This window comes from Streptomyces sp. NPDC020747 (genome assembly GCF_044334695.1).
In the GTDB taxonomy this organism is placed as follows: Bacteria; Actinomycetota; Actinomycetes; order Streptomycetales; family Streptomycetaceae; genus Streptomyces.
The window spans coordinates 113465-169286 of the sequence record NZ_JBIRTJ010000015.1; the positions used below are offsets into that span (position 1 = coordinate 113465).

The 55822-nt window shown below is 70.6% G+C and carries 52 protein-coding genes and 2 pseudogenes (2 of these 54 cut by a window edge); 19 read left to right on the plus strand and 35 right to left on the minus strand.

The window, feature by feature from the left end; translation table 11 throughout:
• Positions 1-325, plus strand: the end of a protein-coding gene (locus tag ACH4YP_RS34300) for a DUF1206 domain-containing protein (protein WP_398494733.1). Its footprint begins 503 nt before the window's first position; only the last 325 of its 828 coding nucleotides appear in the window; its start codon lies off the left edge, out of view; its stop codon occupies positions 323-325.
• 53 nt (positions 326-378) lie between these two features.
• Here ACH4YP_RS34300 and ACH4YP_RS34305 read toward each other — a convergent pair whose 3' ends face one another.
• From ACH4YP_RS34305 to ACH4YP_RS34315, 3 genes are all read right to left on the minus strand, one after another.
• Positions 379-2826 (minus strand): GH92 family glycosyl hydrolase, encoded by a 2448-nt coding sequence (locus ACH4YP_RS34305; RefSeq protein ID WP_398494735.1) that lies wholly within the window; start codon positions 2824-2826, stop codon positions 379-381.
• Positions 2827-3083: 257 nt separating this feature from the next.
• Positions 3084-4232 (minus strand): S1 family peptidase, encoded by a 1149-nt coding sequence (locus tag ACH4YP_RS34310; protein ID WP_398494908.1) that lies wholly within the window; start codon positions 4230-4232, stop codon positions 3084-3086.
• Between the two features lie 239 nt (positions 4233-4471).
• Positions 4472-5857 (minus strand): endo-1,4-beta-xylanase, encoded by a 1386-nt coding sequence (locus ACH4YP_RS34315; RefSeq protein WP_398494737.1) that lies wholly within the window; start codon positions 5855-5857, stop codon positions 4472-4474.
• A gap of 309 nt (positions 5858-6166) precedes the next feature.
• Between ACH4YP_RS34315 and ACH4YP_RS34320 the strand changes: the two genes are divergently transcribed.
• Both ACH4YP_RS34320 and ACH4YP_RS34325 read left to right on the plus strand, forming a co-directional pair.
• Positions 6167-6943, plus strand: coding sequence for a hypothetical protein (locus tag ACH4YP_RS34320; protein WP_398494739.1), 777 nt, complete (start codon positions 6167-6169; stop codon positions 6941-6943).
• A 41-nt stretch (positions 6944-6984) separates the two neighbouring features.
• Positions 6985-7660 (plus strand): annotated as a pseudogene (locus tag ACH4YP_RS34325) (ATP-binding protein); the annotation flags it as partial.
• 29 nt (positions 7661-7689) lie between these two features.
• Here ACH4YP_RS34325 and ACH4YP_RS34330 read toward each other — a convergent pair.
• From ACH4YP_RS34330 to ACH4YP_RS34350, 5 genes and pseudogenes are all read right to left on the minus strand, one after another.
• A complete protein-coding gene (locus ACH4YP_RS34330) occupies positions 7690-7911 on the minus strand; it encodes a hypothetical protein (protein WP_361055898.1) in 222 nt (73 codons plus the stop codon).
• A gap of 143 nt (positions 7912-8054) precedes the next feature.
• Entirely contained in the window at positions 8055-8618 is a 564-nt protein-coding gene (locus tag ACH4YP_RS34335) for a hypothetical protein (RefSeq protein WP_398494741.1), read from the minus strand.
• A 211-nt stretch (positions 8619-8829) separates the two neighbouring features.
• A pseudogene (locus ACH4YP_RS34340) lies at positions 8830-8997 on the minus strand (Atu4866 domain-containing protein); the annotation flags it as partial.
• Positions 8998-9070: 73 nt separating this feature from the next.
• Positions 9071-10747, minus strand: a complete 1677-nt coding sequence (locus ACH4YP_RS34345) for an ATP-binding protein (protein WP_398494742.1) — start codon at positions 10745-10747, stop codon at positions 9071-9073.
• 8 nt (positions 10748-10755) lie between these two features.
• A complete protein-coding gene (locus ACH4YP_RS34350) occupies positions 10756-11430 on the minus strand; it encodes a response regulator transcription factor (RefSeq protein ID WP_361055890.1) in 675 nt (224 codons plus the stop codon).
• Between the two features lie 400 nt (positions 11431-11830).
• Between ACH4YP_RS34350 and ACH4YP_RS34355 the strand changes: the two genes are divergently transcribed.
• Positions 11831-12628, plus strand: coding sequence for a VOC family protein (locus ACH4YP_RS34355; protein ID WP_361055887.1), 798 nt, complete (start codon positions 11831-11833; stop codon positions 12626-12628).
• A gap of 71 nt (positions 12629-12699) precedes the next feature.
• On the opposite strand, the gene ACH4YP_RS34360 is transcribed toward ACH4YP_RS34355, so the two are convergent.
• Positions 12700-13509, minus strand: a complete 810-nt coding sequence (locus ACH4YP_RS34360; RefSeq protein ID WP_361055885.1) for an SAM-dependent methyltransferase — start codon at positions 13507-13509, stop codon at positions 12700-12702.
• 162 nt (positions 13510-13671) lie between these two features.
• On the opposite strand from ACH4YP_RS34360, the gene ACH4YP_RS34365 reads away from it, so the two are divergent.
• Positions 13672-13980: a GNAT family N-acetyltransferase gene (locus ACH4YP_RS34365; RefSeq protein ID WP_361055882.1), complete on the plus strand. Its 309-nt coding sequence runs from the start codon at positions 13672-13674 to the stop codon at positions 13978-13980.
• Between the two features lie 68 nt (positions 13981-14048).
• Here ACH4YP_RS34365 and ACH4YP_RS34370 read toward each other — a convergent pair whose 3' ends face one another.
• The 3 genes from ACH4YP_RS34370 to ACH4YP_RS34380 form a co-directional block, all read right to left on the minus strand.
• On the minus strand, positions 14049-15077 hold the full coding sequence (locus ACH4YP_RS34370) for an LLM class flavin-dependent oxidoreductase (protein ID WP_361055879.1): 1029 nt from the start codon (positions 15075-15077) through the stop codon (positions 14049-14051).
• Between the two features lie 147 nt (positions 15078-15224).
• The gene (locus ACH4YP_RS34375; protein ID WP_361055876.1) at positions 15225-15932 is read right to left on the minus strand and encodes an AAA family ATPase; all 708 of its coding nucleotides are present in this window, start codon (positions 15930-15932) and stop codon (positions 15225-15227) included.
• Positions 15933-15993: 61 nt separating this feature from the next.
• On the minus strand, positions 15994-16419 hold the full coding sequence (locus ACH4YP_RS34380; protein ID WP_361055873.1) for a DUF5997 family protein: 426 nt from the start codon (positions 16417-16419) through the stop codon (positions 15994-15996).
• Positions 16420-16456: 37 nt separating this feature from the next.
• Between ACH4YP_RS34380 and ACH4YP_RS34385 the strand changes: the two genes are divergently transcribed.
• The 6 genes from ACH4YP_RS34385 to ACH4YP_RS34410 all read left to right on the plus strand — a co-directional run bounded on the left by ACH4YP_RS34385 (position 16457) and on the right by ACH4YP_RS34410 (position 22122).
• Entirely contained in the window at positions 16457-17242 is a 786-nt protein-coding gene (locus tag ACH4YP_RS34385) for a LysR substrate-binding domain-containing protein (protein ID WP_361055870.1), read from the plus strand.
• Positions 17243-17321: 79 nt separating this feature from the next.
• A complete protein-coding gene (locus ACH4YP_RS34390; protein ID WP_361055867.1) occupies positions 17322-18590 on the plus strand; it encodes a sensor histidine kinase in 1269 nt (422 codons plus the stop codon).
• Positions 18587-19255, plus strand: a complete 669-nt coding sequence (locus ACH4YP_RS34395) for a response regulator (protein ID WP_398494746.1) — start codon at positions 18587-18589, stop codon at positions 19253-19255. The genes ACH4YP_RS34390 and ACH4YP_RS34395 overlap by 4 nt, the downstream gene beginning before the upstream one ends.
• Positions 19256-19331: 76 nt before the next feature.
• Positions 19332-20273 carry an ABC transporter ATP-binding protein gene (locus tag ACH4YP_RS34400; protein ID WP_398494748.1) on the plus strand — a complete coding sequence of 314 codons (942 nt, stop codon included), beginning with the start codon at positions 19332-19334 and terminating at the stop codon, positions 20271-20273.
• A complete protein-coding gene (locus ACH4YP_RS34405; protein ID WP_398494750.1) occupies positions 20273-21046 on the plus strand; it encodes an ABC transporter permease subunit in 774 nt (257 codons plus the stop codon). The genes ACH4YP_RS34400 and ACH4YP_RS34405 overlap by 1 nt, the downstream gene beginning before the upstream one ends.
• A gap of 29 nt (positions 21047-21075) precedes the next feature.
• Positions 21076-22122, plus strand: coding sequence for an alpha/beta hydrolase (locus ACH4YP_RS34410; protein ID WP_398494752.1), 1047 nt, complete (start codon positions 21076-21078; stop codon positions 22120-22122).
• 15 nt (positions 22123-22137) lie between these two features.
• On the opposite strand, the gene ACH4YP_RS34415 is transcribed toward ACH4YP_RS34410, so the two are convergent.
• The 3 genes from ACH4YP_RS34415 to ACH4YP_RS34425 all read right to left on the minus strand — a co-directional run bounded on the left by ACH4YP_RS34415 (position 22138) and on the right by ACH4YP_RS34425 (position 23845).
• Positions 22138-22431 (minus strand): twin-arginine translocase TatA/TatE family subunit, encoded by a 294-nt coding sequence (locus tag ACH4YP_RS34415; protein ID WP_361055854.1) that lies wholly within the window; start codon positions 22429-22431, stop codon positions 22138-22140.
• A 101-nt stretch (positions 22432-22532) separates the two neighbouring features.
• Positions 22533-23165 carry a hypothetical protein gene (locus tag ACH4YP_RS34420; protein WP_398494754.1) on the minus strand — a complete coding sequence of 211 codons (633 nt, stop codon included), beginning with the start codon at positions 23163-23165 and terminating at the stop codon, positions 22533-22535.
• Positions 23166-23269: 104 nt separating this feature from the next.
• Entirely contained in the window at positions 23270-23845 is a 576-nt protein-coding gene (locus ACH4YP_RS34425) for a TerD family protein (protein WP_361055848.1), read from the minus strand.
• A 253-nt stretch (positions 23846-24098) separates the two neighbouring features.
• Between ACH4YP_RS34425 and ACH4YP_RS34430 the strand changes: the two genes are divergently transcribed.
• Together ACH4YP_RS34430 and ACH4YP_RS34435 are read left to right on the plus strand one after the other, a co-directional pair.
• A complete protein-coding gene (locus ACH4YP_RS34430) occupies positions 24099-24488 on the plus strand; it encodes a BlaI/MecI/CopY family transcriptional regulator (protein ID WP_398494756.1) in 390 nt (129 codons plus the stop codon).
• A gap of 6 nt (positions 24489-24494) precedes the next feature.
• A complete protein-coding gene (locus ACH4YP_RS34435; protein WP_398494758.1) occupies positions 24495-25427 on the plus strand; it encodes a M56 family metallopeptidase in 933 nt (310 codons plus the stop codon).
• A gap of 69 nt (positions 25428-25496) precedes the next feature.
• Here ACH4YP_RS34435 and ACH4YP_RS34440 read toward each other — a convergent pair whose 3' ends face one another.
• From ACH4YP_RS34440 to ACH4YP_RS34465, 6 genes are all read right to left on the minus strand, one after another.
• Complete coding sequence (locus ACH4YP_RS34440) at positions 25497-25952, minus strand: TerB family tellurite resistance protein (protein ID WP_361055840.1); 456 nt, start codon at positions 25950-25952, stop codon at positions 25497-25499.
• A 208-nt stretch (positions 25953-26160) separates the two neighbouring features.
• Complete coding sequence (locus ACH4YP_RS34445) at positions 26161-29070, minus strand: AAA family ATPase (RefSeq protein ID WP_361055837.1); 2910 nt, start codon at positions 29068-29070, stop codon at positions 26161-26163.
• 176 nt (positions 29071-29246) lie between these two features.
• On the minus strand, positions 29247-30272 hold the full coding sequence (locus tag ACH4YP_RS34450; protein WP_361055834.1) for a (-)-alpha-amorphene synthase: 1026 nt from the start codon (positions 30270-30272) through the stop codon (positions 29247-29249).
• The gene (locus ACH4YP_RS34455) at positions 30256-31635 is read right to left on the minus strand and encodes a cytochrome P450 (protein WP_398494760.1); all 1380 of its coding nucleotides are present in this window, start codon (positions 31633-31635) and stop codon (positions 30256-30258) included. The genes ACH4YP_RS34450 and ACH4YP_RS34455 overlap by 17 nt, the downstream gene beginning before the upstream one ends.
• A 327-nt stretch (positions 31636-31962) precedes the next feature.
• Positions 31963-32616, minus strand: a complete 654-nt coding sequence (locus ACH4YP_RS34460) for a TetR/AcrR family transcriptional regulator (RefSeq protein ID WP_361055829.1) — start codon at positions 32614-32616, stop codon at positions 31963-31965.
• A gap of 26 nt (positions 32617-32642) precedes the next feature.
• The gene (locus ACH4YP_RS34465; protein WP_398494762.1) at positions 32643-34700 is read right to left on the minus strand and encodes a discoidin domain-containing protein; all 2058 of its coding nucleotides are present in this window, start codon (positions 34698-34700) and stop codon (positions 32643-32645) included.
• A 320-nt stretch (positions 34701-35020) separates the two neighbouring features.
• Between ACH4YP_RS34465 and ACH4YP_RS34470 the strand changes: the two genes are divergently transcribed.
• The 3 genes from ACH4YP_RS34470 to ACH4YP_RS34480 all read left to right on the plus strand — a co-directional run bounded on the left by ACH4YP_RS34470 (position 35021) and on the right by ACH4YP_RS34480 (position 37239).
• The gene (locus ACH4YP_RS34470; protein WP_398494763.1) at positions 35021-35623 is read left to right on the plus strand and encodes a hypothetical protein; all 603 of its coding nucleotides are present in this window, start codon (positions 35021-35023) and stop codon (positions 35621-35623) included.
• Between the two features lie 10 nt (positions 35624-35633).
• A complete protein-coding gene (locus tag ACH4YP_RS34475; RefSeq protein ID WP_398494765.1) occupies positions 35634-36446 on the plus strand; it encodes a fibronectin type III domain-containing protein in 813 nt (270 codons plus the stop codon).
• A gap of 109 nt (positions 36447-36555) precedes the next feature.
• A complete protein-coding gene (locus ACH4YP_RS34480) occupies positions 36556-37239 on the plus strand; it encodes an NUDIX domain-containing protein (RefSeq protein ID WP_361055960.1) in 684 nt (227 codons plus the stop codon).
• A gap of 11 nt (positions 37240-37250) precedes the next feature.
• Here ACH4YP_RS34480 and ACH4YP_RS34485 read toward each other — a convergent pair whose 3' ends face one another.
• From ACH4YP_RS34485 to ACH4YP_RS34520, 8 genes are all read right to left on the minus strand, one after another.
• Complete coding sequence (locus tag ACH4YP_RS34485) at positions 37251-38018, minus strand: sulfite exporter TauE/SafE family protein (protein WP_398494766.1); 768 nt, start codon at positions 38016-38018, stop codon at positions 37251-37253.
• A gap of 216 nt (positions 38019-38234) precedes the next feature.
• On the minus strand, positions 38235-38855 hold the full coding sequence (locus ACH4YP_RS34490; protein ID WP_398494768.1) for an L-threonylcarbamoyladenylate synthase: 621 nt from the start codon (positions 38853-38855) through the stop codon (positions 38235-38237).
• A 152-nt stretch (positions 38856-39007) separates the two neighbouring features.
• On the minus strand, positions 39008-40411 hold the full coding sequence (gene sthA, locus ACH4YP_RS34495) for a Si-specific NAD(P)(+) transhydrogenase (RefSeq protein WP_361055812.1): 1404 nt from the start codon (positions 40409-40411) through the stop codon (positions 39008-39010).
• 64 nt (positions 40412-40475) lie between these two features.
• Positions 40476-43139: a tetratricopeptide repeat protein gene (locus tag ACH4YP_RS34500; protein WP_398494770.1), complete on the minus strand. Its 2664-nt coding sequence runs from the start codon at positions 43137-43139 to the stop codon at positions 40476-40478.
• 77 nt (positions 43140-43216) lie between these two features.
• Positions 43217-43819, minus strand: coding sequence for a hypothetical protein (locus ACH4YP_RS34505; RefSeq protein ID WP_398494772.1), 603 nt, complete (start codon positions 43817-43819; stop codon positions 43217-43219).
• A 272-nt stretch (positions 43820-44091) separates the two neighbouring features.
• Positions 44092-44775 (minus strand): formylglycine-generating enzyme family protein, encoded by a 684-nt coding sequence (locus ACH4YP_RS34510; RefSeq protein WP_398494774.1) that lies wholly within the window; start codon positions 44773-44775, stop codon positions 44092-44094.
• A 43-nt stretch (positions 44776-44818) separates the two neighbouring features.
• Positions 44819-45202 (minus strand): signal peptidase I, encoded by a 384-nt coding sequence (locus ACH4YP_RS34515; RefSeq protein WP_143641183.1) that lies wholly within the window; start codon positions 45200-45202, stop codon positions 44819-44821.
• Between the two features lie 77 nt (positions 45203-45279).
• Positions 45280-45795 (minus strand): PadR family transcriptional regulator, encoded by a 516-nt coding sequence (locus tag ACH4YP_RS34520; protein WP_361055801.1) that lies wholly within the window; start codon positions 45793-45795, stop codon positions 45280-45282.
• Between the two features lie 84 nt (positions 45796-45879).
• Between ACH4YP_RS34520 and ACH4YP_RS34525 the strand changes: the two genes are divergently transcribed.
• On the plus strand, positions 45880-47307 hold the full coding sequence (locus ACH4YP_RS34525; protein ID WP_398494775.1) for a carotenoid oxygenase family protein: 1428 nt from the start codon (positions 45880-45882) through the stop codon (positions 47305-47307).
• Positions 47308-47359: 52 nt separating this feature from the next.
• Here ACH4YP_RS34525 and ACH4YP_RS34530 read toward each other — a convergent pair whose 3' ends face one another.
• On the minus strand, positions 47360-48514 hold the full coding sequence (locus ACH4YP_RS34530) for a Gfo/Idh/MocA family protein (RefSeq protein ID WP_398494777.1): 1155 nt from the start codon (positions 48512-48514) through the stop codon (positions 47360-47362).
• A 142-nt stretch (positions 48515-48656) separates the two neighbouring features.
• Between ACH4YP_RS34530 and ACH4YP_RS34535 the strand changes: the two genes are divergently transcribed.
• Complete coding sequence (locus ACH4YP_RS34535; protein ID WP_361055793.1) at positions 48657-49667, plus strand: LacI family DNA-binding transcriptional regulator; 1011 nt, start codon at positions 48657-48659, stop codon at positions 49665-49667.
• A 161-nt stretch (positions 49668-49828) separates the two neighbouring features.
• Positions 49829-51298: an FAD-binding protein gene (locus ACH4YP_RS34540; protein ID WP_398494779.1), complete on the plus strand. Its 1470-nt coding sequence runs from the start codon at positions 49829-49831 to the stop codon at positions 51296-51298.
• A 133-nt stretch (positions 51299-51431) separates the two neighbouring features.
• On the opposite strand, the gene ACH4YP_RS34545 is transcribed toward ACH4YP_RS34540, so the two are convergent.
• The 5 genes from ACH4YP_RS34545 to ACH4YP_RS34565 form a co-directional block, all read right to left on the minus strand.
• Positions 51432-52226 carry a hypothetical protein gene (locus ACH4YP_RS34545; protein WP_398494781.1) on the minus strand — a complete coding sequence of 265 codons (795 nt, stop codon included), beginning with the start codon at positions 52224-52226 and terminating at the stop codon, positions 51432-51434.
• A gap of 85 nt (positions 52227-52311) precedes the next feature.
• Positions 52312-52725 (minus strand): hypothetical protein, encoded by a 414-nt coding sequence (locus tag ACH4YP_RS34550; protein WP_398494783.1) that lies wholly within the window; start codon positions 52723-52725, stop codon positions 52312-52314.
• Between the two features lie 60 nt (positions 52726-52785).
• A complete protein-coding gene (locus ACH4YP_RS34555; protein WP_398494785.1) occupies positions 52786-54627 on the minus strand; it encodes a hypothetical protein in 1842 nt (613 codons plus the stop codon).
• Between the two features lie 131 nt (positions 54628-54758).
• Positions 54759-54968 (minus strand): heavy-metal-associated domain-containing protein, encoded by a 210-nt coding sequence (locus ACH4YP_RS34560; RefSeq protein ID WP_361055777.1) that lies wholly within the window; start codon positions 54966-54968, stop codon positions 54759-54761.
• 99 nt (positions 54969-55067) lie between these two features.
• Positions 55068-55822, minus strand: the 3' portion of a protein-coding gene (locus ACH4YP_RS34565) for a PucR family transcriptional regulator (RefSeq protein WP_398494787.1). The gene runs 859 nt beyond the window's last position; the window shows 755 of its 1614 coding nt (coding positions 860-1614); the start codon falls outside the window, past its right edge; it ends in the stop codon at positions 55068-55070.

Sequence of the window (55822 nt, forward strand, 5' to 3'; positions counted from 1 at the left end):
GGGTGTGTGGATGGTGGTGCAGGCCGCGCGCCGGAAGTACCACAAGCACATGAGGCTCGGTGAGATGTCGCACCGGGTGCGCCGGACGGCCGACGTGACGGGCGTCGGTGGCGGAGTGGCCCGTGGTCTGGTGTTCGCCGTCGCCGGGGGCTTCGCGCTCCGGGCCGCCGTGGAGTACGAACCGGACAAGGCCAAGGGCATGGACGACACCCTGCGCTCGTTCACCGAGACGCCCGTGGGGCCGTGGCTGCTGGTGCTCATAGCCGTCGGTCTGATGCTCTTCGGGCTGTTCTCGTTCGTCATGGCCAGGTACCGCAAGGTGTGACCCGTCATACGGATGTTGCCCCGGATCCCGTCGGATCCGGGGCAACGGACGTGTCAGCGGGGCAGTCCGCCGGGCGCGGTCGCCCAGTCGGTGTCCGGCTCCCGCGAGAGTCCGAACGTGAGGGTGCCGCCGCCGCGCAGGAAGCGGGCATCCGTCCAGGAGCGGTCGTGCGTACGGCCGTTGAGCCGGACACCGCGCACATACGGATGAACGGCGTCGGCCGAGGGCGCGTCGATGACGATGTCACCGCCGCCCGGCCGGTCGACCACGGCGTACGGGAAGAGCGGGGCGCCAAGGAGCAGGTTGCCGCTGCCCGGGGTCTGCGGATAGAGGCCGAGGGCCGAGAAGACGTACCAGGCGGACATGGTCCCGAGGTCGTCGTTGCCGGGCAGTCCGGCCGGTCCGGTGCCGTACACGGTGTCGAGGATCTGCCGGACCGTCGCCTGCGTCTTCCACGGCTGACCGAGCGCGTTGGAGAGCCAAGGGGCGTGGATTCCGGGTTCGTTGGTCGGGTCGTACCGCAGGGCGTCGCCGCCCTTCACCGACCAGGACCCGTCGGGCTTGTGGAAGAAGCCGTCGAGCCGGCGTGCGGCCGTCTCGCGTCCGCCCATCGCCTCGGCGAGTCCCTGGACGTCCTGCGGCACCATCCACGTGTACGTGGCGCTGGTGCCCTGGGCGAAACCGCGGTCGCTGCCCGGGCTGAACGGCGTGACCCATGAACCGTCGAGGTTGCGGGCCTGGATGTAGCCGGTGGTGCCCGCGCCGTCGGTGGCCCCCGGGTTGAACACGTTGCGCCACCAGCCGCCCCGCTCGGCGAACGCCGTTGCCTGCTCGTCGAGGCCCAGCAGCTTGGCCCAGCGGCCCAGCGCGTCGTCGGCGACCGAGTCCTCCAGGGTCTCGGCGGCACCGCCCCAGCAGTGGCAGACGTCCTGCGCCGCGTACTGCGAGCTCAAGTACTGGGCGAGGTTGGGCCGTTGGCCCGTGCACTGGCCGGGGCAGCCCGCGTCGGAGAGCCCGTCGGGATGCGGCACGGTGGCCTGGCGGGCCAGGGAGTCGAACGCGCCGCGGTAGTCGAAGTTGCGCACCCCCATGGCGTAGAAGGTGGCGAGTGTGGCCGCCGTCGGGTCACCGGTCATCACATGGGTCGGCCCGTTGATGTGCACCCAGCGGTCCCACACACCGCCGTTCTGCCGCGCGAAGTTGTAGAGGGACTGGGCGAAGTCCCCGGCGATCCGCGGCTTCAGCAGAGCGAGCAGCTGTATCTGCGCCCGGTACTGGTCCCAGCCGGAGAAATTGCTGTACTGCGCCCCCTGCCCGCGCTCGACGCGATGCGCCTTGCCGTCCATGCCCGGATAGCGGCCGTCGGTGTCGCTGACCAGGTTGGGCTGCATGAGCGAGTGGTAGAGCGCGGTGTAGAAGGCGATGCGCTGAGCCGTACTCCCGCCGCCGACGCGCACGGACCGCAACTCGCGGTCCCAGGCCCGTGTCCCGGCCGCGGCCACCTGGTCGACGCTCGCCCGCGGCGCGATCTCCTCGCGGAGGTTGGCCTCGGCGCCCGCCCTGCTCACGTACGAGATCCCCAGCCGCATGCGGACATCGTTGTCAGAACTGGTGTCGAAGCCGACCCAGCCGCCGGAGCCCCGGCCCGCGCGGTCGGCGCCCGTGGCGTAGCCCTCGCCGCCTCCGCCCGAGGTGGCACCGGGGGAGAGGGTGCCGTCCTTCCACGTACCCGTGGTCGAGAACGCGCGGTCGAACGAGGCGCTGAAGTGGAGCCGGTAGTAGCTCTTGCGGTTGTTGACACCGCCGTTGGCACGCCGTCCGCAGAACGCGCCGGTCAGCACCCAGCCGCTCACCTTGCGCTTGGCCCGGTCGATCTCGACGTGGGCGTCCTCGCTGCCGTTGAGCGAGTTGGAGACCCGGAACAGCAGGTTGGCGGGCTTGTCGGCGGGGAACGTGAAGTCGGCGACGCCGGCCCTCTTGGAAACGGCGAGGTCGGCCCGGGCACCGGAGTCGAGCCCCACCGAGTAGCGGCCCGGCACCGCCCGCTCGTCGGCGTGCGAGAAGTTCGCGGCGTAGACGGAGTCCGTGGTGTCGGCCGAGGGCGACGAGGTGACGTCCCCGACGAACGGCATGATCGGTACGTCGCCCGCGGCCCCCGGGTTGCAGCCCGCGCCGTTGACGTGGGTGAGGCTCAGCCCGCGCAGCCGGGTCGCGTTGTACTCGTAGCCGTTGGCGGCGCCCGTGCTGGTCTGGTCGCCCCGGGTGCTGGTCGGAGACCAGGCGATCATGCCGTACGGGAGGGTGGCACCCGGATAGGTGTTGCCTCCGTTCGTCGTGCCGATGAGCGGATCGACGTACGCCGTGGGGTGGGCCGGCGTGTCGGGGGCGCCGGCCGCGGAGGAGACCGGGCCGGGCAGTGCGGCGGCGAGCGCGGTGGTCAGCGCGAGAGCGGCGGCTCTTCTGCCGAACCTGCGTGCCACACCTGTGGATCCGAGGACCATGTAACGGAACCTTCCGTCAGGACGGACAGCGGGGCCCGGCCGCCCGTCGGCGGTTCGGGCCCGCGAAATGCCGCCGAGCGTAGGCCGTCCGGGCGCGGGACGGAACGACAGAGGTGGCAGCCCTGGTGAACGGGCGGTGAATCCGGGGCACTTGGGTCGAGCGGTCGCTTGGCCGGGCAGCGCGGGCGGGCGCCAACGGGCTCCGCCACCTGACCGGTGACGGAGCCCGTCGAGCCGTTGCCCTGGAGCCTTGAGGATCAGGCCGTGTGGAGAGTGAGGCCGTACCGGCTGAGGATCTCGTTGATGGGCTGGTACCAGGTCTCACCGCCGCCGGAGCAGTTGCCCCAGCCGCCGGAGGTGACGCCCTGTGCCTGGTCGCCGCTGATGAAGGAACCGCCGGAGTCGCCCGGTTCCGCGCAGACGCTGGTCTTGGTCATCTGATACACCGCGCCCTGGCTGTAGTTGACGGTCTCGTTCTTGGCGAGGACCGTGCCGCAGTGCCAGTGAGTGGTCGATCCCGACCGGCAGATGGAGGAACCGACGGGCGCCTCGTTGGACCCGCGGACGAGCCGGTCCGAGATGGTGCCCCAGCCGAGTACGACCGGCACGGTCCACCAGCCGCTTCCGACGTTGACCCAGGCGTAGTCGTTGCCCGGGAACGAGGAGCCCTGGATGTTGCCTATGTAGGAGCGGTCCCAGCCGCTGACGCCCTGTCCCGCCCCGCCGCAGTGGCCCGCGGTGACGAAGCCGCCGTGCACCGAGAAGCCGATGGAACAGCGGACGTTGCCGGTGTAGAAGGGGTCGCCGCCGACCGTCCCGGCGGCGAAGGTCTCAGGTGCTGCGGTGGCTTCTTCGACGGTGACGGGACCCGCCGCGCGGGCCTTCGACAGGAAGGCGCGGACATCGTTGTCAGCACGCTGCGCGGCGACGACGGCCACGACGACCGAGCTCGCCTTGGCGTCGACGTACCAGTTGCTGACGCCTTCGGGTGCGGCCAGCTTGTCGATGCGCGCCTTGGCCGAGTCGAGCTGCTTCGCGCTGTGCTTGACGGTACGGACGGTCGCGCCGGCCTTGCGTACGGAGTTGACGGCGGCGTCGGAAGCGCCGGCCGTTACGGCGACGGTCAACTTGCCGCTCTTGGCGTCGAACCAGGAACCGCCGTACGCGGCGCCCGCCGCGCGACGTGCCTGCGACTCGACCGCCGTCGCGGTCTTCTCGGCCGCGAGCCGTGCTTCTGCCTGGGTCTTCGTCAGGCCGAAGTCGCGCTGCATGGCGTCGAGGAGACCGGCGGAGGCCGGAGCGCCGGAGGTACGGGTGGGTTCGGGGGCGCCGGCGGCAGAGGCGGGTCCGGCGGCGAAGGTCGCCCAGGCTCCGACGATGAGGAGTGCGGACAGGCCTGTGCGCATGGTCGTGGTGCGTCTCAAGGCAGTAGCCCTTCGTTGTTCCAGCAAGGTGGGGGTGGAACAGCTGAACTGTGAGAGCGCTCTCAGTGCATGGCTGGGCAGAGCCTAGCGGCTGTTCATGGTCAGGTACATACCAAAACTGGTGTTCTCTTTGCCGATGACCGGCGCGACGGTCCGAACCGGCCGAACCGCCGCGCCACGCGCTGTCCGCCACCCAACTCCCGGACGGCCGGGGCCCGTTCTCAGGACGCGGTACAGGAACCGACCGAGGGAGCCGCGGAGTTGCCGTTCTTCATGACGGTGAACCCGAAGCTCGTCGACGCTCCGGCGGCCAGACTGCCGTTGCCGTTCGGCTTCATGGTCATGACGTTGCCACTGGAGTCCCAGCTCGGCGTGCCGTTCCAGGTCGCGGAGACCTTCTGCGGCGAGGTCATCGTGACGGCCACCGTCCAGGCGCTGATCGCCGAACCGCCCGCGGTCACGGTCACCTTGCCGTTGTAGCCGTCATTCCAGTCGTCCGTTCTGCTGTACGACACCGTGCAGGCTGCGCCGCCACCACCGCCACCGCCTGAACTGGTGCCGCCGAGCGCGGTGAGCGTGGCGTTGTAGGCGGGCTTCTTGTTGTAGTTGTTGTCGAACAGCAGGGGCGTTCCGCTTGCCCGCCACGAGTACTTGTCCGTGACGCCCCAGACGGTGATGCCGGTACAACGGGACACGCCCAGACAGGCGTTGACCACGTTGGTGTAGTTGCTGGCCTGCGCCGTACCGGAGCCCTCGATGTCCAGCTCGGTGATCTGTACGTCGACACCGAGGTCGGCGAAGCGCTGCAGGTTCGCGCGGTAGTCGCCGGGCACCGGGGAGGCGCTGTTGAAGTGGGACTGGAAGCCCACGCAGTCGATGGGCACACCGCGCGCCTTGAAGTCCCGCACCAGGTTGTAGACGGCGTTGCTCTTCGCGTTGACCCCGTCGGTGTTGTAGTCGTTGTAGCAGAGCTTGGCCGCGGGGTCGGCGGCTCGGGCGGTACGGAACGCCTCCTCGATGAAGCCGTTGCCGAGCTTGTCCTGGAAGGGCGAACTGCGCCGGGCGCCGCTACTGCCGTCCTGGAACGCCTCGTTGACGACGTCCCATGAGTGGATCTTTCCCTTGTAGTGCTGCATGACCTGTGTGATGTGGTTGTTCATCGCCGTCCTGAGGTCGGCGGTGCCGAGCCCGCCGACCCAGCCGGGCAGCTGCGAGTGCCACACGAGCGTGTGTCCGCGGATTTTCATGCCCCTGCTCTGGGCGTGGCTGACGATCTGGTCGGCGGCGCCGTAGGTGAAGGAGTTGCGAGTCCTTTCGACCGCGTCCCACTTCATCTCGTTCTCCGGAGTCGCCGAGTTGAACTCCGTGTTGAGCGTCGAGGCGTACGGGGCCTCGCCCAGGTGGTTGGCCGCGACCGCGGCGCCGAAGTAGCGGCCCTTCTCCGCCGCCGCGGCGCCGAGCGTGCCGGCCGCCTCGGCCGTCCCCGCGAGAGTGGTGACACCGGCCGCGGCGAGCAGGCCCGCCATGCCGATCACCAGGACTCTTCGGGCGCGGGACTGCCGGGGCGGAGGGGCGGCCGTGGGATCTGTGGACGTGCGGGTGATCATGTCGTCCCTTTCTGTCGTATCGAAAGTTTCGAGCATGTTTCCGATTGGCTGCGCAGACCTTACGGCTGCCCCCAGGTAGCGTCAACGGCCCGCACTGGCGCTGATTCTGGATGGCTCAAGTTGGTCGGGGCGCCACACGGGTCTCGTCGGTTCCCTTGCCGAGTGGCCGTGCTCTGCCTACATTCCGCACAACAGTCGCCTTCGCTCGCGAATGTTTCGAAGATGGGGCAGGAGTGCACCCGAGTGATTCTGCGTCACCCGTCGAACGGACCTGACGAGTTCCTCACACGTACCGGTCAAGGTCGACACATGAGCACACCCACACACGGTGCCGTGCGCCGCCCCGTCGCCGTCCTGGCCGCCTCGCTCGTCCTCGTCCTCGTCGGCTGCGGAGGAGGAGCGGTGGCGACGTCGGATCAGAGGCCCGGCACGACAACGGTGAACGGCGGTGCGGGAGCGTCACCGGAGCCCGCACCCCGCGTAGCCCTGAGCGTGGCGCCCCAGCAACTGCCCGGGCTGGGCTCGAAGACGTGGGCCAAGGTCCCGCCGAAGACCCGTCAGGCCCTGGTGGTGACGGGCCGGGGCAAGAACTCGTCGACCTCCACCGCGGTGCTGTACGAGCGCACGGCGTCCGGCTGGCAGGCCGGGACCACCTGGCCCGCGCACAACGCCCTCAGGGGCTGGACCGGCCACCACCGGGCGGGAGACCTCCGCTCACCCATTGGCGTCTACGCGCTCACGGACGCGGGCGGCCTGCGCCCCGACCCGGGCACGAGCCTCCCGTACGACCAGTCCGGCGACTTCAGGATCGGCGGCACGGGCTTCGAGGGCGAGCCCCTGGCCGGCTCGTTCGACTACGTGATCGCCATCAACTACAACCGCCGGGCCGGCACCACACCGCTGGACTGGACCCGTCCCCTCGGAGCCGGCCGGGGCGGCGGCGTCTGGCTGCACGTCGACCACGACGGCCCCACACAGGCCTGCGTCAGCCTCCGGAAGGGGCACATGAAGGAACTCCTGCGCGCCCTCGACCCCGACAGCGATCCCGTGGTCGTCATGGGCTACGCGGCCGCACTCAGACGCTGACCCGGGCCACCGGACCAGCACCACGGGAATTGCCGGACATCCCCGTCCTCATGCTCACCGCACGCTCCACGGAGGAGGACGTGCTGCCCGGCCTCGAACTCGGCGCGGACGACTACGTGACCAAGCCGTACAGCCCGCGCGAACTGATGGCCCGCATCCGCACAGTCCTGCGCCGCGGCGGACGCCGGGATCGCCGTGGATCCCGTACGGCACGAGGTGGTGTGCGACGGACCGTCGGTGGGCTGTCTGCCCAGCGTCTTCGAACGGTTCTGGCGGGCGGAGAAGTCCCGCAGCCGACGCACCGGCGGCAGCGGCCCGGGTCTGTCGATCGTGCGTCAACTCGTCACGGCCCACGGCGGTACCGTGACGGTCGCCGGCGAACCCGGCACCGGGTCGGTCTTCACTCCGAGACTCCCCGACGCCCACCGACCGGTGCTTCGGCACCCGTTGACTGGTGGTTCCGGTACCAGGATCCGCGGTCCTGCCCACAACAGTGATCTGGTTGCTCCTGCACCCATGGCGCAGTGTTGCCCCATGAACACCACCAAGCACCCGGAGGTCAGGATCCGCGTGACGCCTCTGCGTCGCCTCAGGGGTGACACATACGTCCCGCGCAACAGTCGATCAGTTCCCGCACAAGCCGACGACGAGGCCCTGAGCGCACGGAGCCGGGAACGGCCCACACGATCGGACGGCCGTCGCCCCTCATGTGACTGAGCGTCGGGAGAGCCGGTGCGCCGGCTCCTTCAGCCGTCCACGGCATGCACGCCCGGGGTCAGAATCTCGTCCAGCACTTTGCGTACGGCCTCATAGGCCTGCCCCCGCACATCGGCGTCACGTGAGCCGCCGGGATCGCCCCGCCTGAGGCCGTCGCTCCGCGCCTTCCACGTTTCCTCCTCACGCTCGGCCCAGGCCCGAGCACGCTGGATACGGCGCAGGAGTTCATCGGAGTCCACGACATCGGTCATGACGTACGGGTACCCGCCGAGGCGCTTTCGACAGCTCGTGCGCCCCGCCGATCCGGGCGAGCCCACAGGCCCCCGTCCGCCCCGACCGGTTGTCGCCCCGGTGGGGTGCGCGCTTCTCCGCGGCGCACCCCACCGGTGTACGGCTACTCCGTCGGTGCCGGGAGGCTCGGCAGAGCGGGCAGCCCACCGCCGAGGAGCCCCGTCAGCACGCCGAGCACGTTCGACAGCACCTTCGGCACCTCGGCGACCACTCCGCCCACGTCGAGGGAGGTCAGAGCCGAGAGCAGCCCGCCGAGTGCTTCCTGAAGTCCCGCCACCGCGTCCGACACCGGATCGGCCGCGGCCCGGTCGGCGGGAAGGGCCATGTTCTCCAGCCGCTCCTCGACGGACGCGGTCGCCTCCGTGACGGCCTCGCCGTGTTCGGCCGCCTCGGCCGCGTCGAGCGGGCCGTGCCCCCGGTCGGCGAGGGGGGTGAGCGCGTCCAGGAGAGGCGTCAGGACGTCTCCGTGATCCACCGCCTCCAGGGCGTGGATCCGCTCCAGCGTCACGTCGGCCACGTCGACGGAGAGCGGGGCCACCGCGACGGGGCTGCCCACGGACCCCGTGGACACGTCGGAGACGGCGGTGGCCGTGGCGACCGGCCCGCAGACGAGAGCGGCACAGACGAGGGGCGGGAGCAGGAGCCCGCGGGATACCAGGGCGCGCATACCGGTTCCTTTCGAGTACGGCTGTATCTGGGGCCCACCGTGTGAAACCCGACAACGCACCGCAACCGATCAGGCGCCGACCGTAGGCTCCAATCGCTCGCCCGTCAGGGCGCCGACCTGCGCTTTTCCTCAGTACGCGCCTGCCTCCCCGAGGGCCGGCCCGTACCGCCGTCGGGGTACGGCGGCGCCGGAACAGCCGATCCGGAACCGGTCAGGTCGCCCCGCGGTAGAGCACCAGGTGCTCGTGGTACAGCACCCCGTCGCGGACATCGCCCGTGGCGGTGAAACCGATGTCGTCGACGTAGTCGATGTGGCTGCCGGTCACGGTGTAACTGCCGGTGTACGCGCTCCGCCGCTCGCCGCGGGCTTCGTCGCCGCGGGCCTCGTCGGCGCGGGCCGACCAGGCCGCCGTCCTCCCAGGTGGACGCCTCCTGGGTGCCGTACACCCAGGGTCAGCGCTCCAGCAGGTCCAGCAGCTCCGCGAGCGGCAGCGGCTTGGCCAGGTGGGCGTCGAATCCCGCCTCGTGGGCCAGCGCCCGGTCGGTGCCCCGGCTGAAGCCCGAGACCGCGATCAGGCGCAGCCCGGCGCCGTGCGGACGGGACCGTACGGTACGGGCGACCGTGTAGCCGTCCATGTCGGGCAGCCCGAGATCGCACAGCACGACGTCGAAGAGGTTGGCCTCGGTGGCCGTGACGGCGTCCGCGCCCGTGTGGACGACCGTGACGTGGTGCCCCTGGCGCTCCAGCAGCGTGCGGTAGGTCGCGGCCAGGTCCGTGTTGTCCTCGACGATGAGGACGACCAACTGCCGCTGCGCACGGCCGGTGGCCGCGGGGCGGGCCGGCTGTGGGGCGTCCGAGGCGGCCGTCGGCAGCAGCACGCCGAACGAGGCGCCCTTGCCCGGCCCGTCGCTGTGCGCGGAGATCCGGCCGCCGTGGAGTTCGACGATGGTCCGGGCCACCGCGAGCCCGAGTCCGAGCCCCTCGGGAGTGTGCGGCCCGGCGGGGGCGGCCCGCATGAACACCCCGAACAGTTCCTCGGCCTGCCCGGGGTCGAAACCGATCCCGTCGTCCCTGACCGTGAGCCGCGACTGCCCGTCCACGGACGACAGGCAGACGTCCGTACGGCCGCCCGGCAGCGTGTACTTGAGCGCGTTCGACAACAGGTTCGTCAGCACCTGGGCCAGCCGCAGCCGGTCACCGTCGACGAGCACGGGTCCGTCGGGCAGCCGGATGGCGAGGGTCCGTCCCTCGTGGCCGAACAGACCACGCATGTCGGCGCAGGCGCTCTCGACGGCCGACCTCAGATCCATCCGCTCGGGCACCAGCTCCAGACGGCCGGTCAACGCGCGCGTGCCGTCCAGCAGGTCGTTGCTCATCCGGGCCAGGATGCCGAGCTGCCGTTCCAGGACGGAGAGCGCCGGATGGCCGCCGGGCAGGTCGAGAGCCAGCAGCTCGGTCGCCGCGGTGGCGGCGGCCAGCGGATTGCGCAGCTCGTGCGAGAGCGTGGCGATGAACCGGTCCTTGGCCCGCTGTTCCTCCTGCAACTGCCGCCCGGCGGCGTCGAGTTCACCGTTCACCCGGCGCAACTGCTCGTTGACCTCCCGGATCTCCCGGGCACGGACGAACAGATCGATCTCCATGCCCTCGGCGCGCAGCTGCGCCTCGGCGGCGGCCCGTTCGCGTTCGTGCCCGGCCCGGCGGAGCCGTACGAACTCGGTGACGTCCTCGACCCGGTGGATGATGTGCGTGACCCGGTTGTCGGCGTCCAGGACCGGTGTGTTGACCGGGCTCCAGTAGCGCTCGGCGAAACCGCCCTCGCCGCCCGTCGGGATGTCGTACCGCTGCAGCGCCATCGTGTCCGTGCGGCCCGTGCTCACCACCGTCTCCAGCGAGCGGCGCAGGTTGGTGACGCCGTCGGCCGACGGGTCCTCGGGATTGTCGGGGAACACGGCGAAGACGGGGCGCCCGACAATGCTCCGCCGGGTGCCCGTTGCCGTCAGATAGGCGCGGTTGACCTCGACGATCGTGAAGTCCGGGGCGAGGACGAGCAGCGGGGAGAGCGCGGAGTCGAACAGGCGCCGGAAGTCCGGGACCGGCTGCGGGGTGCTGGACGGACGGCTCGTGGACATGGCGGCCCTCACGGATCGAGACGGTATCCGTAGCCGCGCACCGTGGTGATCCGCGGTGCGGGCGCCGGGAGTCGGGAGAGTTTGCCGCGCAGCCGGTACACGTGCTCGATGACGGTCGCGGACTGCTGCCAGGACGCTCCCCAGATCAGCTCCAGCAGCTGCTCGGCGGAGAAGACCCGGCCGGGGGAGCGCGCGAGTGCCTCCAGGAGGGCGTACTCCTTGGGGCGCAGGTTCAGCAGGACACCCGTCCCGCTCGCCCGGCGCGCGGCGGTGTCGACGCGCAGCGTCCCGACGTCGAGGACGGCCGGCAGCTCGGGCGGCCGGCACCGGCGCAGGACGGCGCCGATACGGGCCACGAGCTCCCGCTGCGAGAACGGCTTGACGACGTAGTCGTCCGCGCCGATCTCCAGGCCCGCCACCCGGTCCGTCTCCTCTCCGCGACCGCTGACAACTATGACCGGAAGTCGACTGGTGGAGCGCAGCGCCCGCAGCAGTTCGAGACCGCTGCCGTCGGGAAGTCCCAGGTCGAGGACGACGAGATCGATGCCGCCGTCGTGCAGGACGGCCTTGCCGGCCCGGGCGTCCATGGCCCACGTGACGGTGAAACCCTCACGCTCCAGATAGGTACGGCACATCAGTGCGAAGTCGGGATCGTCCTCGATCAACGCGAGGTGTGGACGCACTCGTCATCACCCGGCCCAACTGCCGCCCGCACGTTGTGTCGCTGGTGAGCGGGCGTTGATGCCCCGACCATGTGGCGAAGGTAGAACAGTAGGCACCCACGGTTCAAGGGGGAGCCGCCCGGGGGAGTTCCGGCGCGGGCGCGTGCGGCGCGGGGAGCGCGATACGCCGCACCAGCCCGTGCCGGAACATGGGTCACAACCGGCCGCAACCGGTCGCGGAGACCACTCCCGTCAGGCCGAGAACGCTCACAGTGTGCTTCTTGGGCCGAGGCGGTCACAGAACGTCGTCGGCGCGCAAAAGCGACCCGCGTCATGTATCTCCTGGTGCTCGCCGCGCGCGTCGGCCGACGGCTGGCTAGCGTGGCAGGTCAGAGCCTTCAATGACGAGGGAGTCAGTGCCATGGCCGTACAACCTGAGGGAACACCGTGCTGGGCCGACGCGATGTTCAGCGATGTCGAGGGCGCCAAGAGCTTCTACGGTGACGTGCTGGGGTGGACGTTCGGCGAGGCGTCGTCGGAGTTCGGGAACTACACACAGGCCTACGCGGACGGCAAGGCGGTGGCCGCGGTCGTGCCGCCCATGCCCGGCGCGGAGGGCCAGTCGGCGTGGTGTCTGTACCTCGCGTCGCCGGATGCCGCCGCCACCGCCGAGAAGGTACGGGCCAACGGCGGCCAGGTCCTGATGGAACCGATGAAGGTCGGCGACTTCGGCACCATGCTGCTGGCCCAGGAGCCGAGCGGCGCCGTCTTCGGCGTGTGGCAGGCCGGCGTCCACGAGGGCTTCGAGGCGACGGCCGTGCCGGGCGCCTACTGCTGGGGCGAGGTCTTCACCAGGGAGCCCGAGAAGGCGGATCCCTTCTTCACCGCCGTCTTCCCCTACCGCGCGCAGCAGATGGAGGACGACACCTTCGACTTCAGGATCTTCAACCTCGGCGAGGAGACGGTCCTGGGCCGGATGAAGATGACGGACGAGTTCCCGCCCGAGGTGCCGTCCTACGTCAACGTCTACTTCACGGTCGAGGACTGCGACGCCGCCGTGGCGAAGGCGACCGAACGTGGCGCGATCCTGCGGTTCGGCCCGATGAGCAGCCCCTTCGGGCGGTTCGCGGCGCTCAGCGACCCGCAGGGCGCGTCGTTCTCCGTGATCGACGTGACCACGACCGAGGGCGAGATGCCGAAGGTGACCGACGTGTCCTGAGCGCGGGCGCACACCGGGCCGCACCGGCGAGGCCGGGCCCGTTCCGAGACGGGCCCGACCGTGACGACCCGCTACGGCTTGCGGCCCACCCCGCCATAGGCGTCGACCACCGAACCGGCGGCCTCCGGACGCCACTGGGTGACCTGCACGACGCCGGGATCGACCAGCTCCAGCCCGTCGAAGAACCCGGCGATCTCGTCGACACCGCGCACGTAGTACGGGACGGCGCCACTGGAGTTGTACGCGTCCGACGCGGCGATCATGCCCTCGCTGGTGGCGGTGCTGTCGCTGATCACCAGGTAACTGCCCGACGGCAGACCGGACATGAGGCGTGAGATCAGATCCCGGGCCTGGTCGTACTCGGCGACGTGGCCGAGCGTGTTGAGGACCATCAGGGCGACCGGCTTGGAGAGGTCCAGCGTGTGCGCCGCCGCCTTGAGGACGGCCTCGGGCTCGTACAGATTGGCGTCGAGGTACGCCGTCTCGCCCTCGGGGGTGCTGGTGAGCAGGGCGCGGGCGTGGGCGAGGACCAGGGGGTCGTTGTCGACGTACACGATGCGTGCGTCCGGCGCCACGCGCTGGGCGACCTCGTGGGTGTTGTCGGCGGTCGGCAGACCGGTGCCGATGTCCAGGAACTGCCGGATGCCCTGCTCGCCCGCGAGGTGCTTCACAGCGCGCCCGAGGAAGTGACGGCTCGTGCGCGCCACGTCGACCAGCCCGGGGAAGATCTCCTTGATGTGGTCCCCGATCTCACGGTCCACCTCGTAGTGGTCCTTGCCGCCCACGAAGTAGTTCCAGAAGCGCGCGGAGTGCGGCTTGTCCGTGTCGATCCGGGCCCGTATCTCGGCAGCTGCGGCGAGTTCGGGTTCGTGGTCTGTCACGAGAGGGCCTCCTGCGGATCGTTGTTCGGCAATCGAACGTCAACTTAGCCGAACGATCCGCCCGCGCGTCCGCGGTCCGGAGGCAACTCGGGCGGACCGTACGGGTTTTGGCCATTGTGGGTTAGTGTCGTGCACCGCATCGACGGGGTTCGAGGAGGAGACATGGCGATCGAGGTCACCGACGTACCCGAGGCGCGTCGGTACGAGGCCCGGCTCGACGGGGCGCCGACGGTCGCCGGCTTCGCGGAGTACATCCGTACCGAGCAGCTGATCGCGTTCGTCCACACCGAGGTGAGCCCGGAGTGCGAGGGCAAGGGCGTCGGGTCCGCGCTGGTCCGGGCGTCCCTGGACGAGGCACGCGCGGCGGGCCTGCGGGTGCTGGCCACCTGCCCCTTCTACGCGGGCTGGATCGCCCGCCACCCCGCGTACGGAGACCTGCTGTACCAGGCGCGCAGCAAGGTCAGCGACTGAATCCGCCGCACACGCCGGACACGCCGAACGGTCGATGAGCCGCGCGGGCCCTCTGCCCGACGAGCCCTCTATCCGTGCTGGGCCGACGCCTGCCAGCCGAGTGCCGGGCCCAGCCGGGTGGCGATGTCGGTGAGGATCTGCACGTAGTCGTCGTGCTCGAAGGTGAAGGGCAGCGCGAACGCCACCTCGTCGATCTCCCGGAACGCCGCGTGCGCGTAGAGCCGTTCGGCGATCTGGGCGGAGGTGCCGACGAGGTCCGGCGCGAACATCAGGCGGGCCGGCCCCTGTGGCACGGCGGTCCGCGGCAGCCGCTTCTCCGCGTACGCCTCGTACCTCGCCCGCTGCTCCGGTGAGGCGCTGTCGGTCGGGACGACGACGAGCCCCTGGGAGACCCGGGCACGGTCCCCGTCGGGGTGATGGGCACGGAAGGCGCGTACGTGGGACAGCTGGACCTCGGCGAAGTCCTCGGACTCCTCCGCCTTGACGACGCTGCTGGTCAGGAAGTTCATCGCGTGCTCACCGGCCCACTGGGCCGACCGCAGGCTTCCTCCGCCGTACCAGAGACGGCGGCCCAGACCGGGAGCTTGCGGCTGAACCCGGTCGGAGAACGTTTCGAAGCCCTCGACCCCGCTGAAGTCCGTGGCCGGTTTGCCGCGTACGAGGTCCAGCAGCCGGGCCACCCGTTCGTACCCGAAGTCCTCGGTGTCTGCGGTGTCCGGATACAGCGCCTGCTTGACCTGGTCGTAGTGCATCGGCGGGCCGACGCTGATGCCGGGATTGAGCCGGCCGCCGGACAGGATGTCGACGGTGGCCAGGTCCTCGGCCAGCCGCAGCGGGTTCTCCCAGCCCAGCGGGGTGACCGCGGTGCCGAGCTCGATGCGGGTGGTGCGCTGCGAGGCCGCGGCCAGGACGGCCACGGGGGAGGAGATGCCGTACTGGAGATGGCGGTGGCGCAGCCACGCGCTGTCGAAGCCCAGGCGCTCACCGAGCTGGATGATCTCCAGCGTGGACTCGTGGCCCTTGCGGGGGTCGGCCTCGTCGAACAACCCGATGGTCAAGAACCCCAGCTTCCGCAACGGTTGTGAGGGCAGCGGCACGGGGCTCCTCCGTCGTCCGGGGCGGGTTCTGTCGAACGCCTGCGCTGATCGCCATTCTGGCAGGCGATCACTGGCGGCCGCGATCGCGGGGGTGCGCACGGGGGCTGACCTCGGTCGCGGGCCGGCCTCGGCCGAGAGCGGCCGACGTCAGCCGAGGATGTGCCGGAGATAGGCGTGCGGGTCGGCGAGATAGCGGCGCCAGTGGTCGACCAGGGCGAGATCCTGCCAGGCCACCCGGCGCATCCCGTGGTCGCCGACCTCGATGATGTCCGCACCCGGCAGCGCGGTCAGCAGCGGCGAGTGCGTGGCGCAGACGACCTGCCCGCCCTGTTTCGTCAACTGGTCGAAATGGCCGAGCAGTTCGAGGCACGAGCCGAACGACAGCGCCGCCTCCGGCTCGTCCAGTACATACAGCCCGGGCTCCAGGAACTTCCCGCGGAACGCAGCGAGGAAGCCCTCGCCGTGACTGACCGAATCCGGCGAGAGCCCCTCCCGGTTCAGCGCGTCCAGAGCCGTCTCCGCCCGCAGGAAGAACCCCTTGCGGGCCGACCAACTGCTGAGCATGCGCCGCCCGCGCGTCGTCGCGTCGAAGCGGACCCGCTCGCCGAGCACCGACTTGGCCCGGGGACTCGCGTACTTCCAGTTGTGCGAGCCGCCCCAGGAGTCCAGACCGAACCCCTCGGCCAGCGCCTCGACCAGGGTCGACTTGCCCGAGCCGTTCTCACCGACGACGAAGGTCACCGGTGCCGTGAACCGAATCCCGTCGGCCAGCAGCCCGCGCACACAGGGCACGGACCAGGGCCAGGCGTTCTCGTCGTGCGAAGCTACGTGTGCGTACGCGCGTTCGATGATCACGGGTCGAGTCTTCCACAGCGCGCCGCGGTGGTTCGAGGAGTCCGGGGCGGTCCGAGGACCGCTACTGATGCGGCTGGTCGCCCTTGGCGTCGCGCTCCGCGTTCTTGTCCTTGATACGAACTGTTTCCTTGCGGACCTCGGCCTGGGTGGCGCGCTCCTTCTGGAGCCACTCGGGAAGCTCGCTCTTCAGCGCCTCGATCTGCTCCGTGGTGAGGGCCTCCGTGACACCGCCGCGTGCGAGCCCCGCGATGGAGACGCCGAGCTTCGCCGCGACGACCGGACGGGGGTGCGGGCCGTTGCTCCGCAGGTCCTGCAGCCACTGAGGGGGATCTGCCTGCAGGGCGGTCAGCTCGGAGCGCGAGACGACACCCTCCTGGAACTCGGCGGGGGTGGCCTCGAGGTACACACCCAGTTTCTTGGCCGCGGTCGCGGGCTTCATCGTCTGGGTGTTCTGGTGCGACGTCATGGTGTCCAGGGTATCGAGCATGTGAACCACCGCCGACCACGCCGGGTAACCTGGCCAGGTGACAGGCTCGGAAGATTCCCCTTCGTTCCGGCTCGCGTATGTCCCGGGAGTGACGCCCAGCAAGTGGGTGCGGATCTGGAACGAGCGGCGGCCCGACGTCCCCCTCACCCTCCTCGCGGTGTCCGTCGCCGAGGCCTTCGACGTGCTGCGGGGCGGCGACGCCGACGCCGGATTCGTACGGCTGCCGGTCGACCGTACTGACCTCAGCGCGATCCCCCTCTACACCGAGACGACCGTGGTCGTGGTCCCCAAGGACCATGTCGTGGCGGCCGTCGACGAGGTGATGGCCGAGGACCTGGCGGACGACATCGTGCTGCACCCCCTGGACGACACCCTCGACTGGGAGCACCTGCCGGGCCGCCCCGCGATCGAGCGCCCCGCGACCACGGAGGACGCCATCGAGCTCGTGGCGGCGGGAGTGGGACTCCTGGTGCTCCCGCAGTCGCTCGCCCGCCTCCACCACCGCAAGGACCTCACCTACCGGCCGGTCACCGACGCCCCAGAGTCGCGCGTCGCCCTGTCCTGGCCGGAGGACCGGACCACGGACCTCGTCGAGGACTTCATCGGCATCGTCCGCGGCCGGACCGTCAACAGCTCCCGGGGCCGTTCGGCGGCCCAGCCCGAGCCGAAGAGCAAGGGCTCCGACAAGCCGGACACAAGCGCCGCCCGTCGGAAACCCGCCGCGGGCAGGGCAACGGGCAAGCCGACCGGCAGGAGCCCACGGACCGGCTCCGGCGGCGCCCCCAAGGGAACGAAGCGCGGAAAGCCCCGCCGGCGGTCCTAGCGACTGCGGGACTCACGAGTCTCGCGGGCTACTCCCGGCGGCGTATGCGCCGGTGTGTTCCGGCCCATACGGTGATGACGTGACGAGCTTCGACGGACTGGTGGAGCGGGCGCGATCCCTGTCGCCGCTGACCGCGGATCTGCTGGTGGTCGCAGTGGTCGGCCTGTTCACGGCGCCCGACGCCGCGTCCAACGACCCCGACTACCAGCAGGCGGACGGGCTCACCTGGCTGCTGCTCGCGGTCTCCCTGACCGCACTCGTGTGGCGCCGGCGGTGGCCGGTCCAGGTCGCGGTCGTCACGGGCGCCGCCTGCGCGGGCTGGGCGCTGTACGGGCACATCGGGGAGCTGCTCAACCTTCCGGTGATCGTCGCCCTCTACACCGTCGCGGTACTGGGCGACCGGCGGCGCACCCTGTTGACCGGGCTCGTCGCCTCCCTGGTCTCGGGCACGGTCGCGCTGCGGGTGGGGCGTGACGTGGCCAACCCGCAGGGGCTGCCCGTGCTGGAGATGATCTGGCCGCTGGTGCCCCTGCTCCTCGGTGAAGTCATCCGTACGCGGCGGCAGTTGATGGACGAGTACGCGGCCCGGGCCGTCCGCGCGGAGGAGGAGCGGGAGCGGGAGGCGGCACGCCGGGTGCACGAGGAGCGGCTGCGCATCGCCCGCGAACTGCACGACATCGTCGCGCACACGGTGACCGCGATGACGGTGCAGGCCGGAGTGGCCCTCGACGCACTCGACACCCGCCCCGAGGTCTCCCGGCGGGCGATGCGGCAGGTACGCGACTCGGGCAAGGAGGCCGTGGGAGAACTGCGGGCCACCGTCACCGTGCTGCGCGACCACGACCGCGAGTCCACCGCGCCCGCTCCCGGACTCGCCCAACTGCCCGAACTGGTCGGCCGGTTCACCGACAGCGGCGTGGACGCGGCACTGCGCCACGACGGCACGGCGGGCGGTCTCTCGCCGATGGTGGAGCTGGCGGCGTACCGCATCGTGCAGGAGGCGCTGACCAATGTGGCCAAGCACTCCGGCGCACGGCACGCGGCGGTCTCGGTCGCCCGGCACGGCGACCGGCTGTGCGTGGAGATCGTGGACGACGGACCCCCTTCACGGAGCGAACCACCCTCGCGGACCGAACCGCCGTCGCAGTTCGGACCACCGGCTCCGGCTCCGGCTCCGGAACCGGTACAACCGTCGGCCAGAGGCTTCGGGCTCGTCGGCATGCGGGAGCGGGCCGCCGCGGTCGGCGGAAGCGTCGAGTACGGTCCGGTGTCCGGCGGCGGCTTCCGGGTACGGGCCGTACTCCCGGTCGTGCTTCCGGCCGAGGCACTCCGTGGAGGGCGGCCATGACCGTGCGCGTGGTGCTCGCCGACGACCAGACCGTCGTACGGGCCGGCTTCCGGGCCCTGCTGGACCTGACCGACGACCTGGTCGTGGTCGCGGAGGCGGCCGACGGGACACAGGCCGTCGAAGCGGTCCGGCTGACCCGGCCGGACGTGGTGCTGATGGACATCAGGATGCCCGGCGTCGACGGCATCGAGGCCACCCGCCGCATCGCCGCCGACAGCACCCTCGACGCGGTACGTGTCGTCATGCTCACCACCTACCAGGTCGACGCGTATGTCTTCGAGGCGCTGCGGCACGGCGCCGCGGGCTTTCTGCTCAAGGACATCGAGCCGGACGGGCTGCGCGCGGCGATCCGTACGGTCGCGGCCGGACAGAGCCTCCTCGCGCCCGCGGTCACGCGGTCCGTCGTCGAGGAGTTCGCCCGGCTGAAGGCCCCCGAGGCGGCCGGTGCCGAGCGGCTGGCCGCGCTCACCGACCGGGAGCGCGAGGTGATGGCCCTGGTCGCGGCCGGACTGAGCAACGAGGAGATCGGCCGACGGCTGATCATGAGCCCGTTGACCGCGAAGACCCACGTCAGCCGGGCGATGACCAAGCTGCGAGTGCGCGACCGGGCCCAGCTGGTGGTGCTGGCGTACGAGACCGGGCTGGTCCGGGCGGGGGAGCGGTGAGGGTACTCCCGCGGGAGTAGCGGCCGACTCCCGGCGGCGGATGTCCGGGGCGTCGCCGCTCCCTACCGTCGAAGGCATGATCGAGGCACGCGAACTCACCAAGAGGTACGGCGACAAGACCGCCGTCGACCAGCTGTCCTTCACGGTCCGGCCCGGCCGGGTGACCGGCTTCCTCGGCCCCAACGGCGCCGGAAAATCCACCACCATGCGACTGATCCTCGGCCTGGACGCACCCACTTCGGGCAGCGTCACCGTCGGCGGCAAGCCCTACGCCGAACTGCCCGCGCCCCTGTGCTCCGTCGGCTCGCTGCTGGACGCGAAGGGCGCGCACGGCGGCCGTTCGGCGTACCGGCACCTGGCCGGGCTCGCCGCGAGCAACCGCATCCCGCTCCGCCGCGTCGACGAGGTACTGGACCTGACCGGTCTGACCGAGGTCGCGGGGCGCCGGTTCAGCGGCTTCTCGCTCGGCATGGGCCAACGGCTCGGTATCGCCGCCGCGTTGCTCGGTGATCCGGAGGTGCTGATCCTCGACGAGCCGGTGAACGGCCTTGACACCGAGGGCATCCGCTGGATCCGCGGTCTGATGAAGTCCCTTGCCGCGCAGGGCCGTACGGTCTTCCTCTCCAGCCATCTGATGAGCGAGATGGAGCTGACCGCCGAGCATCTGATCGTCATCGGACGCGGCCGGCTCCTCGCCGACACCACGATGCGCGACTTCATCGAGACCAACTCCCGCGCCCATACGCTCGTCCGCTCCCCGGAACCCGAGAAGCTGCGGGGCCTGCTGGAGGCGAAGGGCGCCGACGTCCGTCTCGACGCGCGGGGCGGCTGGCGGGTGGACGGTCCGGACGCCGCGGCCATCGGCGACCTGGCCCGCGAGCACGGCCTCGCGATCCATGAACTCACCCCCGCCCACTCCTCGTTGGAGGAGGTCTACACGGCCCTGTCCCAGGACTCGGCCGAGTACCGGACGAAGGACCGGACGAGCGCGGTTCGCGGGCGCAAGGAGACAGTCTGATGGCGACCACGACCCGCACCACCGCCCGGGCCGGTTTCCCGCAGGCCCTCGCCCATGAGTGGATCAAGTTCCACAGCGTGCGCTCCACGGTCTGGACGACCCTCGCGACCGCCGTCGTACCCGTGCTGGGTGCGGTGTTCGTCGCGGCGACCGAGAGCCTGCAGCCGGACGACACCGTGCTCGGCGGCAGCCTCACCGCGTCCGTCCCCGCTCAGATGCTGGCCGCGGTGGTCGGTGCCCTGCTCATCACGGGTGAGTACGGCAGCGGCACCGTCCGCACCACCTTCGCAGCCAACCCGCGCCGCGCCACCGTGCTCGCCGCGAAGGCCACCCTGATCGCGGCCCTGATGTACGTGTTGGCCCTCGTCTCCTGCACCCTCGCCTACCTGATCGGCGGGGCGATGCTCGACAACGGCCGCTATGCCCGGGGCGAGCCGCTGCCTGCCCTGTTCGGTATCGCCGCGTCCTTCGCCGTCGCCGGGCTCCTCGGCCTCGCGGTCGGCACCCTCGTACGCCACTCCGCGGGAGCCGTCACCACCGTCATCGGCGTGTTGCTCCTGCCCTCTCTCCTCGGCCCGCTCTTCGAAGACGCCCAGCGCTGGGTCGCGGGCGTCTCCCCGACGAGCGCCCTGGAGAAGCTGATCCAGACCTCGGACGCGACCGCCGAAACCGTCGGCAGCCTCGGCCCCTGGCTGTCCCTGCTGCTGGTGGCGGGCTACACGACGGCGCTGCTCCTGCTCGCGACCGGGGCGCTGCGAGGCCGCGATGTCTGACAGGAGCGGACAGGAACGGAGGAACGCTCATGCCATGGAGCGCCGCTCGTCTACGCGCCCTGCTCGCCCTGGTGGTCGTCGATCTCCTGCTGCTGGCGGCAGTGTCCGCCACGGGTGCGGAGGCGACCGCTTCCGCCCCGAACGGCGCCCGGATCGTCGCCGAGGAGGCAGCCGGTGAGCGCCTGGTCGATCTCACGGTGGACTCGCCCGCGCTGGGCAGCACCGCGAAGGTCCGGCTGCTGACCCCGGACGGCTGGGACCGGCGACGGCCCGGCGAGACCTGGCCGACCCTGTACCTGCTGGTCGGCGGCGACGGCAACTACAAGGCCTGGACCGAGGATTACGATGCCCGTCTTCAGCAACTGCCCGGCCTGCGGGACGTACTGGTCGTGATGCCGGAGATGCCGTTGTTCGGCTTCTACAGCGACTGGTTCAACCGCGGCGAGGGTGGCCCGCCGGCGGTCGAGACCTTCCACCTCAGGGAGGTACGCCCTCTGCTGGAGCGCCGCTACGGAGCGGGCGTCCGGCGCGTGGCCGCGGGGGAGTCGCAGGGCGGATTCGGCGCCCTCTCCTACGCGGCACGCCATCGAGGGCTGTTCCGGGCGGTGGCGAGCTTCAGCGGTTTTGTGCATCCACTGCGGCATCCGCATGCGGTGCGGGCCGCGATGACGTACCTGGGCCTGGACTGGACGGCGCTGTGGGGCGATCCGGTCGACCGACGGGCCAACTGGCAGGCCCACGACCCCTATTACCTGGCCGACCGGCTGCGCACCACTCCGGTCCACCTCTCCGGCGGCGACGGCACAGCAGGCGTCCTCGACCCGCCCGGAACACCACCGGACGTGGAGATCCCGGGTCTTGAGGACCCCGCCGACCCGTTCCCCGAGGACGCGATCTCCCCCACGGAGACCCTCATGCAACGCCAGTCCCGGTCCCTGGCCACCCGCCTGGCGTCCGTCGGGACTCCGGTGACCACCCACTTCTACGCCGGGACGCACTCACCGCCGTACTGGAAGCGTGAGCTGTACCGCTCGCTCCCCATGCTGCTGCGTGCCCTGGGCGTCCGGGACCGGTGACTGTGACGTGTTGCTTCAGTCCCGCGGACGAGTCCCGCCGGAGTCCGGCTGCGTGGGGTCGGGCGTCGCGGAGTGCCGGACGGGGTCGGTGGGAGCGGCGCCGTGCTGAGGGCCGACGGTCTCGCCCGGGATGACACGGGGAGCCGTATGCCCGTCCGTCCCCTCCGGCTCGTCCTTCGTCGCCGTGGCCTCGGCCTTGAGGATGCGGGCCGACTTGCCTGCCGAGCGGGCCAGATCGGGGAGCTTCTTGGCGGCGAGGACGAGGATGACGACGACGAGGATGATGGCGACTTCACTCAGTCCGAACATTCGGGTCCTGTCTTCTTCTCTGCCCGGGCCGGTCGGGGCGCAGGCACTACGGGGACGGGGTGGTGCGGTGTGCGGTGGCGGAGGGCTCGGTGCGGGGGGAGTCAGTCGAAGCGGGTGGCGGCAAGCTGCCGGCGGAGGTAGGGCAGGACGCCGCGCTCCAGCAGTGCCCGCTGCCACCTCGCACGGGCGTGGTGCAGGTTACGGGCCGACGCCCCGGTCCGGTCGCTGCGGCGGGGGCGGGTGCGCAACGCGGTGCACAGCAGGGCGGTCAGCCCGGCCAGGGTGCTCGCGGCCGCGATGAGCGCGAACACCCAGCCGGCGGTGACGAGCGAACCGCCCATCGGGCCCTGCGTGTCGGCGAGCCGGAGGCTGTACCCGACCACGAGCAGGACCGCCGCCGCCGTGGCGGCGATCGGCGGAGTGAGCGTGGCGAGGGCGGGCAACAAGGCTCCGGGAGAGGCCGGCCGGGACTGCCGGTTGTCCTCCACGCTCGTCCGGGACTCTCGGCCGTGCTCCACGGTCGAACGCGCGGCGAGGTACTCCCGGTACTCGTCACCTGCCGCGGCCGTGATCTCGTCCACGGCCCGCAGCGCCTGGGCGCGCAGCCGCGTGGCGGCCGCGCTCGTGGGGTCGGCGAGCAGCGCCGTACGGATGTCCGTCGTGCTCAGCGCCCGGCGAAGTACGTCCTCGAAGTCCGCTCGGTCCTCCGGGCGAAGGCGGGGCGGGCCTGCCAAGTGGTCTCCCTGGGTGACTCGGACGATGGAGGTGCGGGCGGCTGACGGGCCCGCCCTCGGTGAAGGGGGCGGGCCCGTGGATACGGATGGAGGGAGCCGCTGTCTCAGACGCCGACGCCGAAGTCGGAGGCGATTCCGGCCAGACCGGACGCGTAACCCTGGCCCACGGCACGGAACTTCCACTCCGCGCCGTTGCGGTACAGCTCGCCGAAGACCATCGCGGTCTCGGTGGCGGCGTCCTCGGACAGGTCGTAGCGGGCGATCTCGGCGCCACCGGCCTGGTTGACGATCCGGATGAAGGCGCCACGGACCTGGCCGAAGCTCTGGCCGCGGTTCTCGGCGTCGTGGATGGACACCGGGAAGACGATCCGGGTGACCTCGGCGGGCACACCGGCGAGGTTCACCTTGATGACCTCGTCGTCGCCCTCGCCCTCACCGGTGAGGTTGTCACCGGTGTGCTCGACAGAGCCGTCCGGGCTGGTGAGGTTGTTGTAGAAGACGAACTGCGTGTCGGAGGAGACCTTTCCGGCCTCGTTCAGCAGCAGCGCGGACGCGTCGAGGTCGTAGTCGGTGCCCGTCGTCGTACGGACGTCCCAGCCCAGGCCGACCAGGACCGCGGTCAGGCCCGGAGCCTCCTTGCTGAGCGAGACATTGCCGCCTTTGGCCAGGGAAACTCCCACGCTGCTCTCCTTCATCCTCGGTTGTGCGGTGCCGGGTCCGTGTCTGAACCCGCAAATAAATCTACATCACTGTAGAAATATGGGGGGTGGGTCGGTTGCACTCGGTCGCGAGGCCGGCCGGAACGAAGGAGGGGTTCGGAGGAGCGGTTCGCAGGTGCGGTTCGGAGGGCGATTCGCCGGCGAGAGAAGCGCGAGCGGATCTCTATACGATGGACCGCCCGTGAAGTGCGCGGCAGCGGAAGGGAGACAGGGCGTGACGGATCACCGGCGGCGTCCCCGGCGGCGGGGGCAGGGTGAGCTGGAGGTGCAGGTCCTGTCGGCCTTGCGGGAGGCGGACGGACCGGCGACGGCGGGCTGGGTGCAGGACCGCCTCGGCGGGGATCTCGCCTATACGACCGTGATCACTATCCTCACCAGGCTGCTGGCCAAGGGCGCGGTGACCCGGGAGCGCGCGGGACGGTCGTTCGCTTGGACACCCGCGTCGGACGAGGCGGGGCTCGCCGCGCGGAAGATGCGCAAGGTGCTGGACGGCGAACCGGACCGGGAGGCGGTGCTGGCCAGCTTCGTCACCGCGCTGTTGCCGGACGACGAGCGGCTGCTGCGTGAACTGCTCGGGCAGCCCGACACGGAGAGGGAAGACTGAAGCCTCATGGGGGTGTTCGTCTTTCTGCCCTTGGTCCTGCCCCTGACGGCCTGGCCGATCGCCCGGCTGGCCGAGCAGCGCCTGCATCCCGGCACCGCCACCCGGCTGCTGACCGGCGTGGCCGGTGTCATGGCCGTCTGCAGCACGGTCTGTCTGGCGCTGCTGATGGTCGTCGGCACCGCGCAACTGCCCGGCAACCCACTGCCCGACGGGTGGTCGGACCCCGAGGTGCGCGCGGCCGTCCCGTACGACGAGGTGGCCGGACGAGTGGCCATCCCCGCTCTTCTGGCGGTGGCCGTGGTGTGCGCCGGGACGCTGTGCCGGCACGGCAGAGTGCGTCGCCGCGCCCATCGCGCGCTGGCCGGTCTGCCCGGTACGGGGGTCGCGGTGCTGCCCGACGAGACGCCCTACGCGTACGCCCTGCCCGGCGGAGCCCGCGACCGGGTCGTGGTCACCACGGCCCTGCTGTCCTGCCTCGAACCCGCTGAAAGGCGTGCCCTGTTCGCCCATGAGCGCGCACATCTGACGGCCCGCCATCACCGCTTTCTCCTGGTCGTGCAACTCGCGGCCCGCGCCAACCCGTTCCTGCGACCGCTGCGAACGGCCGTGTCGTACACGGCGGAACGCTGGGCCGACGAAGCGGCGGCCCACGCCGTGGGCAGCCGCAGGGTCGTGGCGTGCGCGATCGGCAAGGCGGCCCTGGTCTCCAGGGGCACCCCGCTCCCGACACTCGCCGGCTTCGCCGCACCGGGCCCGGTGCCCCGCCGGGTGGCGGCCCTCCTGGAGCCGGCGCCCGCTGTACGCAACTGGCCCTCCCTGTTCACCACGGTGGGCATGGCCACCTGGACGGCGGCCGTCGGGACGGCGCTCTCCGCGATGTCCTCGGCCAACTCCGCCGTGACGATGGTCCTCATCCTGCACGCCGCGACACCACTCTGAGCCGCCAGGACGACAGGCCGGGCCGTCGCCCGTGAGGGGGTACGGCCCGGCCCGTGGAGCGCGTTCCCGTCAGAGGTCGAACTCGTGGGGCGGCAGGTCCAGGGTGAAGCACGCCTCGCGGACGACGGCCTGCTCGGTCTTGTCGAAGTCGCCGTCGGCGCCGCCGATGACGATGCCGATCTGGATCACGGCACGCGCCTCGGCGGGCTTCTTCTTCGCCTTGGCTATCTCCTGGAGGACGCTGACCTTGCCGAAGTCGAAGTCGGCGACCAGCTTGTCGAGATTGCCGTCGAAGCGGCGCTGGAGGTCGTCGGCGGGGAAGTTCTGCAGAACCTCGTTGGTGGCGATGAGCTGGGCCACACGGCGACGCTCGGCCGGGTCGATGGTGCCGTCGGCGGCCGCGACCAGTGCGCACATCGCCATGCTGGCGTCACGGAAGGCGCCGCTCTTGAGGTCGTTCTTCTTCGTCACCAGCTGGGTCTGCATCGTCGATGCGGACTCCTTGACGCGGTCCCACAGGGCCATGAGAACTCCGGTTTGTGTCAGAGGTGGGCCCGAGCCCGTGGGGGCTCCGACCGCCGCAAACTTCTACAGTGATGTAGAAGTTATCAGGTGCGGGTGACGGCGGTCGTAGGAGTGTGCGGCCGACTGCGGTCGCAGAGCGGGCCACTGGGCGAAGGGAGCCGGAAGCCCGGGTCCGGACGGTCCGGACCCGGGCTTTCGGACCATCAGGTCACGGACGAGGGCGGGGGAAGGTCTCCAGGGCTCTGGCGAGGCCGGCGGCGTCGGTGCCGATCTTGCGGTAGACCGAGGAGAGCAGCCGCGTCACGCCCTGCTCGGTGAGGCTCAGCGCCTTCGCGACCACTCCTGCCGGGAGCCCCTGGGCCGTCATCTCGGCGGCCTTGCGTTCCGGAGCGGTGAGTGTGTCCGTCTGTCCGTAGCGAAGGGGCAGTGGCCGCAGTCCGGCCGCCGAGAGTTCTGTCCTGGCCCGGGTGGCCAGGGCCTCGGCACCGCAGTGTACGGCGCTTTCCTGACCCTGGTAGAGACGGTCCGCGGCCTCGTGCAGCCTGCCGCTCCGGGACAGCGCGGCCCCGTGGCCGACCAGCGCACGGGCCAACTCGTAGGAGGCGGGCGACCGTTCGAGATGCTCGACCGCCTCCGCGTACAGGTCGAGCGACGCGGATCCGCCGGTCACCTCGGCCTCGGTGTGGAGCGCCTGGCCGATCGCGGAGGCCGCACCGAAGTCACGGGCCCGCTTGACGGCGTCCTGGGCGAGACGGATCGCCCGGTCGGGGGCGGTGGGAGCGACAGCGGACGCGAGGTTCAGTTGCCAGGGGCACCAGGCCGGGTTGCGCCAGGACCGTGAATCCAGCCATTCCCCGACCTCCGAGAGCAGGTGCTCGGCATCGGAGTTCCGGCCCTCGGCCAGGAGCAGTTCGGCGTACACCGTGCGGGGATCCGGGTAGATGACGGCATTCGGGACGATCTCGCCGTAGTGGTAGAAGTCGGCGAGCTGCCGCGCTTCTCCGGTCCGCCCACGGGCGAGGAGGGTCTGGATGAGGATGCCGATGGCGAACCACTGGGCGGGCACCGCGCCTTCCACCCGGTCGGCGGTGCGCAGTCCCTCACGTACGAGTTCCTCCGCCTCGGTGAGGCAGCCGCGACGGTAGCGGATGTAGCCGAAGAGGGTCTGGCCGACGGCCAGATGGGAGCCGCGCCAGCCTTTGGTCTCGCACTCGGCCATCCCCTTGGCGAACAGTTCCTCGGCCCGTCGTGGCTGGTCGCAGTACATGAAGACGAGGGCGACGGAAACGGGCAACTCGAAGCCCCGGTTCTCGGCGGTCCAGCTCAGCCCGCCTCGCAGGGACTCCTCGGCATGCTCAAGAACGGTCTGCCGCGGCTCGCCTCGCATCATTGCGTCCCAGGACCGCAGGCCCAGGATGTACCGCTCCTCCAGACCGCGGCCGGTCAGCCGCGCGGCCAGCCGTGCCAGCTTGCGCGAGCGGGCGGCCGAGTCGGGTTCGTCGGTACGGAACGCGCTCCATACGAAGTGGTCGGCCTGCATGCGAAGTCGGATGCGCGGATTGGTCGCCTGCTGCGCCTCGTCGGCGGCCACCGCCGCGGCCTCCGCCACCCGGTCGAGGTGGGCCAGCGCCTGGGTCAGCCGGTAGACGATGGAGGCGCGCAGATCGGGGTCGACCCCGGGCTCCGCCAGAGCCGCCCGCAGATGGCTGACGGTGGCCGCGGGTTCGATCAGGAAGGTCGAGCACGCGAGTTCGTGGAGGAGTGCCGCACGGTCCTCCGGAAGGGGCGGCTCCTGAAGGGCCCGGGTCAGGACGCGCCGGGCGGCCTCCGGGGCCCCGGCGCAGAGGTACTCGCGGGCGGCCTCCCGCAGGCATGTGACCGCCTCGGGCCTGCCCTCGCACGGGACTTCCAGCAGATGCCGGGAAGCGGCGGTGGGGCCGTACCCCGCGGCGTGGACCGCCTCCGCCGCGGCGTTGTGCAGACCGACCCGCAGACTCGCGGAGATGTCCCGGTAGACCGCCGTGGCGATCAGGGGGTGTACGAACTCCAGGCCGCCTCCCTGACCCGGCGTGCTCTTCATGATCCGGGCGGTGCGCAACCTCTCGGTCGCCTCGGCTGCTTCTTCACTGCCGACCACCGCGATGGTGGCGGCGAGCTCCGGCGAGATGGACGTGCCGAGGACGGCCGCGGCCCACGCGAAGCGGACGGTGGTCGTGCCGAGCCGGTGCAGCCGGTCGAGCAGTCCCGGGCCCTTGACCGCCGAGGCGAGGTCCCGCATCGAGGACAACTCGTCCCGTGTGCCCTTCAGGCGCCGCTCGCCGAGTCGGATGGCGAGTTCGACGGCCTCGAACGGGCTTCCGCCGGTGGCCGTCCAGCACTCCTCGCAGAACTCGTCCTCGGCTTCCTCACCCACCTCGTCCCTGACGATGCGTGCCACGCCCGCGGCCGTGAGCGGTGAGAGGGAGTAGGGGCGGTTCCGGTGGCGTTCGACGAGTGTGCGGAAGGCCGCCGCCTCGTTCGGCAGTTCGTCGGGCCGGTAGGCGGCGACGATCAGCAGCGGGAGGTCCTCGGTCCGTGGGGCGAAGGACGCGAGCCAGTTCAGGGACTCGACATCGGTCCAGTGCATGTCGTCCAGGAGCAGGATGACGGGCGCCTTCATCACCGTGAGGCGCGTCATGACCCAGTCGAGTCCGTCGCGCACTCCGGTCGGGTCCGGCACCCGGGCGGTGCCCGTCGCCTCCAGACCGAGCGCGGCGGCGACGATGTCGTACCAACTGCCCAGGAAGGCCCGGCGTTCGGTCTCCCCCATCGCGGCCAGGGCGGGTTGCACGAGTTGGCGGACCACGTGGAAGGCCAGCTCCTGCTCCTTCTCTCCGCCCTTGCCCGAGAACACCGTGAATCCGTGGGCCACGGCCCGGGCGCGTGCCTCCGTCATGAGGGCCGTCTTGCCCAGCCCGGCGGAGCCGGTGAACGTGAGCAGTCCGGTGTGCCGCGGTCGCGGCACACCGTCCCGTGTCTCGCTGAGGTTGGCCAATGCGGCGTCGATCGCACGGAGTTCCCTATGGCGCTCCAGCAACAGATTGTTTTCGGGGTCCGGTTGCCGCAGCTCATGCGCCATATGCCCTACCGCTTCCTGTTCGTTGATCCTTCGGAAGGCAGCGATGAGCGTACGCCCTTGCGGACATCGGGTGGTCGTATTGAGCAATGAGTACACAGGGAAGGGCGAATCATGCACCGGAACGGTTTGAGCGCCTGCCCCTCAGGTAATGTTATTCGATTGGCCTTCTTGTGGGGTCAGCTGTTGACGGCGAAAGCTCGTGGGACGGAGGTCGCCGCAGCGTCGGCGTATCGAGGCACGGAGCGGGACCAGTAGTAGCACCCGCGGATCCAGCCGGCCATGCCGTCCATGTAGCCGATGCCGGCCGGGCTCAGTTCCGGCTCGGTCTCCTGGTACAGCCGCTCGAACTCGCGGATCGTACTGTTGATCAGCTGGATGGCGAGCGTGACGGCTTCCGGCAGGGAACTGTGGTTCGCGCGCTGGTAGGCGAGTGCCAGGTTGATCATTCCGCCTGTCCGTTGCTCCTTCACCGAGGAGAAGAGGTCGGCTGTCCACACTGCCGCATCGACCGAGAGACGCCTCAGACGCCGCATAGTGGCGTGATGGAGGTCCTCGGGGGTGAGTTCGCAGGGCTGCGCGGCTTCGTACAACGGATAGAAGGGTTCGATGCCCGCGGTCAGCGAACGTATCGAGTTGCACAACCCCATCCGCACGGGAGGCGAGTGCGTCTGGGCTACCGCCTCGTACAGCAGGCCGTGCACGTACTCGCGGCTGTTCCATGACCACCGCGCGGCCTGCGCCAGCGTGCACCGTTCCCGGACCTGGCGGTGAAGATCGGCCAGGGCCGCTCCGAGGGGCGTGACCGGTGCCTGGCCGTCGCGCAGGATCCCGATGCTCTCGGTGAGCATGGGCAGGAGGCGGCCCGGCCGCTCTCGGCCGACTTCTTCCGCCAGGTCGTCGAAGACGAACTGGTAGGCGATCTGGTTGGCCACGATCTGGAGGATGTCGTGGTCCACGGTTGGGCTGTTGTAGGACGCGAGTTCGGCCGGGCGAGTTTTGGCGATCATGGTGGCCACTGCCGGGTCGTCGGTCAGTCCCCAGGTGCGCAGCCATGTGTCGACGCCTGCCGCCGATTCGGATTCATGGCGGTTGCTCATGAAAGGGAACGGCATGTGGAGATTGGCGTCGATGAGGTCCTTCAAGTTGTCCGCGGGAATTTCTTCTTGCAGGGAGACCGTGATTTCCTCATGCGTCGTCGACACCGTTGTCACCTGCCGTTCGGGGGTCCTGTGTACGGGATGTCACCGTGGTTCGGGGAGCGAGAGAACGGGCGCGAGGTGGATTGCCGGCCGATATGGGTGAGCGTGGTTCGCAGATCATCGGCAGCGACCTCGGGCCCAACGTCACCGCGGGGCGCGGTTGTCCGACCGGTCCGGGCGGGTGCCGCAGCCGCCAGCGACCGGCGATGGTCGCAACCGCCACCGTGGCCTCCGCCATCGCGAACGCGTCCCCGATGCACTTGCGGCTTCCCGTGGCGAAGGGCAGCATCGCGCGGTGCTGTGCGGCGCCGGTCCGCTCCGAGCCAGGCAACCAGCGCTCGGGCAGGAACAGTTCGGGGTCGGGGAACGACGCGGGATCGTGGTGCAGGAGGTAGGGGCTGTACAGGACGGTGGCGCCCCGGGGGAGTCGGCACCCGCCGAGCTCCGTCTCTCTGGTCGTGACGCGGGTGAAGAGCCAGCCCGGTGGGGAGTGGCGCAGCGTCTCGGTGACGGCGGACCGGGTGTAGGTGAGCCGTGACAGGTCGTCGAGGCGCGGCCGTCGTCGTCCGTCGAGCACGGTGTCGATCTCGGAGTGCAGCCGGCGCTCGGTCTCCGGATGCTGTGCCAGGAGGCTGAAGGCGGAGGCCAGGCAGAGCGCGGTGGTCTCCACTCCGGTGATCAGGAGCGTGATGAGCTGGTCGTGGACCTCCTGTTCGGTGACCGGGGCATCCTCGCCCCCGTCACGGGTGGCCGCCAGCAGCGTCCCCAGCAGGTCGTCGCGGGGAGCACCTCGCCGCCGCTCCGCGATGACGGAGTCGATGATCGCGTGCAGGCGGTCGACCGCACGCCGATAGCGGCGGTTCGCCGGTGTGGGGACGCGGAACGGGGCGTCGACCGGCACGACCGTGCGGACGAACAGGCCACGGACGATGGTGCCGAGGGCGCTCCGCACCTGGGCGGCCCTGGCGTCGTCGAGCGAGTCCGAGAGGAGGACGCGGCTGGTCACCCTTGTCGTCAGGGCCATCATCGCCGCGCTGACGTCGATCCTCTGCCCGGCCTGCCACGCCCGGCACACCGACTCGGCCTCCTCGCCCATCAGTTCCGTGTGGTCGGCGACGCGGGAGGCGCGGAAGTCCGGCTGGAGCAAGGTGCGTTGCCGCCGGTGTGCCGCCTGGCGGCAGGTGACCACACCGTCACCCATCAGGGCCCGGAGCCTGTCGTACTGCGAACCTCCCTTGTCGAAGGTGCGCGGGTCCATGAGCATCCGGTGGACCAGCTCCGGGTGGCACACCATCCAGGCCCGCAGCGGGCCCAGGCGTATCTCGACCAGATCGCCGCGGGCCGGCAGGGAATTCAGAAAAGCCAACGGCTGACGGAACAAAGCGATACCGTGACTGATGCTTGGGAATATGCCTGGCGCAGTGCCCACAGTCCATAGTCGATCCGGTTTGGGCATGGCGTCGCTCATCGGATACCACCTGCCTCAGTCGACTCACGTAAATCGGTGAACGTGCCACCGGCTCGGTGCTTGATTCATGTCCTGCCCAGTTCATCTGCTGTCGGCTCCCCAGATCCACTTTCCGTGGGGGCGCACAGGAGCACAAAGAGGCGTTGGGTGAAACATGTTTGATGTACGCTGCATTTACTGGAATTGGCTTTCGTCACTCAAGTGGCCTTTTGTTGAAGGGTCACATCAGGGGGACGAAAAAGAGGAACCGGCGGGCCCGGATCCTGTACGAGGCCGGAGTTCGTCGGCGTCGCGAACGAGGCCCGCGACATGGTCGGTGATCGTGTCGAGGATGTCCGCCCAGGCCTCGTCGTCGCCCAGCACGAGGAAGTTCAGGGTCAGCCCGTCGGTCATGGCGGCCAGGTAGCGGGCCAACACAGGGGCCGGCACGCGGAGTTCGAAGTCCATGCTGCGGGCGAGCTGTTCGACGAGCTCGGTGTAGGTGTCGCAGTACAGCTGGTACTGCCGCCGTGCCAGATGCTCGAACCCCGGCTGACGCAGGGCGTACTGCGTCAGCTCGTACGTGAGCATGTGCTCGCCGGGATGCGCGGACACATGGTCCCAGTAGGCCTGGAAGCCGGCCCGGACGGTCTCCCGGAGGGTTGCCTTCGGCCTGATCGCCTCCCTGACCACCGTGACGGAGTGCTCGGTGATCGTCGTGATGACGGACTCGATCAGGGCCTGCTTCGAGTCGAAGCAGTAGTGGAAGACGCTCAGGGACAGACCCGCCTCCGCGGCGATGGACCGGGTCGTCGTCCTGGAGACGCCGTCCCGGGTCATCGCGCGGATGGCCGCTTCGGTGAGCTGTCGACGCCGATCGGCCGACGGCATCCGTGCCATGGGTGTTCCCTTCGTTCCGGCGGGCGTCAGCTGCTGTAGACGCCCACCTCGTGAAGGGAGTAGCCCCAGTCGGCGCCCCGGTCCAGCCCGAGGATCCGTACATAGCGGGCCGGTACGCCGTTGAACCGGGCCGTGTCCAGACCGCCGTCACCGGCGGTGGTGGACCAGACGGACTGCCAGGTGGTGCCGTCCTTGGAGACCTCGACGCGGTACGACTTCCCGTAGGCGCGCTCCCATTCGAGGGTGACCCGCTTGACCGTGCTCGTGGAGCCGAGGTCGATCCGGAGCCACTGGTCGTCGCTCCAGTCGCTCGCCCAGCGGGTGCCCGTGTCGCCGTCCACCGCCCGGCCCGGGGCGAAGCTCGTGAACGGGTTGGACTCCGACGAACTGGCCGACGCGGAGGCGCCCTTGGCAAGGTTCACCCCCGCCTTGTGCCCCTCGGACGCGCCCCAGGTGTCGAGATAGGACTCGGCGCCCCGGAAGAGGTCGTCCACGACGTCCTGACCGCCGACTTGCCGGATGTCCTCGATCCAGTCCGGGACCAGCCCGTAGTGCGAGGCGCCGTCGGTGTTGAGGTCCCAGGTACGCGAACCGGTCGTCTGCCTGTCGATGACCGACCCGCCGTCGGCGCTGCGGAAGGGGTACGTCACCGGGTTCGAGGCGTCCGCGCCGCGCGGGGCCGGCCAGCCGCCGACGCCGTTCATGTCGGTGCCGTAGCCGTATCCGACGTCGTACTTCTCGCGCAGTGCCTTGGTACGGTCCGCCTCCGCGCTGAACGCCTCGGAGCCGTGCATGTACTGGGCGATGAAGCCGCCGAGACCGTAGACGCGCTCGGTCCAGTTGAGGTCCATCCAGCTGTGCGAGGAGAGCACGCCGGGGTAGGACTCCGACTCGAAGATGTCGAGTGCCCGGCCGGTGGCCTTGACGCTCATGTGGTCGACCTCGAGCATCATCTTGCGCTGCATCATGCCGCGTACGGCGTACTCGCCCAGCTCGGTGAGCCCGCGTTTGTTGCACTGCGCGTCGTCGTCGTACGACGGGACCTCGACCCCCGCCGGCAACTCCTCCTCGGCGCTCGGCGCCGCCGCACCCCCGATGGGGTTGTCGTGCTGCGGGCCCGTGCACTTCTCCGTCTGCCAGAAGGTGCCGGTCGACAGGAACTGGCCGACGTTGATCGCCGTACCGAGGCCGCCCTCGTCGAAACGGACCCCGCAGAGCGCGTTGTCGAACTTGTGGCAGAGGAACATGCTGCGTACGCCGAGGTCGTACAGCTCGTCCAGACCGGCGTCGATGTCGTCCTTGTCGCACTGGGCGATGTCCAGGATCTGCTTGCAGCCGAACGGCTCGGACGTCTCGACGCCCAGGACGACGGCCAGCTTGCCCTGCTCGACGACGCTGCGGGCCTGCGCGCTGTCGGTGACGATCCGGAACCAGCCCTTGCCCGTGCCGCCGTACATCTTGTCGATGTAGTCCTGCATGTCGTAGGTCAGCTTCGCCTGCAGCCGGATGGACGTCATCTCGTCGCAGCTGCGGTCCTTGAAGGGGTAGACCGAACAGATCACGCCGTTGGTGACGAGGTCGTTGACGAGTACGCGCTGGCCGCCGCGCCAGGCCCGCTCCACCCAGGCGTAGTAGTTCTGCTGGTGGGTCAGCGAGTCGTAGGCCGGCCAGTCCTTGAACGTGGGCCACCCGTCGGGGTCGTGCTTGCCGTCGCCGCCGTTGGTGATGAAGTCGAAGATCGCGAGCGAGCCGTCGGGGTAGTGCTCGGGGCAGTCCTTGAGCGCGTCGGCCACTCCCGCCTCGGAGAACGGCTTGCCGCAGATGAGCCGGCCGCCGAAGCCCTCGTTGGCCATGATGTGGTTGTGCGCGTCGACGAACCCGCGTACCTCGCCCTGGGAGTTGGTCCCCTTGAAGGGCTCGCCGGTGATGCCGATCCGGGAGTCCGGCGCCGGGCGCGCGACCGGGTTCCACCAGTCCGTCCCCGCCGCGGAACTGGGGGTGGGCCCGAGCGTCACGGCCATCACGAGCAGGAGCAACGACAGAACCGTGACGGGTCTGCGTCTGTGGTGCGGCTGTTGAGTCATGGTCATCACCCACGTCTTCGGTCGGCGGACGGCGCGGTCGATGAGCCGGCCAGTCGGGGGCGCGACACCCACGACTGGTTGTCATGACTCGTGCAAACGATGGGTCGAGAATCGCGACTGCGGTGAACGGAGTCAAGAGTCCGGGACGGATGACCTGATGGTTCGTCGGCCGTGACGGGGCGGGGCGATGAACAGCCGGTGCACATGGGCCTCTTGACGACCCGTTGGTCCAGTCCTACCTTCCAGTCAGTTGTTCAAAAAGGCAGTCATCGTTCATGTCTGTGAATCCCGGCTGAACCCCCCACGCCCAAGGAGCCGACATGCTCACGCGCTTTCGGGCGCTCACCGTGACCGGTGCGGTGTGCGCTTCAACGTTCCTGGCCCTGCCGAACGCCGTCGCCGAGGTGGAACCCGGCGGCTGGACCTCGGTCTCTCCCACCTACACCGTCCAGGAGCGAGGCTGCGGACAGGTCGACGGACTGACCTTCCAGCTCACCTGCTCGACGGCCAGCGGCGACCAGCGGGCCGAGCGGCGGTACGCCACCTACACCGGTGGCACCCGCCAGTTCGAGGGCTACTTCCGGATCAGCAGCCTCAGCGGCACCCGCATCAGCCTCAAGCAGACCTTCAACGACTCCGCGCCCGGCCCGTACTTCATGCTCGCGGTCGAACGCGGCGGCCGGCTGTACGCGGTCCACGGAGGCGACACGTTGTCGAACGCGGGCACGGTCGGCGCCACGGTCCGCGTCAACACCGTTCACCAGGTGGGCACTTCGCACCGCACGTACATCAACGGCTCGCTCCAGCACACCTACGCGAGCCCCGGCGGCAGCTTCTACGACAAGTTCGGCGCCTACCGCACCAACAGCGGCAACGGACCGGCCACCGTCGTGTGGAGCAACGTCCGCTTCTGGCGCAAGTAGCCGCGAACCGATGAGTGTTCCCGTACGCGTCGCGGCGCCGACAGTGCTCGTCGTCGCGCTCGCCCTCGCTCTCGTCCTGGCGCTGTCGGCCTGCTCCGCCACGCGGACGACGGGCGAGGGCGGGGAGGACACGCGTCCCGCGACCGCCGACCGCCCGGTGGCAGGGAAGGCCGACGCCGCCTCAGGGGTCGTACTCCGTGCCCAGCGCACCACACCCACCGACATCGATCTGCGCTGGCAGGGCGGCAGTTCGGCCGCCTCTGGCCACGTACTCGAATTCGCGACCGAGGAGTCGGGACCGTACACCGTCCTGCGGTATCTGCCGCCCGGGGCGACGAGCTACCGGCACCCCGATCTGATCCCGAACACCACCTTCTTCTACCGGCTGCGCGCCTTTCGCGGTCCTGCCTCGGAGCCGGTGGGCGTCAGCCTCCCGGAGGGGGAACTGACGGCGGCGGACGAGGACTCCAGCCACGACTGGCTGCCCGCTCGCAAGGATCCGAAGCGGACGGTCCCGGGCCGACCCCTCCGTTCCACGGGTGCGGGAGCGCCCACCGGGTTCAAGGTCGCGGTCAAGCATGCGAACGGCATCCTCTTCACGTGGACGGACCGTGCCTCCGACGAGGCGGGGTTCCTGCTGGAGGCCCGTACGAGGACAGACCCGGCCTACGAACCCGTCGTGGTCCTCGGTCCCGACGTCAATTCCACAGGTCTGATCACCCTGCCCACCGAGAAGGAGGCGTCCTACCGGGTCCGGGCCTTCACCTACGGCGAGCGGTCGAACGTGGTCCGGCTGACCACCGGCGAGGCCGCCGGTCCCTGACCTGCCTGACACGGACCGGACCAGGATGGTAGAAGCAGGGCATGACCACTTGTTCCACCTGCACATTCACCTCCGGCACCACCCGCACCTCCTCTCCGGCGGGCGCACGATGACCGCGGGCATCGACACCCCCGACAGCAGGGGCCGCACCGGACTCGACCGGGTCGGCCTCGACCTGACGGGAAACCACCGGGTCAAGGTGCGGGACGTCAAACTGCTTTCCTGCCACTGGTACGTGGAGCGCACCACGACCTTCGACTTCCAGCACGCCGACGGCACCTGGACCACCCAGGAGCGCGAAACGCACGACCGCGGCAACGGCGCCACGATTCTGCTCTACGACGAGGACCGCGAAACCGTGCTGCTCACCCGGCAGTTCCGCTATCCCGTGTACGTCAACGGCCACCCGGACGGGATGCTCGTCGAGACCCCCGGCGGACTGCTGGACGAGGACGACGAACACCCCGAGGTAGCCGTACGACGCGAGGTCATCGAGGAGACCGGCCACACGGTCGGTGACGTCCAGCGGGTCTTCGACGTCTATATGAGCCCGGGGTCGGTCACCGAGCGCGTGACCTTCTACGCCGCTTCGTACGGACCGGCCACCCGCACCCACGAGGGCGGCGGCCTCGACGAGGAGGGCGAGGACATCGAGACCGTCGAACTGCCCTTCCGGCAGGCTCTGGCCATGATCCGCAGCGGCGAGATCGCCGACGCGAAGACCATCATGCTGTTGCAGTGGGCGGCACTGGAAGGGCCGTTCAGCGGGAAGGACGCGTCAGCCACGGAGTAGGCCACGCGGGTTCAGCGGAGCAGCAGTTGGACGATCGAGACGGTGCCGACCGTCACGATGAGGGCCCGTAGGACCGCGGGGCTGAAGCGGCGGCCGATCCTGGCCCCGAACTGGCCGCCCAGCGCGGAACCGCAGGCGATCAGTGCGACGGCCGTCCAGTCGAAGTCCGCGACGAAGAGGAAGAACGTCGCGGCGGCTGTGTTGACGATGGCGACCAGGACGTTCTTGACGGCGGTGAGGCGCTGCAGCGACTCGTCCAGGAGCGTCCCCATCACCGCCACGTAGATGATTCCCTGCGCGGCGGCGAAGTAGCCGCCGTAGACGCTGGCGAGGGTCAGGCCGGTGAACAGCAGAGGGCCACCGTCGCGGCGGGCCGGGACACCGGTCCGTGCGCGGCGGTCGCGCAGGAACTTGCTGATCAGGGGCTGGAACGCGACCAGAACGAGGGCGAGCCCCACCATGACCGGCACGATCCGCTCGAACGCCGTCGCCGGGAGAGCCAGCAGGAGCGTGGCGCCCGTCAGGCCGCCCAGCAGGGCGCCGACGCCCAGTTTCAGGATGCGCCGGCGCTGGCCGCGCAGCTCCTCCCGGTAGCCGAAGGCTCCGCTGATGTTGCCGGGGATCAGCCCGAGCGCGTTGGAGACCGTGGCGGTGACGGGTGACAGACCGGTGGCGAGCAGAACCGGAAAGGTGATGAGCGTGCCCGAGCCGACCGCGGTGTTGATGCCGCCCGCGCCCACCCCGGCGGCGAACACGGCGAGACCTTCCAGCGATGTCACGCGGCGCCCCGCCCGGCGCGGCCGCTGCCCGTGGTCGGCCGGACGGCTGAGGCGGTACGGCGGACGAGGCGCCGGGAGACGTTCATGGCGCCGACGCTATGCGGCGAACGCTTCGGCTCACGCCGAAGTGTCCCGGCCGCTACCACCCTGCCCCCGCCCGGCCGCGCGCCGACGCGCGGCACGGCTCCACCGTCGGCCGCCCCGCCGAGCGGCGTATCACTCGAACCGTGCCGTGTCGCCCGCTCCCTTGCGCACGATCTCGGCCTCGCCGCTGGAGAAGTCGATGACCGTGGTCGGCTCGGTGCCGCAGTCCCCGGAGTCGATCACCGCGTCGACGACGTGGTCGAGCTGTTCCTTGATCTCCCAGCCCTGGGTCATCGGCTCCTCTTCGTCGGGCAGGAGCAGGGTGCTGGACAGGAGGGGTTCGCCGAGTTCGGCGAGCAGGGCCTGGGCGACCACGTGGTCGGGGATACGGACCCCGACCGTCTTCTTCTTCGGGTGGAGCAGCTTGCGCGGCACCTCCCTGGTCGCGGGCAGGATGAACGTGTAGCTGCCGGGGGTCGATGCCTTGATGGCGCGGAACACGTCGTTGTCGACCTGTACGAACTGGCCGAGCTGCGCGAAGTTCTGGCACACCAGGGTGAAGTGGTGCCGGTCGTCGAGCCGGCGGATCGACCGGATCCGGTCGATGCCGTCACGGCTTCCCAGCTGACAGCCCAGCGCGAAGCAGGAGTCCGTGGGGTACACGACGAGCGCGCCCGCGCGGATGGAGCCGGCGACCTGGCTGATCGTCCGCTGCTGAGGATTCTCGGGATGAACGTCGAAGTACTTGGCCACATGCCGAGCTTATGCTCTCGGCCCTCGCGGCCGACGCAGGCCCCGTGCGGAGGTCCGGTGAGGAGGTCCTACGCGGAGTCCGGTGTGGGTCTCCGCGCGGCGCCGGTGAGCTGGGCTCACCAGCGCCGTGACGGATTCGGCGTGGAGGGTCGTCAGTCCCTGAGCCGGTCGATCTGCCGGATCTTGTTGGTCGCGTCCAGGGCGGCCACCTTGTACGACTCGGCGAGCGTCGGGTAGTTGAAGACGGCGTCGACCAGATAGTCGACGGTTCCGCCGCAGCCCATCACCGACTGCCCGATGTGGATGAGCTCGGTGGCGCCCGTGCCGAAGCAGTGCACGCCGAGCAGCTTCCGGGTCTCGGGGGAGACCAGCAGCTTGAGCATGCCGTGCGAGTCGCCGATGATCTGGCCCCGGGCCAGTTCGCGGTAGCGGGAGATGCCCACCTCGAACGGCACGCAGTCCTCGGTGAGTTGGTCCTCGGTCTTCCCGATGAAACTGATCTCCGGAATGGTGTAGATGCCGATCGGCTGGAGGTCGTGCATCCGGTTCACCGGTTCACCACACGCGTGGTACGCCGCCGTTCGCCCCTGTTCCATCGAGGTGGCGGCCAGCGCCGGGAAGCCGATGACGTCGCCGACGGCGTAGATGTGCGGCACCTCGGTGCGGTAGTGCTCGTCGACGGTGATCCGCCCGCGCCGGTCGGCGGACAGCCCCGCCTTGTCCAGGTCGAGTTCGTCGGTGAGCCCCTGTCGGCCGGCGGAGTACATGACGGAGTCGGCGGGGATTTTCTTGCCGCTCTCCAGGATGGTGAGCGTGCCCTTGGGGTGCTTCTCGACCGCGGCGACCGTCTCGCCGAAGCGGAACGTGACCGCGAGTTCCCGCAGGTGGTACTTGAGCGACTCGATCACCTCGACGTCGCAGAAGTCGAGCATCCCGGGCCGCTGTTCGACCACGGTGATCTTGCTGCCGAGGGCGGCGAACATGGAGGCGTACTCCATGCCGATCACGCCGGCCCCGACGATGACCATGGAGCGGGGCACCTGCTCCAGGTTGAGAACGTTGTCGGAGTCCAGGATCGTCCGCTCGTCGAACTCGACGGTCGCTGGCCTGGCCGGGCGGGTGCCGGTGGCGATGACGATGTTGTCGGCGCTCAACATCCGGTCGTGGCCGGTCACTTCGCGCAGGGCGACGGTGTGGTCGTCGACGAAGCGGCCGGTGCCGGCGAAGAGGGAGACGTGGTTGCGGGAGAGCTGGTTGCGGATGACGTCGACCTCACGGCTGACCACGTGCGAGGTGCGCGCGGTCAGGTCGGCGACGGTGATGTCCTCCTTGAGGCGGTAGCTCTGCCCGTACAGATCGCGCTGGGTGAGACCGGTGAGATAGAGGACCGCCTCGCGCAGAGTTTTCGAGGGGATGGTCCCGGTATGGATGGAGACCCCACCGACCATGTCGGGGCGGTCGACGACGGCGACCCGGCGGCCGAGCTTGGCCGCGGCGATGGCGGCCTTCTGGCCGCCCGGGCCGGATCCGATGACGAGCAAGTCGAAGTCACGCACCCTCCGGAGTGTGTCAGCCCGAGGCTCTCGCCCGAAAGGGTGAACGGGTGTCGGTTCTTCCCGCTCACTGGAATCCGGCGAGCTCCTGGCGGGTGCGCAGGGTCCAGGAGTGCTCCTCACCGAGGTGCCGGACACGGTCCTGGAGTATCTGCCGCAACAGCCGTGCGGCGCGCGCCCGGTCGCCCGCCTCACCGACACAGCGGGCGTGGGCGTTGCGGCTGCCCAAGGTGGCCGGGTGGTCGTCGCCGAGGATCCGGGTGCGGTCCTGTACGAGGATCTCCAGCAGGTCGGCGGCTTCCGCGGCGCGGCCGACGGCGCCCAGGCCGCGCGCGTGACCGCTGCGGGCGGCGAGCGTGTGCGGGTGGTCGTCGCCCAGCGCGGACCGGCAGTCGTCGACGAGGCGCTCGTACAGCTCCACGGCTTCCCGCGTCCGGCCGCGGCGGCTCGTGCTGCGGGCGTGCGCGGCGCGGATCGCGAACAGGTGCGGGTGGCCGTCGTCGAGCACGGCACGGCTGTCGGCGAGCAGCTCGTCGAGCAGTCGCGCGGCCTGGTCGGGATCGCCCGCCTCGCCGGTGAAGAAGGCCCGGTAGCGCCGCCACACCAGGGCGACCGGGCTGCGGGAGCCGTGCGTTCCGCCGTCCCGTGCGCCGTCCCCGTTCGCGTCGGCCAGCAGCGCGGTGAGCAGGGCCGCCGCCCTGGCGGGGTCTCCGGACTCGCCGAGGAAGCGCGCGTGTCCATGACGGGCCGCGACGGTGTCGGGATGGTCCGGGTCGAGGACCTGGAGGCAGTCCTGGATCAGCTCCTCGAACAGCTCGGCCGCCTGCGCCGCGTGTCCGGCCTCGCCCAGGAAGTGGGCGTGGTGGCGCCGGTTGTTGAGCGTGTACGGGTGGTACGGGCCCTGCGTACGGGTCCGGTCGGCGACCAGGCTCTCGAAGAGCCGGGCGGCGAGCGCGGGGCGGCCCGCGTCGCCCAGCAGATAAGCGCGCCCGTAGCGGGTGCTGAGGGTGTGCGGATGGTCGGCGCTCAGCAGCCGGGTGCGGTCGGCGAGCACGGACTCGAACTCGGCCAGCGCCGGGCCGATCCGGCCGGACTCGCCGAGGAACAGGGCAAGGTTGTTGCGGCTGTTGAGGGTGTGGGAGTGGCCGGCACCCAGCACGCGTACGCGGTCGGCGACGACGTCGCGCAGCAGGTCCGCCGCTTCGGCGGGCCGGCCGGCCATGCCGACGTACCGGGCGTAGGCGTTGCGGTTCTCCAGTGACTCGCGGGCGTCCGGGCCCAGTTCGTCCGTCGACTCGGCCACCAGCTCCCCGTACAGCTCGACGGCCCGCGCGGGGTTGCCGGCCTCGCCCACACAGGTCGCGTACCACTGGCGGGGCAGCCGTCCGCGGCCCAGGCCCGCCTTCTCGAACGCGGCCATGGCGTGCGAGAGGTCACCGCGCTGGTAGGCGGTCGTGCCGATGTCGAGTGCTCCAGTGGCGTTCGCGTGGTCGATGAGGGTCTCCCAGACGGTGTCCGGGATCCGTGGGGGAGGGACCTGCTCGTCGAGCGTGTGGTGGAGGTAGTCGAAGGCCTGGAATCGGTCCCCGTCATGGGGCAGCAGCAGGCTGGAGGTGGCGTGCAGGGGTTCCGTCGCCCAGGTCAGAGCCTCCTCCCAGGGCTCCGGACGCAGCGCCGTCCCGCCGCGCCGCTCCAGATACACCTCGTGCAACCGGCGCAGGACCTCCTGCGGCAGCGGCTGGTGGAAGCCCGTGCGGCGGGCGTCCGCGGCGGCCGTCACCAGCGCGGCGGCGCGCGGATGGGTGCCGGTCGACCAGGCGTTGTGCCACTCGTCCAGCAACTGCGGTGCGGCGGCCAGGTATTCGGCCACCCCGTGCCCGTCCCGGCCGGCGCCCTTGACCGCCGCCCTGATCCTCGGGTCCTCGGTGTGCCGCTCGGCGCGGGCGATCTCGGCCGCGCTCCACGTGCGGTCGACCCGCACCGTCGTGGCCAGCCGGATCACCTCACGGCCGCTGCGCAGGACATCGAACCCGGGCTCGTTGTCCGCCCCCGACCTGGCCCCGAACTTGCCGTGCTGCTGGGCGCTCATCGTCGCCAGGATCACCACACGGGAGTCCTCGGAGCCCAGCATCCGCTGCACATGCCCCGCGGTCAGCCCGCCGACCCCCAGAAAGACGTCAAGCTCGTCGAGCCACACGACAGCCCGGCGCGTCCGCACAACGAGGTCGACCAGGGGAACGGCCGACTCCCGGCTGTCGGGCACGATGAGGTGGTACTTGGTGAAATGCTTGCGCATCACCTCGTACGCGAGCCGCGACTTGCCAGCCGTCGACTCGCCGACCAGCAGGACGAACCCCTCACCCGCACTGAGCGCGGCCTCCACCTGCGGCATCGTGTCCCGGTCGATGAACGCGGGCACCCGGCCGAGACCCGCCGCGCCACCACCGCCCGGCGGCGCCGGATGCACACCGAGCCAGATCGGATCCCGCGCGTCGGCCACGGTCGGCACCCGCCCGCGCCGCGAGATCCTCAGCAGCCCGGGTAACGCCTGCTGCCGCGCCGCGACTCGGTCCAACGCCTGCCCGCCCGATGTCGCCGCGGCTCCCGCGGGCGCCGCGACGGCAGCACCGGGCGGCCCGAGAACCGCCACCAGCACCGGCCGGGCCACGGCCGCCACCAGGCGCACCACCCCGGCCCCGACCGACGCGAACCACCCCGCCCGCCACGCCATGACACCACCCCCGTGCGGCTGTTGACCCTCTTTGTTCCCGCTCGGGGGCCGGTGTAGCCATGCCGCGGGCATTCCGCCTACTCGTTGGGGAACTTCCAGATGTAGGGCTCGCCGTCCTCCTCCGACCAGTGGACCTCAAGGGACTTAGCGTTCGAGGGCACCAGGTACGACTCGCAGAAGACGTGGCTCTCGCCGGACTTCCAGCTCGTGACGTCGTACGGGTCCTCGCAGCCGGGGGCGTCGTCGGCGGAGCCGAGGAGCAGGGTGCCGCGCTGTCCGTCCGCCCAGATGGTGGTGCCGTCGCCCGCGTCGGAGTCGCTCGTGAGGGCCGGGCCCGCCTTGTGGGTGTACTTCACATGGGCGACCGCGAGGGCCATGCCCTTGGCGTCGGCCTTGTCCTGGACCAGCTTCGCGGCCTCGGCCTCGGTGCCGAGATCCACCTTCTGGGCGGTGATCTCGTACGTGACCTTGCCGTCCTCCTCCTCGACCTTCCCCGTGGCGCTCTCGCCGGTGGCCAGCTCGCCCCCGGACGACGCCTTGGACTGCGATGCGGTGGCCTTGGGCTGGGAGGACTTCTTCGCGTCCGTGCCGGTGTCGTCGCCACCGCCGCACGCGCTGAGGGTGAGCGCGAGGACGGCGGCGGGCGCGACGGCGCGCAGCGCGGAATTGTGGCGCAGCAAGACAGACTCCTTGAGATGAAAGGTGTGGGGGAGGCCCCGGCTGCCGGTGGCGGCGCGGCCTGGCGGGCCGCGGTCAACACGGGCGGGGCATGGGGGAGTTCGCGCTCCTCGCCGAGGGCGCGATCACTGATCCGTTGAAGATCTTGGTGCAACCCAATGCGCTGCGTCAACAAATGTGAACGTTGTGTGAGGTGCGGTCGCCCTGGTGTGGAGGGCGCGTTGGCCACCGGGGTCCGTACCGACCCGGGCAACTCCCCGTCCCGGTGGGCGGATCAGGGCGCGGCGGAGCGTGCGACGCGGAACCCCACGTCGTCGACCTGGTAGCTCGGGTGGCTGCGGCGCCGTGCGGAGGCCCGGCAGCTCCAGTGCTCGTCGAACCAGCCGCCGCCGCGCAGGACCCGGTAGGTCCCGTAGACCTCGGCGTCGTAGACGTCCCAGCACCAGTCCCAGACGTTGCCGAGCATGTCGTGCAGGCCCCAGGGGTTGGGCTGCTTGCCGCCCACGTCGTGGACGCGCTCGTCCGAGTTGCCGCGGTACCAGGCGATGTCGTTGAGCGGCCCGTAACTCGGCCCGGTCGTACCGGCGCGGCAGGCGTGCTCCCACTCGGCCTCGGTGGGCAGCCGGTACCCGTCCGCGGCCGCGTTCCACTCGATGCCCTCGACGCCTTCGTCGTCGGTGTGGAGGAGGTAGGCGGGGGTGAACCCCTCGTGCCGGGACAGGGCGTTGCAGAACCGGACCGCGTCCCACCAGGACACGCTCTCCACGGGCAGCCGGTCGCCTTCGGCGGCGCTCGGCCGTGTACCCGTGACCTGTGCGTACAGTGCCTGCGTGACCGGGAACGCCCCGAGCCGGTAGGGCGTGAGGTCGACCTGCCAACTGCGTTGCGTACGCCGGTCCGTCAGCGTCACCTGCCCCGGCGGGACAGGGATCATCTCGTTCACCGTGCTCGTGTCCATGAGCCGTCGATCCTACTGAGTCCAACTGAGGTCCAACTGAGACCTACTGAGGATCCCGGTCCGTCTCCGGGACCGCGTAACCCGGCACGGACGGCCAGCGGACGGTCAGCACGACCGACTCCTCCTCCGCGAACCACGAGTGGTCGACTCCGGGCCCCCACACCACGTAGTCGCCCTGCTGTTGCAGCGTGACGCTGCGGCCGGGGAACTCCACGCGGAAACGGCCGCTCACCAGGACCTGGAGGGCCGTGCGTTCCTCGCCCTCGACCCACTGGGGCCGCTCGTCGCCCTTGGGGTGTACGCCCCACTTGATCTCCAGGGCCTCGCTGTGGCGCGGATCGTCGGCGTCCTTGAAGTGCCCGAGCAGCCACCCCCGGTCCAGCGCCGCGTCCTTGCCCGCGTTTCCCACATACACACTGTCGTTCACGCGCCCGGACGCTAGCAGTTGTCCGCGTCCGGTGCCGCGTCAGGTGCCGTGCGAGGGTGGTCCGCGCGGGCCGGGGCCTACCGTCCGTCCAGGATCGCGGGCAGCTCGTCCATCCAGGCCAGCACCGCCTCCTCGTAACGGATGCCGAAGGCCAGCGTGGCCTCCGTGAAGCGGTCGGGGGCGCCCGCGGCCACCCTCTTCCGGTAGTCCGCGAGCCGCTTCTCGTGGTCCGCGCGGTGCCCGGCGATGAACTCCGTCAGCCGGTCCCGGTCCAGGGAGGAGCCGAAGGCGATGGTGAGCAGCAGCGGGTAGCGGATCTGCTCGGAGCCCGGCGGCTCGGCGAGCCACGCGGCGAAGGCGGCCCGGCCCTCGTCGGTGAGCCGGTAGGGCTGCCGCGACCGCGGTCCCGCGGGCCCGGCCTCCACGAGCCCACGTCCGGCGAGGGCCGCGAGCTCGCGGTAGACCTGGCTCCTGGTGACGGTCCAGAAGTCGCCGATGAGCTGCTCGGCGGTGTGCACCAGCTCGTAGCCGCTGGCTTCCCCGCCGTGCAGGAAACCGAGCAGCGAAGCCGCGGTGGGGTTGAGGTCGGCCATCCCGTTCTTCCCTTGACATTCCACTGTGGACGGTGTGCCATGAAACGAAGAGCACAGTCCACTGTGGCATGTCGGGAGGCGACCATGAGTACACCGGGTTTCGCGGCCGGGTTTCAGGGGCTGCACGACGAGGCCGAAGTCGCAGAGCTGCCGGTCAAAGGGGCGCTGCCCGGCTGGCTGGAGGGGAGCCTGCTGCGCAACGGCCCCGCGCGCTACGACGCGGGGGAGCGTTCCCTGCGGCACTGGTTCGACGGACAGGCGATGCTGCACCGCTTCACCATCGACGGCGGGAAGGTCTCCTACGCCAACAGGTTCCTCGACACCGCCGCCCGACGCGCCGTGGAGTCGGGGACGATCGCCTACCCCGAGTTCGCGACCGACCCGTGCCGCTCACTGTTCGCCCGTTTCTTCACCCGCTTCTCGCGCAGGCCCACCCTGAACGCGAACGTCAACATCACCCGCTTCGGCGACCGCTTCGTGGCACTGACCGAGACACCGATACCGGTCGCCTTCGACCGGGACACGCTCGCGACCGCGGGAGTGGTCGGCTACGAGGACGAGTTGAGCGGTCAGCTGACCACGGCCCACCCGCACCAGGACCCCACCACCGGCGACCTGGTCAACTACCTGCTGCACTTCTCGCGCACCAGCGAGTACCGCGTCTACCGGCAGCAGGCCGCGGGCGCGGCCCGCGAGCTGATCGGCAGCCACCGGATCGCCCGACCGTCCTACATGCACAGCTTCGCGATCACGGGACGGTACGCGGTCCTCGCGGAGTTCCCGCTCGTGGTGAACCCGCTGAGCATCGTGCTCAGCGGCCGGCCGTTCATCGAGAACTACCGCTGGGAGCCGGAGCGCGGCACCCGCTTCACGGTCATGGACCTGCGCGACGGCTCGGTGCGCGGTGTGTACGAGGGCCCGGCGTTCTTCGCGTTCCACCACATCAACGCCTTCGACGACGGCGACGACCTCGTCCTCGACGTGTGCTCGTACGAGGACGCCTCCGTCATCGACACGCTGTACCTGGACCGACTGCGCGCGGGCGACTCGATCCCCCTCGCCCTGCCCACCCGCTACCGCATCGGTCTCGGCACCGGCAAGGTCGAGGTGCGGCGGCTGTCGGAGGAGTCACTGGAGCTGCCGCGCATCGCGTACGACCGGCACAACGGCGTCGACTACCGCTACGCGTACGGTGTCGGCGCCCGCGACCGCAGCGGTGACGATTTCATCAACCAGCTCGTGAAGCTCGACGTGACGACAGGGCGGACGCTGAAGTGGTCCGAGGAGGGCTGCTACCCGGGCGAGCCGGTCTTCGTGGCGGCCCCGACGGCCGCGCCCGGCGCGGAGGGCGAGGACGACGGCGTGGTGCTGTCGGTGGTACTCGACTCGGCGCGGGGCTCGTCGTTCCTGCTGGTGCTGGACGCCCGCACGTACGAGGTGCTGGCGCGCGCGGACGTGCCGCACGCGATCCCCTTCGGCTTCCACGGGCTGTTCACCCGGCACACCTCGTAGGTACGGGCCTCGGCCCTTGCGCGGGTTTCGGTCCTTACGCGGGCTTCGGTTCTTACGCGGGACTCGCCCAGGTCCCGCTCTCCGCTGAGCGGGACATCGCGTCCAGGGCGGCCGCGCTGTGGACGGCGTCCTCGACCGTGGCGCCGTACGCGGTGCCCTCGGCGATCGAGCGCAGGAAGTTGTAGGCCTCGATCACCTTGAGGTCGTCGTAGCCCATGCTGTTGGCCGAGCCCGGCTGGAAGGCGGCGTACTCGCCGTGCCCGGGGCCCACGTACAGCGTGCTGACCGGCTGGTCCTGGTACGACGTGCCCCGGCTGACGCTCAGCTCGCCCATGCGGCGGAAGTCCCAGGAGACCGCGCCCCTGGTGCCGTGGATCTCGAAGCCGTAGTTGTTCTGCTCGCCCACCGAGACCCGGCAGGCCTCCAGGACACCGCGGGCGCCGGAGGTGAAGCGCAGGAGGCAGGACACGTAGTCCTCGTTCTCCACCGGGCCCAGTTCGCCGCCCGCCGAGCGGGTGTGGCCCGCGGTGGCGCCGGTGGGCCGGGCGCGCTCGGGGACGAAGACGGCTGTGTCGGCGGCCAGCGACGCGATCTCGCCGAGCAGGAAGCGGGCCAGGTCCACACCGTGCGAGGCGAGGTCGCCCAGCACTCCGCTGCCGCCGCGCTCACGCTCGTACCGCCAGGTCAGCGCGCCCTCGGGGTGGGCTGCGTAGTCACTGAACAGGCGGATGCGGACGTGTGTGACCGTGCCGATCTCTCCGGCAGCGATCAGTTCGCGGGCCGCCGCGACGGCAGGCGCGTTGCGGTAGTTGAAGCCGACCGTGCCCTGCACGCCCGACTTCGCGACGGCGCCGGCCACGGCCCGCGCGTCCTCGGCGGTGAGGCCCACCGGCTTCTCGATCCAGATGTGCTTGCCCGCTTCGGCCATCGCGACGCCGATCTGGCGGTGCAGGAAGTTCGGGGCGGCGATGCTCACCGCCTGGACCCGGGGATCGGCGGCGACCTCCCGCCAGTCCCGGGCCGCCGTCTTGAAGCCGTACTGCTCGGCGGCCTCCTCGGCCCGGCCGGGCACCTCGTCGGCCACGGCGACCAGTTCGGGCCGCACGGGCAGCTGGGGGAAGTGGTGCGGCACACGGGCGTACGCCTGGGTGTGCACTCGCCCCATCCAGCCGAACCCCACGACGGCGACGCCGAGCGTACTCACCATGACTGCCCTTCTTCCGACTTCTTTGGACCGGTCCATAACTCTTCCGGTTCACACTGAAGGCCCGTTCCTGCACGTGTCAACCCCCTCAGACCCCCTCAGAACCCTTTGACAAGCCATCGGTCCCTGTGGAACGGTCCATTTCATGAGACCACCGACGATCCGCGACGTCGCCGAACGGGCCGGAGTGTCGAAATCCCTGGTCTCGCTCGTGCTGCGCGGATCCGACCAGGTGCGCCCCGAGAAGCGGCAGGCTGTGCTGGCCGCCGTCGAGGAGCTCGGCTACCGGCCCAACGCCGCCGCGCGCAGCCTCAGCGAGCGACGCACCCGCACGGTCGGTGTGCTCCTCAACGACATGCGCAACCCCTGGTTCGTGGAACTGCTCGACGGCCTCAACTCCCTGCTGCACGCGCACGGTCTGCGCATGCTCCTTGCCGACGGCCACCTCAATCTGCGCCTCGGCGAGGACCTCACCCGCGCCTTCACGGACCTGCGGGTCGACGGCCTGATCGCCGTCGGCACGCTGCCGGGCCCCGAGGCACTGCGCACGGCGGCCACGCGGGTGCCCACCGTCGTCGCGGGCGCCCGCGAACCCGTACTGCCGCACGTCGACCTCGTCGCCAACGACGACCAGCACGGCGCCCGGCTCGCCACCGAGCACCTCATCGCCCTCGGCCACCGGCGCATCGCCCACATCGCGGGACAGGGGATGGTCGGCGAACTGCGCCGCCGGAGCTTCGAGACCGTCATGCGCGAACACGGACTGTCGGACACGGCCGTCGTGGAACAGGGCGACCTGACCGAGGAGGGCGGCTACCGGGCCACGGTCCGGCTGCTGAGCGCCGGCGAACGGCCCACCGCCGTCTTCGCCTTCAACGACATCGCCTGCGTCGGAGCCCTGTCGGCCGCCGAGGAACTCGGCCTCCGCGTGCCGCACGACCTCTCCCTCGTCGGCTACGACAACACCTACCTCGCGCGCCTGCGCCACCTGTGGCTCACCACCGTGGACAGCGCCGGCCACGACGTCGGCCGCCGCGCCGCACAGTGCCTGCTCGACCGCATCGCCGACCCCGCCCGCCCCGCCGAGGTCGTCCTCAGCACGCCGGTGCTGGAAGTACGGGGCACGACGGCCCCGCCGCGCGAGAGCCGCGCCTGAACCACGCACGCCACGAGCCCCGACGGCGGATGGCGCGGGTGAACGCCCTGCCCGAACGAAGCCCGGGGAGCACCGGCGCGGAGCCGTGTCCTCGTGCGTCAACGGTTCTAGAGTGGGCGGCTGTTGACCGGTTCACCGTGTCCTTCCCCCTGGAGGAGCGCATGTCCCGCAGACCGCCCCGACGTTCCGTGCTGCGTGGCCTGGCCGCCGCCGGAACCGCGGTGATCGGCTTCGACCCCTTCACGCGGAGCTGGGCGGTGACCCCGTCCGACCGGCCGCTGCACGGCATCCCCGAGCTGGACGGAACCCTCCACACCGACGAGGCCTCGCTGAGCGCGGCCGCCGACGACTTCGGCCACATCGTGCACCGCCGCCCGGCCGCGGTGCTGCGGCCGGGCTCCGTCGCGGACGTCGTGGCGATGGTGCGGTTCTGCGACAGGCGCCGAATCCCGGTCGCCCCACGCGGACAGGGCCACGCCACGAACGGTCAGGCACAGGTCGCGGGCGGCCTCGTCGTCGAGACCGCTCCGCTCGCCACCGTCCACCCCGTCCGACCCGGCAGCGCCGGCGTCCGGGTCGGCGCCGGCGCGAAGTGGAGCGACGTCGCCAAGGCCACCCTCGCCCACGGCCTGACCCCACCCGTCTTCACCGACTACCTCGAACTCTCCGTCGGCGGAACGCTGTCCGTCGGCGGCCTCGGCGGCCAGACCCACCGCCACGGCGCGCAGGTCGACAACGTCCTTGAGCTCGAAGTCGTCACCGGCGCGGGGGAGTTGCTGCGCTGCTCACCGACCCGCCACCGAGACCTGTTCCTCGCCGTACTCGCCGGCCTCGGCCAGTGCGCCGTGGTCGTCGGCGCGACCGTACGACTGGTCCGCGCGCCCGAGACCGTACGCCACTACCTCCTGCCGTACGACGATCTGCGGACCTTCGTGGACGACCAGCGCCTGCTCGTCGGCGACCGACGGTTCTCCTACGTCGAGGGGCAGATCGTGCCGGATGCCACGGGTGCCTTCCGCGGATACGTCATCGAGGCCGTCGCCTACGGACCTCCCGCGGGAGACGTTCCCGACGACACCGCGCTCCTGCGGGGCCTGCGGCACGACCCGTCCGGCGCGGAGATCACCGACCTCCCGTACTACGACTTCCTCGACCGGCTCGCCCCGGCCGTCGCCGCTCTCAAGGAAGCCGGGCTGTGGGCGTACGCCCATCCATGGCTCAACCTGCTCGTGCCCGGCCGGAAGGCGGCCGAGGTGACAGGCCGGCTCCTGGACACGCTCACCCCGGACGACGTGGGGCCGGGCGGCGTGGTGCTGCTGTACCCGCTGGCGCGCGAGCACCTGCGGACCCCGCTGCTGCGCATGCCCGACGACCCCGTGCCCTACCTCTTCGCGGTCCTGCGGAGCACTCCTCCCGACGACGCGGCGGCGGTCCGGCGACTGCTGGCGGCCAACCGGTCCGCGTACGACCTCGTCCGCGCTGCCGGCGGCACCCGGTACCCGGTCGGCTCCGTCCCCTTCGACCGGGCGGACTGGCGACGGCACTTCGGGACCGCCTGGCCCCGCTTCGCCGCCGCGCGGAAGACCTACGACCCGCGCGGGAACCTCGTCCCAGGACAGGGAATCTTCTGACCGGGCCGGTCACAGGCTGACCGACCCGGTCAGCCGACCGCGTCAGCCGACCGCGTCAGCCGACCGCGTCAGCCGACCGCGTCAGCCGACCGCGTCAGCCGACCGCGTCAGCAGACCGCGTCAGCCGACCGCGTCAGCCGACCGGGTCGACGCACTGCGTCCCGGGCGGGCAGAACCAGAGCAGGGCCGTGTCCACGAGTTCCCGTTCGTCCTCGGTTCCGTCGGCCTCGGAGCCGTACGCGACCAGTGCGTACCGTTCGCCGTCCGTCGCCTCGAAGCGATGGTCGATGACGTGCCGGGTGCCGCCGCCGCCCAGCTCGCCCGCGATCTCGTCGGCGCGGTACTCGTGCTCGGCCGCCTGCCCCACGGCGCTCGGCACCTCCTCCATGGCGACGGATTCGTAGCCGTCGAGCTTCTCGGCCTCGATCTGCGCGGCCTGGAGCGAGGAGTACGGAGAGGTCTCCATCACCTGGAACACCTGAAGCCGTCGGGTGCCGTCCGGGCTGCGGTAGTCGACGATGTCGATGCCGTACTGCGACGACCGGCTCTTGCGTTCCCAGCCCTTCGGCAGCGCCACCCGGTACCCCGCGACGTCCTGGAGGGACTCGTAGTCCTCGGGGAGGGCCGCCGACGACTCGAACGTGGTGTCCTGCGAGGGAGATCCGTCCGAAGGAACGCCGTCTCCGGTCCCGCCCGACGCCGACTCCGAGGAGTCCTGCCCGGTGGCGGCGGGGTCCCGGTACGGTTCCGGCTCGTCCTTCCAGGCCAGTGCCCAGATGCCGAAGGTGAGCCCGGCGACCGCGAGCACGATCCCGGTCTGCTGCCGGACGGTCTTCTGCCGCGGCACGTCCAGGTACTGGTCGGTGTGGAAGAGACGTTCGCGCCGGGAACCGCCCCACTCCTGCCGCTCGGTGTCGAACACCCTCATCGCCGCGGCCCTCCGTGTCGCCGTTCCGCGCCCGTCAGCCGCTGCCTGTCGCCGTCCGTCGTCATCCCGCCGGTCATTCCGCCGGTCATCCGAGGAGCTGGGCGATGCCCTGGACGACGGCTGTCGCCGAGGCGACGGTTCCGGCGGCCGCGGCCTGTGATCCCAGCCAGCCGCGTACGCCGGTCAGCAGGCGGGTGAGGCGCTCCGGCCCGGCGGTGCCGGTGTGCGTGATCTCCGCCTCGGCGTCAGCCAGTTCGCCGTCGAGGGTCGTGTCCTCGGCACTGCGCTCCCGCGCGGGCAGGGCATCGCGCAGGCCGCGAATCGCCTGGAGCAGCTCTTCGTGCCGTACGTCCGGCTCCGCCGCGGTGTGGTTGACGGAGTACGCGCTGCCATGACTGCCGGCGGCGATCGAGCCGCCGCTCATGGAGCCGACGTGCACGCTGCCGCCACCGCCGTCCTGCGTGGGCCGGCCGGGCGTGGGGCGTCCTGTGTCGCTCATGTGCTGGGGTCCTTGGGGTCCGGTGCTGGGGCCAGGCAGACGGGAACTGTCGGCCAGGCCCTAACTGGGATCGGCGCGCGGTGTGCCTTGCGCCGGGGCGGGGGCGGTGTTGTGCGAGGTGGCGCTGCCGTGGGCGCCGGTGGCGACCGAGCCGCCGGACATCTCCTGGACGAGGACGCTGCCACCGCTGATCTGGTAGACGTGCTGCTCGAACTGCTCGGTCTGGTAGCCGTGGGCGTGGAGCGCCTGGCGCACGCCGTTCACGATGCGCTCCTCGACGGTCTTGACGTACCGGGTGACGTCCATCTCCTGATAGGGCGACAGCCAGGAGGTGGCGGTCAGCTGGCGGAGCGAGACCCGGGGCACGTCGGGGGCCGGTTCGCGGGTGGACCAGCCGGTGGTGAGTTTCCTGGAGACGGTCTTCAAGGCGCTGATGCCCGCGCTCACGCCGGTCGCGGGACCGTGGCCCAGGGCGCGGACGGCGCCGCGCGCCCAGCCCTCGGGCAGCCGGTCCACCAGGGCGTCCATGTTCCTGAAGTCCTTGCGGACCGGGCCGAGTACGTACGGCGAGACCTCCAGTACGAGCATGCCGCCCTGCGTGTGCACGCGGACCAGGACCGTCACCACGACCTGTTCGTGCCAGGCGCCGATGCGGACGCGCAGGAACACGCGCCGCCCCTCGCCGCCCTCGTCGACGGCTTCCTTCAGGTGGGCGGCGACCTGGACGGGGTCGTAGACCGTCAGGCCGTCCCCACCGGCTCCGCCCGCCGCCGTCGCGCTCGCGTCCGGGCTGCCGCCGACGTGCAGTTCCTCGTCACGGCCGACACCGCCCGGCAGATAGACGAACCGGTCGATCTCCAGTTCGCGGAGCCGGTCCTTCCCGGTGCGCGCGGCCGAGTCGCGCAGCCGCAGCAACTGGGGCTCGATCATGGCGAGTGCGCGCTCGGCGGTGAGCGGTCCCTTGTCCTGGTGCGGGATCAGGGTGCCGTTGGAGGTGGAGTCGGCCGGGGCGGCGGGCCCGGTCGGTGGCCCGGAGCGCTTGCGCAGCTCCATCGCGAAGGACCAGGCCCGACGTTGTGTACCCAGTCCGACGACGGGGCTGTCCGCTTCGTAGAGGGTCAGGGCGGCCTGCTGCTCGCGTTGGATGTTGCCGAGCAGATCCTCGTACAACGGCCCTGCCGGCAGGGCCGGTTGGGTCGTCTTCTGGAAGGTCCAGCGTGACAGCCAGCGGCACAGGGCCCGACGCTGAGTGGCCTGGTGCCACCATGCGATCAGGGCGATGAGCAGCGGAAACAGCAGCGGGTAGGGCGTCTGTACGGTGCCTTGGAGCACTCCGGCCACGTACCAGTACCAGTAGAAGAGGGCGAACATCGCCGCACACCACGTCACCGTGCGGCCGAAGCCCTGGGCCGCCTTGGCCACCGGGTCCGGGAGACCCGCCTGACGCCCCTCGGCGCTCTGTGACTTCACGGTGTGCGCGAACCACAGCCCGAGGGCGACGAACGCGTAGAACTGCGACCACGGCATGGGCATTCCGGCGGTGAGTTTCTCGTCGCCGAGGTAGAACGCGGTGAACACGTCGCCGAAGCCGACCTCGGCCCCGTCACCCCAGCTGTCGGCGACGCGGTCCCAGAACATCACGACGTCGGACAGCAGGAACCCGAGCCAGGCGAGGAGCATCAGCCCCGCCGTGCGCGCCTCCTGCTGTGCGACACGCACGGCATGGGCCAGTACGGGCAGGACGTCGACCCCCAGCGGAGGGGCCACCGGCCGCTCCTGGTGATCGACGAGTTCATCGATGACCCGGCGCCGGAAGCCGGCGTCCTCATAGACGCCGGCGCACAACAGCCGGGTCGCCTCCGTGCGGCTGTACGGATGTTCCGGGAGGCTCACTCCGGCCACGTCGCTCCTATGTCCCCTGGTGTCAGGGGAAGGAAGCTAGTGGACGATCGGCCTCGCCTGTCCGGTCCTCGGGCACCGGCACTTCGTTAGGGTGAAAGGCCCCGTTTCCGCTGGACAGGGTTCCGGAGGAGTCAGAGCACGGCGGCCACCTCGAAGCCCGCCTCGGTGATCGCGGCGCACACCTTCGAACCGTCGAGCGCCTCGCCCGTCACGGTCACCGAACCGGTGTCGAGGTCGATGCCCACCCGGTCGACGCCGAACACTCCGCAGACCTTGGTCTCCAGGGCGTCGGCACAGCGGCCGCAGGTCATACCGATGACGTGGTACCGCTGTTCAGTCATGATCCCTCGTCTCTTCCCGACGTGCGCACGCACGCTGTGGGAGCCGCTCCGGGATCAGATACGCGTCCGTCGACGGCGGTGTTCACCCCCGCGGGCGACTCACAGGGAAGCCGGTCGGACGGTCCCGCCCGCACCGCCGAGAACGTCCAACGCCGTTACTGCGACGTGCAGTTGGGTGCGATGGGCGCCGGACTCCAGGTCGTTGCCCAGGAGCCGCTCGATGGTCCGCAGCCGTTGGTAGAAGGCCTGCCGGGAGAGCCCGACGTGCTTGGCGGCGATCGACTTGTTGCCGGCGGCCACGAGATATTCGCGCAGCGTCGAAAGGAGGTCGCTGCCGTGCCGCGCGTCGTGCTGGACGAGGCGCCCGAGCTGCTGTTCCACGTACCGCTGGACGCGCACGTCGTCGCGCAGGGAGTACAGCAGTTCCGGCAGTCCGATGTCCGACGCGACATGGAAGGGGCGGTCGAGCGTCCCGGGGCCGATCGCGTCGGCGATCTGTTCGGCCTCGCGGAACGACCTGGTGACCTGGCTGAGTTCGGTGACGCCGGGGCCGACCGCCACGACGAGACCCTCCCCGAACGTGCCGCGCAGCTCCCGGCCGACGCGTTCCACCACCGGCTGCCATGCCGAGGCGCGGGCCAGCGCGAGCAGCAGCCCGGTCCGGTGCTCGGACAGGTCTCCCACCAGGGCCTTGACCCCCGAGACGGGCAGTTCCGCGGCGAGGTGCCCGGTCACCGTGGTGTCGGCGTCGGCCGTGTCCGCGTGATCGATGACGACCGGGACGAGACGATGGCCGGTCGTGGGCAGTCCGAGCGCCTCGGCCCTGAGGCGTGCCTCGGTGCGGCTCCGGTAGC

Excerpts from the sequence above, each read along its gene's own strand:
- ACH4YP_RS34305 (WP_398494735.1), bottom strand. The coding sequence starts at position 2,826 with ATGGTCCTCGGATCCACAGGTGTGGCACGCAGGTTCGGCAGAAGAGCC.
- ACH4YP_RS34310 (WP_398494908.1), bottom strand. The coding sequence starts at position 4,232 with ATGCGCACAGGCCTGTCCGCACTCCTCATCGTCGGAGCCTGGGCGACC.
- ACH4YP_RS34315 (WP_398494737.1), bottom strand. The coding sequence starts at position 5,857 with ATGATCACCCGCACGTCCACAGATCCCACGGCCGCCCCTCCGCCCCGG.
- ACH4YP_RS34320 (WP_398494739.1), top strand. The coding sequence starts at position 6,167 with ATGAGCACACCCACACACGGTGCCGTGCGCCGCCCCGTCGCCGTCCTG.
- ACH4YP_RS34330 (WP_361055898.1), bottom strand. The coding sequence starts at position 7,911 with ATGACCGATGTCGTGGACTCCGATGAACTCCTGCGCCGTATCCAGCGT.
- ACH4YP_RS34335 (WP_398494741.1), bottom strand. The coding sequence starts at position 8,618 with ATGCGCGCCCTGGTATCCCGCGGGCTCCTGCTCCCGCCCCTCGTCTGT.
- ACH4YP_RS34345 (WP_398494742.1), bottom strand. The coding sequence starts at position 10,747 with ATGTCCACGAGCCGTCCGTCCAGCACCCCGCAGCCGGTCCCGGACTTC.
- ACH4YP_RS34355 (WP_361055887.1), top strand. The coding sequence starts at position 11,831 with ATGGCCGTACAACCTGAGGGAACACCGTGCTGGGCCGACGCGATGTTC.
- ACH4YP_RS34365 (WP_361055882.1), top strand. The coding sequence starts at position 13,672 with ATGGCGATCGAGGTCACCGACGTACCCGAGGCGCGTCGGTACGAGGCC.
- ACH4YP_RS34380 (WP_361055873.1), bottom strand. The coding sequence starts at position 16,419 with ATGCTCGATACCCTGGACACCATGACGTCGCACCAGAACACCCAGACG.
- ACH4YP_RS34395 (WP_398494746.1), top strand. The coding sequence starts at position 18,587 with ATGACCGTGCGCGTGGTGCTCGCCGACGACCAGACCGTCGTACGGGCC.
- ACH4YP_RS34400 (WP_398494748.1), top strand. The coding sequence starts at position 19,332 with ATGATCGAGGCACGCGAACTCACCAAGAGGTACGGCGACAAGACCGCC.
- ACH4YP_RS34405 (WP_398494750.1), top strand. The coding sequence starts at position 20,273 with ATGGCGACCACGACCCGCACCACCGCCCGGGCCGGTTTCCCGCAGGCC.
- ACH4YP_RS34410 (WP_398494752.1), top strand. The coding sequence starts at position 21,076 with ATGCCATGGAGCGCCGCTCGTCTACGCGCCCTGCTCGCCCTGGTGGTC.
- ACH4YP_RS34415 (WP_361055854.1), bottom strand. The coding sequence starts at position 22,431 with ATGTTCGGACTGAGTGAAGTCGCCATCATCCTCGTCGTCGTCATCCTC.
- ACH4YP_RS34435 (WP_398494758.1), top strand. The coding sequence starts at position 24,495 with ATGGGGGTGTTCGTCTTTCTGCCCTTGGTCCTGCCCCTGACGGCCTGG.
- ACH4YP_RS34440 (WP_361055840.1), bottom strand. The coding sequence starts at position 25,952 with ATGGCCCTGTGGGACCGCGTCAAGGAGTCCGCATCGACGATGCAGACC.
- ACH4YP_RS34445 (WP_361055837.1), bottom strand. The coding sequence starts at position 29,070 with ATGGCGCATGAGCTGCGGCAACCGGACCCCGAAAACAATCTGTTGCTG.
- ACH4YP_RS34460 (WP_361055829.1), bottom strand. The coding sequence starts at position 32,616 with ATGGCACGGATGCCGTCGGCCGATCGGCGTCGACAGCTCACCGAAGCG.
- ACH4YP_RS34465 (WP_398494762.1), bottom strand. The coding sequence starts at position 34,700 with ATGACTCAACAGCCGCACCACAGACGCAGACCCGTCACGGTTCTGTCG.
- ACH4YP_RS34470 (WP_398494763.1), top strand. The coding sequence starts at position 35,021 with ATGCTCACGCGCTTTCGGGCGCTCACCGTGACCGGTGCGGTGTGCGCT.
- ACH4YP_RS34475 (WP_398494765.1), top strand. The coding sequence starts at position 35,634 with ATGAGTGTTCCCGTACGCGTCGCGGCGCCGACAGTGCTCGTCGTCGCG.
- ACH4YP_RS34480 (WP_361055960.1), top strand. The coding sequence starts at position 36,556 with ATGACCGCGGGCATCGACACCCCCGACAGCAGGGGCCGCACCGGACTC.
- ACH4YP_RS34500 (WP_398494770.1), bottom strand. The coding sequence starts at position 43,139 with ATGGCGTGGCGGGCGGGGTGGTTCGCGTCGGTCGGGGCCGGGGTGGTG.
- ACH4YP_RS34510 (WP_398494774.1), bottom strand. The coding sequence starts at position 44,775 with ATGGACACGAGCACGGTGAACGAGATGATCCCTGTCCCGCCGGGGCAG.
- ACH4YP_RS34520 (WP_361055801.1), bottom strand. The coding sequence starts at position 45,795 with ATGGCCGACCTCAACCCCACCGCGGCTTCGCTGCTCGGTTTCCTGCAC.
- ACH4YP_RS34525 (WP_398494775.1), top strand. The coding sequence starts at position 45,880 with ATGAGTACACCGGGTTTCGCGGCCGGGTTTCAGGGGCTGCACGACGAG.
- ACH4YP_RS34530 (WP_398494777.1), bottom strand. The coding sequence starts at position 48,514 with ATGGTGAGTACGCTCGGCGTCGCCGTCGTGGGGTTCGGCTGGATGGGG.
- ACH4YP_RS34535 (WP_361055793.1), top strand. The coding sequence starts at position 48,657 with ATGAGACCACCGACGATCCGCGACGTCGCCGAACGGGCCGGAGTGTCG.
- ACH4YP_RS34540 (WP_398494779.1), top strand. The coding sequence starts at position 49,829 with ATGTCCCGCAGACCGCCCCGACGTTCCGTGCTGCGTGGCCTGGCCGCC.
- ACH4YP_RS34545 (WP_398494781.1), bottom strand. The coding sequence starts at position 52,226 with ATGAGGGTGTTCGACACCGAGCGGCAGGAGTGGGGCGGTTCCCGGCGC.
- ACH4YP_RS34550 (WP_398494783.1), bottom strand. The coding sequence starts at position 52,725 with ATGAGCGACACAGGACGCCCCACGCCCGGCCGGCCCACGCAGGACGGC.
- ACH4YP_RS34560 (WP_361055777.1), bottom strand. The coding sequence starts at position 54,968 with ATGACTGAACAGCGGTACCACGTCATCGGTATGACCTGCGGCCGCTGT.